The organism is Streptomyces sp. NPDC000348 (genome assembly GCF_042898795.1).
In the GTDB taxonomy this organism is placed as follows: domain Bacteria; phylum Actinomycetota; class Actinomycetes; order Streptomycetales; family Streptomycetaceae; genus Streptomyces.
This window is the reverse complement of sequence record NZ_JBIAZD010000022.1, coordinates 1-55896: the sequence shown is the minus strand read 5'-3', so window position 1 is coordinate 55896 and position 55896 is coordinate 1. Positions and strand designations below refer to the sequence as shown.

The following is a 55896-nucleotide window of genomic DNA, read 5'->3' as shown; positions in this document are numbered from 1 at the left end:
GCACCGCGGACATCACTTCACCACGACGTGGTCCCCGGACGACGTCGACGGTCCGGTGGTGGTGTTTCCGTTGTACAGCCAGCGCCACGTACCCGTCTTGGAGGCCTTCACGGTCGTCTTGAGGTTGCCCGAGCCGTTCGCGTACACCTTCTTCACCGTGGTGTAGGAGGTGGTGCCGGCGGGCTTGAACTGCAGGCTCACCTGGCGGCCTCCGTAGGAGCCGTACTTCCTGGTCTCCCAGTTGGCCCGGGTGACCTTTCCGGTCACGGTGATGGTCTTGCCCTTGGCCACGGGTTCGGGCGAGGCGTTGACGGTGAGGCGGGAGTTGCGCTTGACGTGGACCGTCAGACCCTTGTCGTCGACGTCCCCGCCGCCGCCCTTGAAGTACACCTCGGCCCCGACCTTCCAGGCACCGGCCTCGCTGTTGTGCATGTCCCACACGCTCGGGTCGAAGTACATCGTCTCGTTGAAGTCGCAGACGCCCGAGCTCACCTTGACGCAGTCGCTCGTCTCGATGGCGTGCCACAGCCGGTCGGCCCCCTTGCGGTACAGGAACACCGCCGGCCACTTCCACTTGTGCGTGGTCGTCATCCGGAAGGAGGCGGGCACCGCGACCTCCCCCGACGCCCCGATCACAATCGGCTTGCCGCCGTTCACCTGGACACGGCTGAACGAGACCCCGCCCTCGGCCGCCCCGGCCGGCACCGCGGCCACGGCCGTGAACGCCGCCGCCGCACCACCGGCCACGACGACTCTCCAGATCTGCTTCCCCACCTGATCCCCTGTCTCCGTACGGAAGGCACCGGAGGCTCATCCCTCCAGCGCCTTACAGACAGCCGGCATCCACACGGGGTTGTACACCCGCACATCACAATGGGGCATCAGACAATCCCCGCCCCCCTCCCGCGAGACCGAGAGGTCGGTGTGGTTCCTCAGCACGAGGGCCCGCTGTGCTCTTCCAGGCAGGAAAGCGGGATGCCCTGCGCACGAGGCCTCTTCGGGCGTAGGGGCCTTCACGTGGTCATCCGGCTCGGGCTGCGAGCAGTTGGGCTCGTGTGTAGCTCGCCGTGTCGGGGCGTCGCGCAGGAGTTCGAACAGGGCACGCGGGGCCGCGGGGCTGTCGGGACGTACCGCAGGGGCGGAGATGTCATCGAGGAGGACATCGACGAGGCGGGCGAGAGCGGGGCAGCCATTGGGTGCTGTCACGTTGGCTGTCCGGGTGGGATGATCTTCGGGTTGGTCATGGTGGAGGGGGACCGCCCGTGGACAGTGCGCCCATGAGCCCTCCGTGGCCGATCGTCTCGTGACGATTGAGGTGACGGCTGTCAGGTGCCGTTCTGTGCACGGGCCCTGGCCCGGACGGCGTGCAGGGGGTTGTTCGTCTTGCCCCGGGCGGGCTCGATGTAGTGCTTGCGGACCGTCGGGGAGCCGGGCTTCCACCGGCCCTGCGCGGTCGGGTCCCCGCCGGCCTCGCTGATCTCCTGTGCCGGGCCCCGGCGCAGGCCGTGCGCGGTCACCGTACGGCCGCCGGGAGCCTGGACCCCGGCGAGCCGGGCGCGGGTCTTGACGATGTTCCCGATCGCGTCGGGGCCGAGGAAGTCACCGCGCGGCCCGGAGCGTGGGCGGATGGTGCCGCCGCGGGTGACGTGCCGGAACAGCGGGCCGGACGTGATGCCGTGGCGGCGCAGTTCCTCCAGCCACGCGCGGACCCGGAGGACGGGGCAGAGGGCCGGGTCGTCCGGGTCGGCGGGTACGAACGTGTCCTCGCCATGGGCGGCTTGGTCGGTCTTGGAGAACGCCACGCGCACGGTCACGCCGTCGTCCTCCACGCCCAGGTGCTCGATCAGGAGGTTCGCGAGCTCGCTGCGGCGGGACAGCATTCCCCAGCCGAGGGTGAGCAGCGCGGCGTCCCGCAGGGCCTTCGGCCGCTCGCGGTCGTCGGCCGCGGTGCAGGTGGCCACCATGGCGGACAGGGCCGCGGTACGGATCGGCGGCGCCTTCCTCGGGGTGCGGCGCCGGGCCCAGTCCCGGGCGTGCCTGCGGAGGATCTGCCGGGCCTCCTTGGTGCCGGGCTGCTGGCCGTCGGGGTGGGCGGAGCGGATCGCCGACATGTGGACCTGGACGGACGAGGGCGCCAGGTCCCGCTGCACCAGGTGCCCGACGTACTCCACGAACGTCGCCGTGGTGCACGGCGTCGGCACCCGGCCGTTCTCCGCGCACCAGGTCCTGAACTGCCCGAGGGCGGAGCCGTACGTGCGGGAGGTGTTGGCGGGCGGTGCCCCGTCGATCAGGTCGGCCGTCTCCTGCGAGATCCGGAAGTCGGCTTCGGTGTAAGCCGGTTGGCCGGCCGTCGTCGGGATCGGGGCGTTCGGCCGGAGCAGAGTGTGCCGGTCGACGAGCGGCCGAGGTGTCGGCAGCTCCGCGAGGGCGGGGAGCGCCCGGCTCTCGTCCTCGTCGACCAGCTCGGCGTCGACCACTTCCACGTCGCTGGAGTCGGCCACGTGCCCCTCCGTCAGGATAGCCCCGTATAAGGGAAATTATACGGGGCTACTTGAGGTAACCGTTCCGGGCTTCCCTGGACGCCTGACGGCGCTCCGGATACGCGGCGGCCCCGCGGCGCGCAGTGGGCCGGGGTCTCCTCGGCGTCACCGAAGGCGCGGTCACCCGTGCGGGACTGCTACCGTCCTCGTCGAATCCACGTCTATTGGTACGGGAGAGATCTTGCGCATCACCGTCACGGTCGACGATCCCACCGACGACTTCCGGGACCGGCTCCTCGCACTCCTCGAGGAGCACGCCGCCCACGTCGACGTCGACGCGACGTGGACCGTCGAACGCGCCCTGCAGTACTACCGAACCCTGCCCGCACGGGCACGCCGCATCGTCCAACTGGCCGCCCTGCACGAGGGTTTCGTCGACGACGACGAACTCCGCACCGACGGCGGCAGCCTCCGCGGCCACAGCGGCGCCCTCAAGCGCGTCCTGGAGCGCGGGGTCCGCGAGGGCTGGTGGCCGGCCGGGATCCAGCCGCCGATCCAGGCGCAGGGCCCCGGCTTCGGAAAGGTCAGGGGTTACTCCATGCCCGGCGAACTCGTGGATGTGTTCCTCGACGCCATCGACCGGCACACCCGGCAGAAGTGAGGACGCACGCCCGCGAACATGGCACGAAGAGGGCATCTGATCCATGTAGTTGGCGTTCTGGGATGTTTGTGTGACTGACGGCGTTGACGGTCGTTGCACGGTGCGTGAGCGCTCGTCGTCCAGTACCGCAGTGACGTCTCCGATGCCCGCTGGGCTCTGATCGAGCCGGTCTCTTCACGGCCTGGCGGGCGAGACGAACCGGGCCTGGCACGGCGGCCCGGGTGCACGACCTGCGGGAGATCGTCAACGCCATCCTCTATGTCAACCGCACCGGCATCCCGTGGGAGTACCTGCCCCACGACTTCCCGCCGTACAAGACCGTCTACGACTACTACGCCAAGTGGGAAGCCGACGGCACCACCCAGCAGGTCCACGACCTGTTACGCGACAAGACCCGTCGATCCCACGGCCGCAGCGCTCAGCCGACCGCGGCCGTGATCGACGCGCAGAGCGTGAAGACCTCGGCAAACGTGGCCGAGGCCAGCCAGGGCATCGACGCTGGCAAGAAGATCAAAGGACGCAAGCGGCACGTCATCACCGACACTCTCGGTCTGGTCCTGGCCGTCCTCGTCACCGCCGCGAACGTGCACGACACCATCGGGGGCAAGCTCTTGCTCGACGACCTGGTTAAGGCCCTGGGCTCGGACACCGGGATATCCAAGAGCGAGGTCTCCCGGATCTGCGCGGACCTGGACGAACAGCTGGACGCCTTATGGACGCCCTCTACACCGACGCCCCGACCGTCCTACCAGCCGCGTCAGACGACTGATCGCCCACACCACAAGAAGGGGCATGACCGCGGCCCGCTCCTCAACGAGGAGCAGACGCAGACCGGCTGACGACGCCTGGCGTCACCTCTTGCCGCTGTCCACGATCACCGGTGTGCCGTTGGCGTCCGTGCCGCAGGGGACCGCGTAGACCGGGTTGGCTTTGGCGGCCTCCTTGTAGGCCTCCAGACACTGGTTGTACAGCACCTTGTCGCTGAGCGAGCGTTCGATGATCTTGTTGGCGGCGGCGATGCCCTCCGCCTCGATCCGCTTGCGTTCCGCCTCCGCCTTCGCCGTACGTGCCGCCTCCGTGGCCCGCTCAGTGGCCTGCTCCTGCTGGATCTTCTTGTCGATCTGGTCCTGCAGCTTGTCCGACGGCCGCACATTGCGCAGGTTGACGGTGGTGACGTCGATCCCGCGTGGCGCCAGACGCTCCTTGACGAGGCCGGCGATCTCGGAGCCGATCTGCTCGCGCGCGGAGGCGTACCCCTCTTCGCTGGTGTGCCGGGCGAAGACGTTGCGGATGATCTCGCGGCTGTCGGGCAGCACCAGTCGCTGCTCGACGGCCTCCTCGCTGCCCGCCAGCCGGTACAGCTCGATCGCCTTCGCCGGCACCACGGCCCACTTGATGGTGACGTCGGCGTACAGCACACCGCCCTGCGAGGAGCGGACCTCGACGACGTCCTTGCCGTTGAGATCGAGATCGACCGGGCGGGTCGAGAAGGACGTGACGTCGGTGAACGGCGGCTTGAAGTGCACGCCGGACGTCAGCGGCGTACCGATCTTCCCGAAGGTCACCGGGACGCCGACTTCGTAAGCACTCACGACATGCACACAGGCGAACGTCGCCGCCAGCAGCCCCGCCACGCCGCTGAGCGCCGCCCCGAGCTTCCAGCCCGGCACGTCCCGATGCCGGCCGACGAGAAAGAGGACGACGGCCGCTATGAGCAGCATGGTGGACAGCACGAACACAGGTGATTCCCCTCCGGAAACGTTTCCGCGCCCTCTGGGACGCGACCCCGGCGCGCATCGTAGCGACCGGAGGTGACGCCCGTGCCTCACCGAGGTTCACCCGTGATACGGGCAAGCGAACTCGTGGAAAGTGCCGGGCGTCCGCAGCGTCGCCCTCAGCGGATGAACGTTCCCAGTTTGTTGGCGTCCAGGGAATCTTTGATGCCCCCTGGGCCAGGCCACCGAGGACCTCTCGCGGTCGGGTCCATGGGGCTGCCGTATCCGGCCGCACACCGCGGCGCCTGCGCTCCGGTTCTGTTGCTGCAGGTCTGCCAACGTCACAGCTGTCGGTCGTTCCGGGGCGGCCGCGTGCCGCCGCCATCGAACGGGTTCCAGCTGCGGAGCTTGTTCAAGACGGTGGCGAGTTCCCCGCTGGAGAGGGACGGTGTCCACGGGCGCACCGGGCGGGTGAAGCGTCGGCCGGTGCCGGGCGCGGTCACGGTCGGCCGTCCGGGATGGTGAGGGTGCACCAGGTGCTGGTTCCGGCGTCGCTGGTTCCCCAGGTGCCGCCATGGGCGGCGGCGAGGCGGTCGACGAGGAACAGGCCGCGGCCGCGTTCGGCGTCTTCGTCGGCGTGGCAGACGACCGGCCGGCCGACGGCGACGACGAGCCGGGTGTCGGCGTCGATGACGACCTGGTGGTTGGTGGAGTACCGGTAGTTCTTCGACTGCTCGGCGATGGTGTGGTCGCGGGTGGGGACCAGGGTGCCGTCCACGATGAGCACGGTGTCCTTGTGGAACCGCTTGCGCTGCCGGAGCGCGAGCGCGGGCCGAAGGTGGCCGATGATGCGGCCGGCCGCCGACTTGGACACCCCGAACAGCGGGGCCGGCTGGCGCAGGGTGAGGTTGGTGCGCCAGTACGCGGCGACCAGCAGGACCCGGTCCTCCAGCGGCAGGCTCCAGGGCCGGCCCTTGCGTACCGGATCCGCACCCTCACGCCGGAGCGCGGTGATCAGCTTGCCGAACTGGCGCGGGCTCAGCCCGGTGAACGGGGTTATCCAGACGGCTTCGACGCCGTGATCACACCAGACACGGCAAGATCATCTCTCTGTGACCAGCAGTTACGGGACACCCCTTAACCCCGTTCACCGGGTTGTGTCCGAGGCAGTTCGGCAAGCTGTCCACCCACGCTGCGGTGGGAAGGTGCAGGTTCGGTCCGCAAGGGTCGGCCCTGAAGCCTGCCGCTGGAGGACCGGGGCCTGCTGGTCGCCGGATACTGGCGGGCCAACCTCCGCTGCGGCAGTTGGCGCCGCTGTACGGAGTGTCGAAGTCGTCTGCCGACCGCATCGTCGACCGCAACGCCCCGGCGATGGCGCCGCAGCAGCGAACCGGTGGTGACGACCAGCGCGGTGGCGGCCAGGTTCGTGGGCAGCTCGGTGATCAGTGCCACAAGGGCGTGTTGCTGCCGTCGCAGTTGGAGCAATCGCCGGATGCCGCGGTCAAGATCAGCCCGAAGACGATGAGAGCCAGGACGATCCAAGCTACATGGGCAACCGAATCGCCAATGCCCAGTGGGGTTTTTGGAGCGCTGTTCTGCGGAACCTGATTGTGGCTCTCGGGCTCGCCACTGGGTCCGTCATGTCCCCCTGCCGCCATCGTGTCATCCCCCCCCGTCGCGGTGTGTCCTCTCATGGCACGACGTCAGATCTCGTCCGTCAAGGCCTGCGGCGGGTTGCTATCGAGAAGAGCCGCTCCGGCTTGACTGATCGTCGCGGACGAGGCGGGAGCGGACGCTGCGCTCCGGCCGGCTCAAGGGCGACGGCGTCCACCACGCGCCGTGCTCGGCATCGTCCGCCTCCACAACCTTCTCCAGGCCGCATAGCCCGACCCACCGGCGATCAGCCCACCTTGTCCCGGCCATCTCAACGGTCAATTATGGGACAGCCCTTAGAGAACACCGTCGGAGATAGGCGGGGGAAGGAACTTTTGGCGAACTCAGGCGTCGTCAAAACCTCCGGCGGCTCCCGTATTTGCCGGCCTTGCCGCCATCCTGAAGAACATGGCGGAATTGAACGGACGACCCGTTACCCCCGATGCCCTGCTGACTCTGGCGCTGACCAATTACGGCCATTTCACCTCGATGCGCGTCGACAACCAGCGCGTACGCGGCCTTGGCCTGCACATGGAGCGTCTGGTGAAGGACTGCCGTGTCGTGACGGGTGCGGAGCTGGACCCGGAGAGAGTCCTCGGCTACGTCCGCCAGGCCACCAGCGACCTGACCGGCTCGTTCGTCGTACGAGTCACCGTCTTCGATCCGGCCGTGACGATGGGGCGCCCCCGCCACGAACGCGGACTACGCGCGGTTCGTTCGCGCCACCGGTTACAGGGTCCCGCAGCACTGGCCGGAGGGGCGGTGCCCGGACAGCATCTTCGACCACCCCGTGGTCTGGGTGACCTGGCATGATGCGGCCGCCTACGCCGCGTGGGCCGGTAAGGCGCTGCCGGCGGGCAAACAGTGGGAGAAGGCGGCTCGCGGCTCCAAGGGCCGCTCGTACCCGTGGGGCGACGCGCCGACGGCCGCCAAGTGCAATGTCCTCGACTCCGGCATGGGCCGCACCACCCCCGTCACCCGCTACCGGTCCGGGGTGAGCCCGTACGGCGTGTTCGACATGTGCGGGAACACCTGGGAGTGGTGCGCCACCGAGTCGGAGCCAGGCCGTCACGAGTTGAAGGGCAGCGCGTTCACGAGCCCTTTCACGCGGGCTGCCCCTTCCCTGACGAACGACGCCAACGACACGATGCGCGACAACGACACCGGGTTCCGCTGCGTCAGCACCGCGGTCGAGTGAACCGGCTCGGGCCTCCTTCTCTGCGTGGCCGCCGACAGAGCGGCACCTGCGACAGCGGGTCCTCCTACGGGCTGAGGTGGGCCGGTATCCGAAGGTGTCCGCCGTGTTCCCGTCCGGCCACCAGCGACCGCATCGGTTGCGTTCCCGCAGGGGGCACCCCGGCGATCGAGCCGGTGCTGGGGCCGGCCCGCAGACCGTGCGCCCGCAGCCGGGAAGGCGGGCTCATGGCGCACGGCCAGGGCGACCAGCTCTTCGGGTGGGTAGGCGCGCCACCGGTTGGCGAAGTAGGTCCGTGCACCGGGGTCGGGGAAGACGTCGTGGATGCAGTCGGGCAGGCCGCTGGTGTGCTGCAGCAGGTCGCGGACGGTGATGGTCCGTCCGTCGTTTCCGGCTCCTGACACGACCCCGGGCAGCAGTCGCTCCACCGTCTGGTCGAGGGAGAGCCGCTTCTCGCCCACCAGGTGCGGTACGACGGTGGCGACGAACGTCTTGGTGGTACTGCCCAGACGCAGGTAGCCGTCCTTCGGAACCGGGCGGCGGGTGACCAGGTCCCCCACTCCGGAGCGTGCGGTGACCGTGTCGTGCGGGGTCTCCAGGCGGACCGCCACTCCGGTGACGCCCTGCATCCCGCAGCGCGTCGGCGTCGCGCTGTAACTGATCGTTTCAAAACGAGGTTCGGAGTCGTCCCGAGCAGATGATGCCGCAAGCGGGTTGGAGGAGACCGGGGCGGAGGTCGGCGCGTATCTCGTAGCGGGTGCGCAGCCGTCCGGACTGGTGGAGCCAGGCGAAGTCCTGCTCGGCGACCCAGCGGGTCCTGCCCGGCCCTGAGCCGTGCGAAGCGTCACGGCGGGCGATCCGGGGGCGGGGCGGGAGCAGCGGGGTGATGCGCTCCCCCAGGTCATCAGGCGCAAGATCGTCCGGCACCTGCAGAACCGTGCCGCTACGCGGCCGGGACACCAGGACCCACCACAGACCTGATGAAGCGATCAGTCCCGGTCCCGCGCGAGGTCATCCGGCGGCCACCGCCGAATGCGCCCACGGTGTCTCACGGGACGCCACCTGGCCGAATCCCGCCGTCCTCCCGCGAAGCGCGGGCGGACGGCGGGTTCGGTCAACCGGCCGGTTCAGCCTCCGCATTGATTGATCGAGAAGCCGGACACCGCGTTGTCGTAGAGGAAGAGAAGTTCCTGTGTCGCGCCCGCCGGGATGGGGTAGGAGCGGCCGTTGTAGTCGGCATCGGTCCAGATGCAGAGTTCATCGCCGCTGCGGTTCCACACCGAGCTGGCCCGGTCGTTCCACACCCAGCCGATGTTGGGGGTCTGCACCGGAAAGAGCTGCAGGTTGTCCCCGGTGAGGTTGTGGCCGTCGTAGAAGCAGATCATCCCTTCCGAACAGTTGCCCGGGAACGGGTCCTTGGGGTCAACAGCCGATGCGGTTCCCGGAGCCGCCAGTACGGCGGTGGAGGCGAGGACTGCTCCCAATACCGCGGTCTTGACCGTCAGCTTCATGCCTACCTCTTTCCCGTTGCTGCCCGTGGAAGCGCGGCCACGGTCGCCGCGTCCAGCCGTCATTCCTCGAAGGAATCCGGTCGTAAGACCGTCCCCGCGCGCATGCGGTTCACAGAGATGACATAGGTCACAGTCTCCGGAAGAGGTGGGCCATGGCGTTCTCGCGGCCTGCCGATCGTTTCGGCAGGGGATTCAAAGTCGTCGCAAGCAGATGATGCCGCAGGCGAGTCGGAGCAGTCCGAGGTGGAAGTCGGCCCGTATCTCGTAGCGGGTCCGCAGGCGTTTGAACTGATGGAGCCAGGCGAAGGTCCGCTCGACGACCCACCTGGTCTCGCCCAGGCCGGATCCGTGGGCGGTGCCCTTGCGTGCGATCTTCGGCGTGATGCCACGAGCGCGCAGGAGACGACGGTACTTGTCGTAGTCGCAGCCGCGGTCGGCGAACAGCCGCCGTGGTCGGTGACGTGGCCTGCCCACCAAGCCCCGGATGCGGGGGATCGCGTCCAGCAGGGGCATGAGCTGGGTGACGTCGGGACGGTTTCCGCCGGTCGGCGACACCGCAAGAGGTGTTCCGTGCCGGTCGGTGATCACATGGTGCTTGCTGCTGAGGCGGCCGCGGTCGACCGGCGAGGGTCCGGTGTGAGCCCCCCTTTCAGGGCCCGGACGTGCGAGCCGTCGACCGCGGCGTCCTCCATGTCCAGCAGACCCGTCCTGCGGAGTTCTGCGAGGAGGATCTCGTGCAGGCGGGGCCAGACGCCGGCCCCGGTCCGGTCCCGCAGGCGCCGCCAGCACGTCACCCCACTGCGGCCGATCGTCTCGGTCGGCACATCCGCCCAGGTCACACCGGTGCGCAAGACATAAATGATCCCGCGCAGGGCGGCCCGGTCATCCGCCGGCAGCCGACCTGGATACCGCCGACGCCGCGGCGGACGAGGAGGGAGCAGCGGGACGACACGGCCGGCGCCGGCATGACGACCGATGATCGTGAACGACGAGAGATCATGGTCCGAGTCCAGGAACCGCATGGGACACCGTCCATCCGGCCGGCACCCCTTCTCGAACGGGTGCCGGCCGGATGGACGCTCGGGGCGCCCTCCCGGACGGAAGCCGCAGCCCTCACACAGCCGTGTCCGGGGCGTCGCCCGCCCTCTCGGGCGCACGGTGCAGCATGCGCCGACCGGACTGCCGTACCCCCTCGGGCGCCCGCTGCTCACCCGCGGATGTCTCCCCGGCTTTCTGCGGACCGAACAGCCGCTCCACGGGCAGCAGCCTCTCCCCCGTCGCCTCCGCGGCCGACTTGCTCGCGGTCGGTCCCATGCCCAGCGCTCTACGTGTCACGGGACGATCTTGCCTCTCCCCCTGCGGCGGCGGACCGGCGACCCGCCCTTTACGTGCGGGGCCGGGTGCGCCACGCCGGAACGGCAGCGGCCCGGAGCCGCAGGAGGACACTCCCGTATGCCCCCGTGCGGCCCCGCACGGGGGCATTTGGGGTGCTCGCTCCCCCTGTCCGACACCGGATACGACCGGCCCGTCGGCACCGTCGACGTCCTGGAGAGGGCCCCGCTGAACGCCGTTCGGCTCCGCGACCGGTTCGAGGAGCAGCGGACAGTGCCACGAAACCGCAGGCCGGGTCCACGTTGCGAAGGGGGTGGCCCGGGCGGATGCCGGTGCGGCATCCGCCCGGGCCATGACCAGCACCACCCGGATACCTACCCGCGCGCGGCGGTGATGTTGGAGGAGTACGTCGTCCTCCGCCCACTGCCCACTCGCAACGAGCTGTACGGCTTCGGCGTGGCCATGGCATACCTCGGGATGCACGGGGAGCGGGTGAACACCGAGTTCAAGGCCTGGCGAGACCTCATCGCCGACATCACCGCCCTGCGACTGCCGACGATCTGACCCTCCGCAGACGCTCGGCCGGACTTTCCCAGTCGGGCGTTTTGCGTGTGGGCGGTCCGTTGAGCCCTCTGCAACGACGGTGAGGGAACGGTCGGGTCAGCGTGAGAGCGGCAGTTCGGCCAGCATGACGGCGTACACCGGGGAGTCCGGGAAAGGCCGACGCTCCCCGACCTTCCTGAAGCCCCAGGACTCGTACAGCGCCTGGACCCGGGGGTGCGTGACGTCGACCAGAAGGACGGCGAGGTCCTCCGGCCGGTCTTCCAGGAGCGCCCTGGACAGCGCGTGCGCCACACCTTGCTTTCGCCCCTTCGTACGAACGGCCAGCTCTGAGAAGGAGAACGTCCGGTCCTTCTCCGGGGCGGGCTCAAGATGCTCGCGCCACCACTCACGGTTCGGGGTCGCGGGGGCCCCGTAGGCGAAGGCCACCGGTTCCTCCCCGTCAAAGGCGATCACGCAGGTGAACTCGGGGTGACCTCCCCAGTGGTCCACGAACCAGGGGAAACGCTGGTTGAACTCGTCATCCATCGCATCGGCGTAGGCGTCGGCGTGCACGTCGATCAGGGTCTGGCGGATCTGTGGGAGCTCCGCGTGCACGAAGCGGCGAACGACCGGACCGGCGGCGCTCAAGCGCGGCTCCATTCGGCTCGGTAGCGGTCTCCCCACTCTCGTGCGACTGCCGCGTCCGGCGCAAGAGTGATCAAGTCCCGGTGGTAGTCGCCGAGGAGGGACCGCATCCTTCCAGGCAGCGGCGAGCCCTTCATCAGCTCGAAGACACCGGAGGCCGTAGCACACGCCTGGTCGATGTCCCGCTGGTGAAGCTGGGCCAGGGCGAGCCGTGTGGTGGCCAGGGCCCTGTTCCTGCGGAACTGCTCGGGGATCGACCCCAGAGCCTTGTGGGAGGCTGCCTCGGCCCTGGCGGGGTCCCCGATCCGGTCCCGGACGATGGCCGTCATGGCCGTCAGCTCAGCCGGCCCGTAGAAGGCCGTCCAGCTCGGCCTGGGCTGGTCCTGCTCCACCTTGTCCAGGGCCTCCTGGGCGTGCCCCAGGGAGCGGATGGCGGCCTGGCGGTCCCCGAGGTTCGAGTGGCCGATGGCCGTACGGGCATGGGCGAGGGAGGCGAAGAACGGATCCCGCTTGGTAATCGAGGTCGCCTGCGCGGCCTGGGCGGAGTCGACGGCCTCCGTGTGCTCCCCGCGCTGATGGGCCAGCATGGCGTACGAGTTCCAGACCCTCGGCTCCGCCACGGAGTCCTGGGCCATCCCGGCCAGGTACAGGGCCTTCCCCAGCAAGGCGTACGCACGGTCCGGCCGGCGGGCGTCCAGAGCACTCCAGGCGGCCGTGGCGGTGTAGTCGGCCGCGACGGAGGAGAGCCGGAGGCGGATGCGCTGGGTGGCTCCGAGCTTTTAACGGGTGGCGCCGGAGGCGCCGTCGCGGCCTCAGGGTGGCGGCCGACGTCGTCACGGTGATCGTGAGGTGCTGGCGGCGATCGTGTTCGTGGCGACGTCGGGCTGCACGTGGCAGCAGCTTCCCGCAGCATCGTTCGGGCCGTCCGGGGCTACGGCTCACCGCAGGTTCACCGAGTGGGCGAAGGCCCGGGTGTGGGCCAAGCTGCACCGCCTGGTCCTGGACGAACTCGGCTCCCGCGGCGAGCTGGACTGGTCGAGGTGCGTGATCGACTCGGTGAACATGCGGGCCCTGAAAAGGTGGAGCTGACAGGTCCGAATCCTGTCGACCGGGGCAAGTACGGCTCGAAGATCCACCTGATCACCGAGCGGACCGGTCTGCCCCTGTCCGTCGGAATCTCGGGCGCCAACGTCCACGACAGCCAGGCCCTGAGCCCGATCGTGAAAGGCATACCGCCGATCCGGTCACGTCGGGGTCCTCGTCGACGCAGGCCCGGCAGGCTCCATGCCGACAAGGGCTACGACTACCGCCACCTGCGGCAATGGCTGTCCCAGCGAGGCATCCGGCACCGCATCGCCCGCAAAGGCATCGAGACCACCCAGCGGCTCGGACGACACCGCTGGACCATCGAACGGACCATGTCCTGGCTCGCCGGCTGCCGCCGCCTCCACCGCCGCTACGAACGCAAGGCCGACCACTTCCTCGCCTTCACCAGCATCGCCTGCACCCTCATCTGCTACCGCAGACTCACCAAATGAGATGACGTCTTAGAGCAACAGCGCTCCTGCCAGATCACCCGTCACCCGAAGATCGATTACGGGACAGCCCTTAGTTGATTCGCTTCGCGATGACCGAGTTGTCAGGGAACGCCGAGCTCAGAGCGGCATTCCAGTTGAGAGTGAGAGTCCATGAGGTAGCCGTGGCATTGACCGCCGGCGTGGTGTGGGACGGCGCGGGAGTACCCGCGGGGCGTCGCCATCCGTCAAAGGTGAGACCGCCATCGGAGGACGTGCTCTCCCAGACGTAACCATCGGTCCCGACACAAGCGATCAGCACACGTTGCTGATCGGCGTACCCCGACTGTCCGGGACCGACCACGTCGGTCTGGTTGCCCAGACGTGCCGCTGCCACGCCGCTCTCGCAGACAGCTCCGCCGTTCACCTGTGTCACGCTGCTGACCGCGCCACCCGTGGTCGTCGTCACTCGCCAGACGTGATTGTCTGTCCCGGTGACGAAGCTGCGGTACACCCTTTCGTAGCGCTCCGTCCCGTAGACGGCAATCTGGCTGTTCCCTTCGATGTCCGGGTGGTCCGAAGAGAGGATCGCATGGTTGTCCACAGTCCAGCCGCGGGGCGGCTCCACGACCCCATTGCGGTAATACATGAAGGCGTAACTGATGACTCGGTACTCGTTGGGCACTTGAATGAAGAGACCGCCCGTTCCTGAGACCGTCGAGGAGACCAGAGGGCTGCCGATCGCCCTGGCGCCGACCGGAAGCCGGGTCCACGGTTCCCAGAAATTGGCGGACCCGCTGTTCACCTGGCTGTACCAGATCTCGCCGTCCAGGCCCCTGACGAAGACCGTCGCGCGCCCGGGCGGCCATTCGACGATGCGTGGCGGAGACGTGGTCCGGGTCGAGTTGTCCCCGCCGAGCGGCCGCCAGCTTCCGCCGTTGTAGCGGAACCAGACGTTGTTGTCGACGCCCCGGCCGACATCGTAGGTCGCTCCGCCGATCCTCACCGAGTAGACGGCGGAGTAAGTCCTGGCATCACCGCCGAAATTGATCCAGTCCGTCTCGGCGGCCTGCGCGGGCCCCGGTATTCCGACCAGCAGCAGGAGACTTCCCACGAGCGCGGTGATGGCCGCGCGCCAACCGCGGGCTAATTCTGGACGAGTTGACACCACAATGAATCCTCTCCATTCCACAGGTATTCTTTCGGGCCGTTCGTCGGCTCCGAGTCAGAACGAAGGCAAGACACGCAGGGCTTTGCGTGAGTGGCTGCGGTGCAGACGTCTGCGTCTGTGAGCCGGGCACGGCCGCCTCCCCGGGTAGCCTCTTCGCGTTGGTGCTTCCCGTGTGACAGTAGTCAACTCGCACTGGACCACTTACTCGTGCGCGCACGCGTACTGGCACGACAGTGCACTCCGGCATGCGTCCGTGGAGCGCACCCGGGCCGAAGGCCGCGGATCATGGGCCAGGAACCCTGCGAAGCTGGGCGCGGTTCATGACCCGCATCGCCCTGACCGCCCGCCTCCGGCTTTACGGCGGACAGCCTTTCATTTGTTTGGGGTGTCCAAGTCGGCGGCCGACCGCATCACTGAGGCTGATCCTTTGGAGTGGACACCCTGACAATGGATCTTGATGGTCCAGGGAGGGATGTCCAGGGGGACGCAAGTCCCCGTATCCGGAGGAGTTCAGGAAGGACGCGGTTGCGCTCTACCGTGCCGGGGGCGGCAAGCGGACGTACGCGGCGGTGGCGGCGGACCTCGGCATCACCGCCGAGTCGCTGCGAACGTGGGTCCGCAAGGAAAACGAGTCCCAGGCAGTGCCCGAGCGCCGCGAGACCGACGGGAGTCCGGCTGAGGAACTGGCCCGGTCGCGGGCGGGGAACGCCCGGCTGCTGAAGGCGGAGAAGGAGTGGCAGCGGAAGGCGCTGGACCTCAAAGGCGCAGACACGGCTGGAGCTGTTCAGGTGGCTGTCGTACTACAACCGGCGCCGCCGCCACTTTGCCCTCGGCTACCTCGCGCCAGCCGATTATGAACAGCAACTGATCACGTCACGTACGCTGTCACTCGTCGCGTGAAACCCGGTGTCCACCCCCGGGGATCAACCTCATGTTGAGGGGTGACCGCGCGCCCCGGACACGGCGGAGGCCCAAGCCGCCGAACGCGACACCGAGCAGCGGCTTCACCGTCTCCAGGCCGTATCCCGCACCCCGGGAAGCGGGGCGCAGCGCGAAGCCCGTCGTGGCTCCGCGTCGCTGGTGGGGGTCGATGGCCGGACGACCGAACCCGATCGGTTCAGCCGTCTCCCGCTCGTTGACCGCGAGGGCGTACCCGGTCCGGGGTGTTGCGGCGGCTGCGGCGATGGGCGGCTCCATCGGACCCGGGGAAGCCCATCCCCACCGAACCCGGAGCGGTTCAGGGCGAGCTGTGCCGCGCCGACGTGCTGGACCTGGACGACTGCGCCGTGGACGGCTCGCACGTCCGGGCCCTCAAAGACATCTCAGGGAGAAACGCGTTCGGGGCCGGGGCGGCGGGATCGTCCCCGCAGGGTGAGCGTCGCGTGGGTCGCCAGGCCCAGGACCAGGCCCCAGCAGGACGAGCCGATGCCACCGAGGGTGACGCCCGACGCCGTCGTCAGGAAGGTCACCACGGCCGCGTCCCGGCCCGGCTCGTCGGCGACGGCCTGGGCGAGGCTCGTGGAGAACGTGCCGAAGAGTGCCACCCCGGCGATGACGGCGACCAGGTCGGCCGGCAGCGCGGTGAACAGCCCCACGAGAGTGGCTCCGCAGATCCCGGTGAGGAGGTAGAAGAAGCCGCAGGCCATGCCCGCGACATAGCGGCGCCGGGAATCGGGGTGGGCCTCCTCGCCGGTGCAGATCGCGGCGGTGATGGCCGCCAGGTTGATCCCGTGTCCGCCGAACGGCGCGAGTGCCGTCGTGGTGAGCCCGGTGACACCGATCAGCACGCGGTCGTCCGGACGGTAGCCGAAGGCGGAGAGCACAGCGAGGCCGGGGGCGTTCTGTGACGCCATGGTGACCACGGTCAGCGGGACCGCGATGCCCACCATCGCCTGGAGCGAGAAGTCGGGGGAGGTGAACACCGGGACGGCCGGGGCGACGGCACCCGCCGGTGCGTGGACACCCGGTCCCGCGGCCGCCGCGAGCACGGCGGCGAGAAGGGCGAGGGCCACCGCGTAGCGCGGTGAGCGTCGCTTGACCACGAAGTACGTGACGAGGGAGGCGAGTACCGGTACGGGGATGCTGTCCAGCGCGGAGAACACCCCGGCCCCGAACGAGAACAGCACGCCCGCGAGCATGCCCGCCACCACGCCGGGCGGCACGCGCCGCATCGCCCACCCGAAGACGCCCGTCACCCCGATCAGGGCCATGGCCAGGCCGGTGACCAGGAACGCGCCGATCGCCTCGGGATACGAGTACTGGCCGAGGCTGCCGACCAGGACCGCCGCGCCGGGCGTCGAGAAGGCGGTGATCACCGGCATACGGGTCCACCAGCTCAGCGCCGCGCACGTCACACCGCTACCGACACATGCGGCCCACACCCAGGACGCGGTCTGCTCACCGCTGAGCCGCCCGGCCTCCGCCGCGGCGAGCACGATCACCAGCGGACCGGAACAGGACACCACGACCGCGACGAGCCCAGCGACCACAGCGGAAACGGAAGCGTCCCGCCCCACCCGACGCCGCTCCGCCCCACCACCGCCCGGCCTGCGCCCCATCCGGCCACGCCGGCCACGGCCACCACCACTCGGACTGCCGTCCCCGGCCCACCCGTCGGCCTCGGTGTCGGCTTCGGGCCCGCCGCTCGGGCCGCCGCACCCGGCCCGGTCGTCGGCTCCGGCCTCGCCGGCGCCGGTCGTCCGGCGGCGGGCCGGGAGTCCGCCGCTCGGGCTGCCGCCGTCACCGCGCCGGTCGTCGGCCTCGGCGCCGTTGCCGCCACCGGGCTGGCGGTCGGCTCCGGGTGTGCCGCTCGGGCCGCCGGCCCCGGCTCGCCCGCCGGCCCCGGCCCTGCTGCCGTCACTCGTCCGGCTGTCGGTTCCCGCCCCCGTGGCGTCCACCTTGCGATCCTTCTCCTGCTCTCTCGTGCCGCTCGCTCAGCGGTCGGCTGTTCTTGACGTCGCTGAGCGAGCGGTGCCCTGCCGGGCCTGACCCTGTGCCGTTGCCTCAGCTGCGGCCGGCTCTCACGCCGTTCACTCGGCGGCGGCCGCCAGACGCTGGACGCCCTCCGCGAATTCCTCGGGGTCGAGTGCCTGGAACGGCAGGCGGAGGAAAACGGTGCCGGTGGGAGGCGCGGAGTCGGCCGGGTAGAAGGCCGAACCGCGCGTCAGGGCGAGCCCGTCGTCCCGGGCCGCCGCGAGGAAGGACGCCTCGTCGGTGCGGACGGGAAGGTGCACGCTGATGTAGTAGCCGCCCTCGGGCACGCACAGCTGTACCTCGCCCAGCGTCTGCCGCACCGCCTCGACCGCCGCGTCGTGCCGGGGCCGCAGCAACTCCCGTACCCGGTCTACGTTCTCCCGTACGAGACCGTTCGCGAGCGTCCGCGCGGCGATCGCCTGGAGCAGCGGGGCCGGCGACAGATACGTGCCCTCGGCCAGCGCCGCGAGGGCGCGGGGCGTGTCGGCCGGCCCGATGACGTAGCCGACGCGCAGACCGGGGCTCAGCACCTTGCTCAGCGAGCCGATGGTCAGCACCCGGGCCCCGTCGACCGATTCGGCCAGCTCACCGAGCGACGTGGGCGCGGTGCCGCCGAAGCGGAGCTCCCGGTACGGGATGTCCTCCAGGATCGTGAAGCCGTACTCGGCGCAGAGCCGCACCAGCTCCCGGCGCTTGTCCTCGCTCGTGGTCACGCCGCTGGGGTTCTGGAAGTCCGGGATGACGTAGACGAAGGCGGGCACCTCCGCGCGCAGCCGCTCCCTGAGGGCGTCCACGTCGATGCCGTCGTGCCGCAGCGGCACGCCCGACACCTGGGCCCCGTGCCGTTCGAAGATCTGCACGGCGCGGTCGTACGTCGGTGCCTCGACCAGGACCCGCGGCCGGACGGCGTCGCGCAGCAGGTGGGCCGCGAGCAGGTCGAGGGCCTGCAGGGAGCCGTTGGTGACGAACACCCGCTCGGGGTCGACGGAGTGGAACTTGCCGAGCTGCTCGCGCAGTTCCTGGTCACCGGTGTGGTGACCGATGGGCGCGTACTGGAAGACCCGGTCGGGCTCCGCGGCGAGGATCGCGGAGGTGTGCTCGGCGATGGCCGCGGAGGGGATCGCTTCGAGCGGGGGTATACCGCGAGAGAAGTGGACGGTCCGGACGGTCACAGGTCGTCTCCTAGAGCGAGTGCGGACGGTGCGGCGCCTGCGGCGGGCGCGGGGTCGACAGGGCCCACGGGCGGTCAGCCCCGGGTCGCGAAGTCGGGGCCGATGTCGGCGACCGAGTCCACACCGAGCTGGCGGAGGGTGTCCTCGATCTCCTCCTTGAGGAGGTCGAGGACCGCCTCGACGCCCTCCTGTCCGGCAAGACCGAGGCCCCACAGGTAGGGCCGTCCGATGCACACGGCGTCCGCGCCGAGCGCGAGCGCCTTGACGACGTGGACCCCGGACCGGATGCCGCCGTCCATCAGGACCAGACCGCGGCCGTCGACCGCCTCCGCGACCTGTTCGAGCGCGACCAGGCTGGGTACCGCGCCGTCGAGCTGGCGGCCGCCGTGGTTGGAGACGATGACGCCGTCCGCCCCGAGATCGAGGCACCGCTGGGCGTCCTCGGCACGCAGGATGCCCTTCACCACCACGCGCATCCTGGTCCGGCTCCGGATCCATTCGAGGTCCTCCCAGGTCAGGGGGAGGCGGTCGATGCGCGCGCCGTCCGGAATCGCGCCGCTGAGGATGCCGAGCGAGCGCAGGTTGCCGAAGTCGACGTGGGCGGGGGTGCGGAAGCCCGCCCGGCGGGTGGTGATGCGGCGGGCCGCGTGGCTGGCGTCGACGGTGACCACGAGAGCGGTCGCGCCGGCGTCCTCCGCCAGGGCGATCGTCGCGGCGACGTCCTCGCGGGACCGGTAGGCGTACAGCTGGAACCAGCAGCCGCCCTCGATGGACCCGGCCACCTCGGGGAAGGCGTGGTGGCTGTCGGTGCTGACGATGGAGAGCGAGCCCGAGGCCTCGGCCGCGCGGGCGGTGGCGATCTCCGCGTCGTCGTGCAGGAGCCGCTGCGGGCTGGTCGGGGCGAGCAGGACGGGCAGGTCGAGCCGCTGCCCGAAGACGGTCACCGAGGTGTCCGGCTTGTCGCTCACGCCGCCGAGGGCCTTGGGCCGCAGCCACACCTGGTCGAAGGCCTCGGTGTTGGCGCGCACCGTGAGTTGTGTGTCGGCGCCGCCCGCGACGTACGCCCAGGAAGCGGCGTCGAGCACGGAGTCGGCCGCCCGCTCGAAGTCGGGCAGGGTCAGCAGAGCGGAGAGTTCCCTTGCCATACGATCTCCTGATTCCTGTCTACGATCTCGCCGGTCGCCGTTCGTCGATGCTTTTCCCGGGCGACACAGGGAGTTCACTTACGCGAACTGATCGAATCCCATCTTGATCACCATTCCGGTGACCACGAGAACCAATACGATCCGTACGAATCCAGAGCCCTTTTTCATGGCCGTGCGCGAGCCGATCATGGCGCCGGTGATATTGCCCACCGCCATACCGAGCCCGATGGCCCACAGAACGTTTCCCTGCCAGGCGAAAACGGCGAGGGCGCCCAGGTTGGACGAGGCGTTGATGACCTTCGCCATGGCCGCGCTCTCCAGGAACTGGGTGGCCAGGAGTGTGGTGAAGGAAATGATGAGGAAGGTGCCGACGCCGGGGCCGAAAACTCCGTCGTAGAATCCGATTCCGACACCCGCCAGGAGGATGGCCGTGACGCGGCGGCGCCGGGTCACGACCGTCTCCAGCTGCTGCACGCCGAATGACGGTTTGAAGGCGACGAAGAGGGCCACCGCGACGAGCAGGGCCATGATGACGGGCCGGAAGTACCCGGTGGGCACGCTGGCCGCGGAGAGCGCGCCCAGCGCGCCGAAGGGGACCGCGAGCGCCGCGGCCGGCAGGAGGACCGAGCGGTCCAGCCGGGTGCGCCGCTGGTACATGTACGCGGCGGTCGCGGTGCCCATCACGGCGGCGATCTTGTTCGTGCCCAGCGCCGTCGCGGGCGGGTACTGCGGGAAGGTCAGCAGCAGTACGGGGATCAGCAGCACCCCGCCCCCGCCCACGACGGCGTCCACCCACCCGGCCGCCGTCGCGGCGAGCAGCAGTCCGAGCACCTCGTACAGATCCACTTTTCCTCATTCGTTCATGTGACGGCCCGCGCCCGCCTTCCCGGGGCCGGACCACCCGCCCTGGGTCAGACGACTCCGCGGATGTCCGCCATCGCGGGCAGGACGCGCGGGTGGCGCATCATGCGCTGGGCCCACAGCGGGGTGGAGCGCAGGGAGTAGAAGCGGCGCAGCCACCGGTCGCTTCCGTCGTAGCGGGGCTGGAAGGCGCTGCGGCCGTGCACCACCACGTGGTTGTCCAGGACGACGAGGTCGCCCGGGGCGAGCACCAGGTCGTGGCAGACGCTCTCCAGCGCCTTGGCCAGGGCGCGCAGCACGAGTTGCCCGGCGGGGTCGGAGGCCCGTGTGTTGTGCGAGTTGAAGCGGATGAAAGGCCGCTCCGGGGGGCCGAAGACCACCGGGTGCGGTCCCGACGAGGGCCGCGGCCCGTCGGTGTTCCGGGTGAAAGACGTCGGGTACAGGCTGTGGAACTGCGGTTTCCGCAGTTCCGCCACCTGGTCCTCGGCGAGGAGCGGCAGCGCGTCACGCACGGACGACACCCGGGTGGCGGCGATCGCCTCGTGGTCCTGGCGCAGGCAGAGCAGGCCCAGGAAGTCCGGCCGCAGGGGGTGGTGCACGTTCTCCGTGTGGAAGTCGAAAGCGACCGAGCCGCTGTTCTCGATGCGGTGCTCCTCGCCGCGAACCGGGTGCACGTCGTGGAACAGGGCCCCCGACTTCTCGTCGTGGTATCCGACGAGGGAACCGAGAAGATCCGCGACCAGCATCAGGGTGCCGTTCGTGAAATGGCCGTCGAGAGCCGACATTCCGTGGACCACGGGTGTGTCCGGAAGATCGTCCACGTTGAGACCACGGAGCAGGAAATGTCCGCTCGCTCCGCTGTCCGTTCCGAAGTCGATCAGGGATTTCCGCATCCCTTCGGGGAGATCGAGCAGAAGTCCCGAAATGACGATGGGGAGTGAGTCGGAGAGGCGGGCCGCGAGCGCCGATAATTCTCGTGTCTTGGCCGCCTCGGATTCGCTTAATCGGTAGTTCGTCACACCTTGGGCCGTGGTGGTCAAATCCCCTCCAAGCTTCGCATGTGCACTCACCGAAGACGTGGATCAAGGTAGCCCGCGAGAATTCACTCCGTCAACAAGGGATTTCGGACGGTAGCCATGCCTGTTAAGGAAGGCGACAATTACCGGGAAGAGTTCCTGAAGTGAATAAACGGATGAAGGGCGCATACTGCCGTGTATCGCTCGCCGTGTAAGAGGTGTCCGTAGTGGTCGCGCCTGACCATTCACTGGCCCTGAGCTGCTCTGATAATCGACATGGTGAGGGGTCCGCCGGGGCCGGCGAGCCGCGGGCGGGTGTCTTCCCGGCGCTGTCCGGCCGACGCGCCCGGGCGAGGTCATGCGCAGCCCGAGGGTGCTTTTTTGCCAGATGCCGTCCGGCAGGCGAACGGCGCGCGGGCGGACGCATGGAAGAAACGACCTGCCCGGTTCTCACTGAACGCTTCTCATCGTGTGGTTCGCGGGTGATGGCGGCCGGTGGTCGGGGGCCGTGACGCGGCAGGGCCCCCGGTCGTTGCGGCTGGTGATCTCACTCGCCAACGTCTCCACACAGCAGCCCTGTTGGTCCCGTATCGAGCCACGCTCGATGTCCCGCACGAGGTCGTTGAGCACGTTTCCCGGCTCATCCACGCCCGAAGGTGTGAGCCGAACTCCCGCCGGCGCAGGATGGGCTGCTTCCGGCAGGCCCTGCTGGCCCTGGTGCACCTGCGCAAGAACGAGACCCTGGCCCGGTTCGCTGCGGGGTTCGGCGTCTCCACCGCCACCACCGGCCGGTACGTCACGGTGAGGCTGATCCCTTGGAGTGGACACCCTGACAGTGGATCTTGACGGTCCAGGGAGGGATGTCCAGGTGGGACGCAAGTCTCCGTATCCGGAGGAGTTCCGGAAGGACGCCGTCGCGCTCTACCGTGCCGCGGCCGGGAAGCGGACGTACGCGGCGGTGGCCGCGGATCTCGGTATCACCGCCGAGTCGCTGCGGACGTGGGTGCGCAAGGACGAGGCCCAGGCCGTGCCCGAGGGCCGCGACGGCAGCGTGAGCGCGGCCGAGGAGCTGGCCCGGTTGCGGGCGGAGAATGCCCGGCTGCTCAAGGCCGAGAAGGAGTGGCGCCTCGAGCGCGAGATCCTGCGCCGGGCAGCCGCGTTTTTCGCCCGGGAGGTGAAGTGAGTCCTCGCCGCTGGGACTTCATCTCCGACAACCGCGCCGAATTCGGCGTCAAGCGGATCTGCCGTGTGCTCGGGGTATCCCGCGCCGGCTACTACCGGCACCTGGCCACCGAACAGGCCCGCGCCGGGCGCCAGACCGAGGAGAAGCGGACCGTGGCCGAGATCCGCGCCATCCACCTCGAGCACCAGGGCGCCTACGGTGCCCCGCGCGTCCATGCCGAGCTGCGTGCGAGAGGGCACAGGATCAACCGCAAACGCGTGACCCGGCTGATGCGGGTCAACCACATCGTCGGCCGGCACCTGCGGAAGAAGAAACGGACGACAATCGCGGACAGGACCGCGCCGCCCGCGCCGGACCTGGTGATGCGCGACTTCACCGCCGACACCCTGAACACCAGGTGGTGCGGCGACATCACCTACATAGCCGTCGGCACGACCTGGCTCTACCTCGCCACAGTGATCGACATCTGCTCGAGGAGGGTGGTGGGCTGGTCGATCGCCGACCACATGCGCACCTCCCTGGTCACCGACGCGATCGAAATGGCCGTGGCCACCCGCGGCAGCCGGGTGAACGGCGTCGTCTTCCACACCGACAGGGGCGCCCAGTACAGCGCGGCCGCCTTCGCCGACGTCTGCCGCCGGCACGGCATCCGCCGCAGCATGGGCCGGGTCGGCCCGAGCTATGACAACGCCCTGGCCGAGTCGTTCTTCCAGGGCCTCAAACGCGAATTGCTCCACGGACGCCATTGGACCTCGAAGGCACAGACCCGGCTCGAGCTGTTCCGCCGGCTTTCCTACTACAACCGGCGCCGTCGCCACTCCGCGCTCGGCTACCTCACACCAGCCGAGTTCGAACAACAACTGATCACCACACGTACGCTGTCACTCGTCGCATGAAACCCGGTGTCCACTCCTCGGGAGCAGCCTCACGAAATGGGCTGCACCGACGTATGCGTCATCGCGGTGACCGGTCCCCTCACCGGCCGCGTCCTCATCGGCAACAGCGACGGGTTCTGGGGCCCCAACGTCTCCTCCGCCACCGACTTCCTCGACTGGTACGAACGCTGGCTCAACCACATGAGCGCCGGACGCGACAACCGGGCCCTCGAACTCACCTCACCCCAGCTTCGCGCCCATCCAAACCGCCATCGCATGGCCCCGAAGATCTGACTCTCCGTAACCACTCCACGGAAAGTGAGCCAGAACCCGAGAATGAGCAGCGCCGGTTCACGGGTTTGGGGAGGCAGGAGTCTTCGTACGTTGAATCGAACCGACCACGAGATGCGACAGCGATGCAGCCGCCGGGCATGGCAGGAGTTGCGTGCTCGTTGCCGTGGTCCGGTGTCTGGCGTGAGTGGTTGTGCGTTTCGGTTGGCCTCGGCTCTGGCCGGGGCCTGCTGGCTGCTTATGCTGGGGCGGTGACACCGAAGGCGGGGCAGGAGACGGAGCTGCGGGCGGATGCGGTGCGCAATCGCGCCCGGATCCTGCGGATCGCCCGTGAGCGACTGGCCGCTGGTGACACGTCACTGCAGCTGAACGCCATCGCCCGGCTTGCCGGGGTGGGTGTCGGGACGGTCTACCGGCACTTTCCCAACCGCCACGCGCTGGTCGAGGCGCTCTCGGCGGAACGCTTCCGGGAATTGATCGCAGAGGCGCAGGCGGCGGTCGCCGCCGGCGACCCGCGCGCGGGCCTGCACCGTCTGCTGCGCTTCGCGCTGGACCGCATGCTCGACGACCCGGACTTCGCGGCCGTGCTGGAATCTGCTGCCGACGCCAGTGCGCAGACCTCGGACATGAGGGCCGAGCTCGACCAGGCGGTCACCGGACTGTTGGACCGCGCCCGTCTGAGTGGCGCGATCCGAGACGGTGTCGATGCCGAGGACGTGCGCCGCTTGCTGTGCGGTGTGCACCATGCGGTGCACTCCGGGGGCGGTGCACGCCGGAACCTCTACCTGGACGTTCTGCTGGAGGGTCTGCGCCCGCCGCGCTGACGGCGGCGCACCTCGTCTCCTGCCCGTGTCGGTCCGGCGGTCCGTCGGGCTGTTCGTCTTCCCCGCACCAACCGGATAGCTATCCGATTGTGTTAGCGTGCGCCTATCGAAACGGATAACTATCCACTTGATGTGCGGCAGTGAGGGGCGGGGTCATGAGTGAGCGGGCAGTGGTGACGGCGGGGACCGGAGGCATCGGTCTGGAGACCGCGAAGGGACTCGCGCGGCAGGGGTACGCCGTGACGGTGGTCGGCCGCAACGCCGAGCGCGGCACGAGTGCCATCAAGGAGATCGCGGCAGTCGCGACCGGAGCCGCACCGCAATTCGTGACCGCCGACCTCGCATCGCTCGACCAGGTGCGGGCGCTGGCCGCGCACCTGGCAGCCGAAGGTCCGCTGAAGGTGCTGGTCAACAACGTCGGTGCGATGTTCACCCAACGCCGCCAGACCGTCGACGGCATCGAGTCGTCCTTCGCCGTCAACCACCTCTCGCCGTATCTGCTGACCGAACTGCTGCTCGACCGGCTCCAGGCGGCCGCACCGAGCCGGATCGTCAACGTCACCTCCGCCGCCGTCAAGGCCGCCAGGCGCACCTTCGACGCTGTGGAACCGCCGGGCGGCTACTACGGCTTCCACTGGTACGGCCGAGCCAAGCTCGCCAACCTCGCCTACACCCTTCACCTGGCCGAACGCCTCCGCGGCACCGGCGTCACCGTCTTCGCGGCCGACCCCGGCGGCGCCGCCACCAGCATGACCGACGGCACCATGACCTCACCGAAGATCGTCTCCCCGCCACTGCGCCTGCTGTGGCCGCTGGTGCGCCGGACCTTCACACGCGCCACCGCCGGCCCCGCGTCGGCGGCCGCCTCGCCGTCGGTCTTCGCGGCCACCGATGGCTCACTCGAGGGGCAGACCGGCGTACTCATCGGGCCCGGGGCCCGCCCGACCCCCGTTTTCCGTGCTGCCGACGACCCCGGACCATCGCGAAGGTCCTTGAGCTCAGCCGGCGGCTGGCGCCCCTGGACGGCGGTCACGGCGTGCAACACACATGACCTCGCGCAAGTGGCCGAAGAGAAGCAGCGCGAGCGCGTTGACGGTCGCCGCCGAGGCTTTTCGCCCTGTGACTGGCGATCCGGCGGCCGTTGCCGCGTTCGGCAGCCCGGTCCGGCAGGCCCCGTGGGCGGCCTGACCTGTGCCTGGTGAATACTGCGTCGACTACCGGTGATTCCAGGAGCGACAGGAAGAGCTCCTGCCAAAAGACCTGACCGTCAACGACTTCTCCGTGCTCGTCGGCATGTCCGCCCGTCACAAGGTTGATCCGCCCCGTCACGACCAGCACCAGCCCGACGCCTTCTGGCGCGCGGCCGTCTTCCTGGAGGAGTGCATGGTGCTGCGCCCGCTCCCAGCCCGCAACGAGCTGTTCGGCTACGGCCTGGCCGTCACGTACCTGGAGATGCACGGGGAGCGAGTGGATACCAAGTTCGAGGTCTGACGCGAGCTGATCACCAAGCTCCGCGCCCTGGAACTCGATTCGTACGGCATCGCCGAGCGGCTTCAGTCACTGCGGTTTCCCTGACGGCTCGGGCTCGGAGGGCCGCGAGCTTCGGCAAGCTGCCGGGCTGTGCCGCAACCACATCGGGAGCGTTCATGCAGTGAATGGCTCGACTCGGACACCAAGCGCTTCGGCTGACAGCAGGTGCTCGGCTCCGTCCGTGAATTGCACGACCGGTCCAACGAGCACCCAACCAAATGCCAGTCCGGAAAACTGCGTTGTCCAGCGAGGATGAGGCCCCACCGCCCAGTGAGCAGTAGGGCTTTTCGTGCACCCGGAGAGCGGGCCACGGGTACCGTTCTGGTGTCGAAGCAGAACAGGAGCCCGTATGCATGCTCTGCCCGAAGACCACACCGGCGTGCGGATCGCGCGCCTGCGCCGGGAACGGCACCTCACTCAAAGAGCCCTTTCGGACCTCGCGGGGATCCCCTACAGCACGCTGACGAAGACGGAGCAGGGAGTCCTCCCGGCGACCCCACACGTCATCGCAGCATGCGCGCGAGCCATGCGCGTGGAGGTCGCCACGGTCGTGGGCCAGCCGTACACGAGTGAGTTGCGCGCCGACGAACTCGACGTCCTCATAAGGCCCATCCGGGAGGCTCTGGACGTCTACGACCTCGGACCCGACCCCGATATCCGTCCCCGCCCTCCCGAGAAGTTGCGGAACGAGGCGGAAGCCCTGTGCGCAGCCGTCCGCGCCGGCGAGATCAAGCAGGCCGCCGGCGAGGTGGCCGGTCTCATCGAGGAGGCGACGACCTCGGCCCACGCGAGCGGGACGAGTGCGGGATGGCTGACACTCGCTTCCCTCTACCGCACGGCGTACGACGTCACCACGAAGCTCGGTTTCGCCGACCTGGCCCAGCTCGCCCTGGCTCGCGTGGACTGGGCCGCGCAGCGTGGATCCGACGCCGTCCTCGGCGGCATGTGCCAGTACCTGCGGGCCCTCACGTACCTCCGTGAGGGCAAATACCGTACTGGTCAGCGACTCGTCACCTTGGGACTCTCAACGCTCGCGCAGGCCGACGCCTCCCGGGAACGTAAGGTCGTCACGGGACAGCTGCACCTAGGCGCGGCAGTCATGGCCGGCCGGGCGCACGATAAGGACCAGGCGCTCGAGCACTTGGGCGATGCGGAGCGGATCGCCACGGTGACGGGCGAGTCGGTCAAGGTGCACTGGCTCGCCTTCGGTCCCACGAACGTGAAGGTGCACCGTGTCTCCGTCCTGGCAGAGTTGGACCAGTACGGCGAGGCCGTCGAGGCGACGGACGGACTGGCAATCCCGCAGGACTGGCCCAAGTCTCGGATCAGCCACCACTTCGCCGAAGTCGCCCGGGCGCAGATGTGGACGGGAAAGCTCGAGGCGTCGTTCCAGAGCCTGATCAAGGCCAGGAAGGCGGCCCCGCAGCAGGCCAAATACCACCCCACGGTGCGAGAGACTTACGCTGGGCTGGAGGCCGCCCACCGTCGGCTCCCGGAGAACTTCCTGTCGTACGGCTCCTGGCTCGGCTCTGTCGCGTCGCACTGAGCAACAGCAACACGCACAGTCACTCCCTGGCCCCAACTATCATCAACTTGTGATAGTTGGGGCCTAGTTGTGCCAGCACCATGTCGTCACCGAACACTTCGACATGGAGCCGACCATGACGACGACGTATTCCGCCGCCCAGCGGCGCACCTGCCAACACGCCCCCGGCACCGCGTCTCCACCCTCACAACCCGACCCGGATGCTGTCCGGTCGGCCCCGCGTTCCTCCAAGAGGTCGCGATGACGCCGACAGTCTCAACACCTCACACGGTCCTCCCACGCCGCGGGGACGTGATGACCGTGTCTTTCGCGGTCACCCCCCGCCCTCGCGGTGCCCGTCCGTCCTCCGAGGACGCGGCCCGGGTCGGAGCCATGCGCCGCATCACCGCCGCACGGCTCAAGTACTGCGGGCTCGAGACGATGAACAGCGACGTGACGCTGATCGTCTCCGAGCTGCTCACCAACGCCCTGCTGCACAGCGGCACCACGGAGATCAGCCTGACCGTCACCGTGGAGGACGGGTTCCTCCGCATCGCAGTCCGTGACGGCATGCCGGGCAGCGCCACCCCGAAAACGCCGGATGACAAGGACGAGTGCGGACGCGGCCTGCAGCTCGTCCAAGCTCTGGTGGAGGAGAGCGGCGGATTCTGGGGCACCGGCGACAACGGGGCCGAAACCTGGTGCAGTCTCGTCATTCCAAGGGGAGCAGTGCCTTGACTGCTCCCGTCACTGCTGTGGGCTGCACATCGTTCCTGAACGTGGAGACCCTGACCAAGGTCTTGGAGAAGGTCCGCCGATGGACCCCTTTTGTCGGCGGCGCCTTGCTCGACGAGGTCGCCACCAGGCTGGACGACGTCATTCCGAGCGGGAACGACCTCGCGAATCTCGCCCAACGGCTCCACGGTCATCTAATACGTCTCGTGAACATAGCGGTCGCTGCCGCGACCGACAGCAAGGACACCGAAGCCGGCCGGCTGGCCCGGCGCGCCCGCGACCTGCGCGCCGAGAGCACACCGGACGACCATCAGAGCGCTGACGCCAGCCTACGGAGGAGTGGGCTGGTGCGCCGATGTACTGCTCGATCGCCTGGCTGCCATTGAGTGGCTTGAGGGGACGGCGTGATCGTTTCCCCCCGCCACCCCGTTCGTTAGGAGACAAGAACGTGCGTATCCCGCCCGAGCCGGGCCCCGTCCCCTTCATCACGCAGCGGAAGGGAGAGGACGCCGCGCCGGACAACCTCTTCATCCACCGGCACTCCTCCGGGCCCCGGCTGTACTACGCCGACGAGGACCCCAGAGACCGGCCAATGCGAGGCGTCCTGTGGGCACGGTGCGGGTTCAACTCAGTGGACAGCCGCGGCATGCCGACGGGTGAGCCGCAGTGGAAGCTCATGCATCCGTACCGGCAGATGGCGACAATGCTGAAACTGCGCTGTCAGGTGTGCGCGGGACCCGCGCGGACCCCCTTGGGCTTCGTCTTCCTCGCCGGACCGAAGGATCATGGCCTGATGGTGTCCACGATCCTCACCAACCAGCCTCCGGTATGCATGAAGCACGCTCGCGCCGCCACCGCGCTCTGCCCCCACCTCGAGAGGAACCCCATGGTCTTCCTCGCCCGGAGCGCCCCGCTGTACGGAGTACACGGTACGGTCTACGGTCTTGACGCGTGGGGCAGAGTGCGCGTCGTCGTGCGTCCTGACCATCCGCTGCCTTTCGGTCACCCGAACATCCCCACGTTCTTGGCATCACAGCTCGTCCGCCGACTCAGTTCCTTCCGCGTCGTCGGCATGAACGAGCTGCTGCAGGCCGTAGCCGCGCACGCCGCATAGGCCCTGCCCGGTGGCCCGGATGGCGTCTGGCCGCGGTCATCGGAAGGCAAGGCCCCGGCGTGGGACGGCTTCCCGACCCGTGTCCCCCACGGGAAGGTCACCGCTGGGCTCCCTCGAGTCGCCGGTCATGCACCAGAAGGGCTGTGGTCGGCTTTGGAGCGAATCCGCAACCGCCTCAACCGGGAGGGCGTGCTGAGCCCACGCTCGTACGCCCTCGCGGGACCATCCCCGCGGGTGCGGGGAGCAGTGAACTAGACTCCAGCAGCGGTTCGCTATCTGGCCTGGTCAGAGGCATTGTCGGGAGTGTAGTTGGCTGCTGGCACGTCAGGGGCTGTCTTGCCGGACCGCCCCTCCAACGAATGACATCGAGAACTGTCCGCGCTGTGACGAGGGCAGTCTTCCCGCGTGATCGACGACCTTGCCGACGCGACCTGGGACCGTGAACTCGACGACCTCTTCCTGCGCATCGGCCACCGTTTCGGCCGTGCCGACCTGCGACGCCGTATGCGTGACTACGTCCGTGCCCTGCTCGGCCCGGTCGGCCGCAAGAACGGCTGGCAGCTGGCCGAACACGCAGGCCACCGCACCCCCGACGGCCTGCAACGGCTGCTGAACGGAGCCACCTGGAACGCCGACGACATCCGCGACGACCTGCAGGCATACGTCGCTGAACGACTCGGCGAAGCCGACGGAGTCCTCATCCTCGACGACACTGGCTTCGTCAAGAAAGGCACCACCTCCGCAGGTGTCCAGCGCCAGTACTCCGGCACCGCCGGCCGCACCGAGAACTGCCAGATCGGTGTCTTCGCCGCCTACGCCACCACCCACGGACGCGCCCTGGTGGACCGCGAACTGTATCTGCCCAGGTCCTGGACGGACGACCGCGAACGCTGCCGCGCCGCCAAGATTCCTGATGAGAGGGTCTTCGCCACCAAACCAGAACTGGCCAGGGCCATGGTGCTGCGCGCACTCGCCTCGCCGCTGCCGATCGCCTGGGTGACCGCGGATGCCGCCTACGGCCAGGAGTGGCGCTTTCGGCGGGTACTGGAAGAAACCGCCGTCGGCTATGTGCTCGCCGTCCCGAAGTCCCAGCCGGTGCCCCGCTTCGGCCGGATCGACCATCTCTTCAGCCAGGCACCGGATGAGGCGTGGGAGCAACGTTCGTGCGGCGACGGCGCCAAGGGCCCGCGCGTCTATGACTGGGCAGCCGTCCAGCTCCCGGTGATCGAGGACTTCGACAGCGAGCGGCCCACCCATCACCACTGGGCGCTGGCCCGGCGCAGCATCAGCAGACCCGACCAGGTCGCCTACTACCTCGCATACGCGCCGGTGGGAGCCGGTGTCGACCAGCTCGTGCGCGTTGCCGGACGTCGGTGGGCGATCGAGGAATGCTTCCAGGCTGCGAAGAACGAGTGCGGCCTGGACCAGTACGAAGTCCGCCGCTACGTCGGATGGATGAGGCACATCACCCTGGCCATGCTCGCGCACGCCTTTCTCGCGGTCACGGCGGCCCAGGCGGCGGCAAAGGGGGGCGCAGAAACGGTTCCACCATGGTCCCGCTCACCGTGGCAGAAGTCCGTCGGCTGCTGGCAACCGACCCCGCCCACCGGCCCCGCCCGCCCCTTCGCATCCATGCGCTGAGTTGGTCGCGATGGCGGCGAAGGCGTCAGGCCGTGGCCCGGCACTGTCACTACCGACGACGATGTCATTCGTTGGAGGGGCGGTCCGGCAAGACAGCCCCTGACGTGCCAGCAGCCAACTACACTCCCGACGATGCCTCTGACCAGGCCAGATAGCGAACCGCTGCTGGAGTACTAGTTGACAGTGGCAGTACGGTGGTCGAAGAACGCCAGGGAACTCATCCCGGCGGCTCGCTGGTGATCCACCACACGAAAGAGGACGAGGGTGTGGTCGCCGGCGGGGACGTGTCGGTGTGGCCGGACTACCAGGGTGGCTGCCGCATCTGAGAGTACGAGGGCTTGGGACGTCGCGTGGTTGAACGCGACTCCCCGGGTGCGCGCCGGGTTCGGCAGGCGGAGCTGAGGTACCAGGCCGGCTTGCTCGTCGCTGAGAATGCTGATGCCCAGTTCGTCGGCTCGGCGCAGCTGCTGCCAAGTGGTCGATTGGTAGGTAAACGCCATCGAGACGAGAGCCGGCTTGAGGGAGACGCTCGTCAGGGAGTTCACCAGCATTGCCTCGGCCCTGCCGTCCATCTCGGCTGCGATCAGAGCCATCCCCGTGGGCCAGGCGGCAAGAGTCTCGCGAAGGTCATCACGTGGCAGCGTTGGCATGGTCGGTTCTCTCTGTGGAAAACTAGGGGTGGAGAGTCTCTCCGCTTAGGTTATGGAGAGACTCTCCGTTTTGTCAACGTAGATCCTCCGGGGAGAGATCGTGGTCGATACACCGGCGCGCGCAGATGCCGCCCGCAACAGGGAGAAGATCCTTGACACCGCGAAACGGGTCTTTGCTGAGCGGGGGGTCGACGTGCCACTCGACACTCTCGCGAAGGAAGCAAGGGTGGGTCCAGGGACGCTCTACCGCCACTTCCCGGGGCGCGAGGCCCTGGTTGCCGCGCTGGTGAGTGCGGAACTCGACAACCTGGAGCGGTCGTTCGTCGCGCTCCGACAAGCCGATCTGGATGCGGCGGAGAAGCTGGAACGCTGGTCTGCGGCCCTGCGGGGGTGGATGACGAGTTACGTCGGTCTTCCCGAGCCCTTGCGCGATGCGCTCAGCCACGGATCCGGTGGCCTCGCCGACAAGTGCGAGCTCGTCATCGCCTGGACGGAAGAGTTGGTGCAGGCAGGGAGGACGGCGGGGGTCGTGAACGACTTCGTCACCGGGCGCGAGTTCTACCGCGCGGCACTGGGACTCGCCTGGGTGACCTCGAAGGTTGGTGCACCCGATGGGCCCGAGCTCGACGGGCTCCGGTGCATGGTGCGTGAGGGATGGCACAGGGCGAGTGGCTGACCCGGCTCGAAATACGGAGAGTCTCTCCGTATAGTCTGGCCCGGTCGGCGCTCGCCCGAACTGGCCCGACAGAGAGACGAGGAGGCAGTCCATGACCGAAACTGAGGTGCTGCTGGGTGTGGCGCTGTCGGACGGGTTCGGTGTCCATCCGGGAGCGTGGCGCATGCCGACGAGTGCGCCAGACACCTACACCAGTCTTGAAGTCCCCGTTCGATTGGCGCAGAAGGCCGAACGGGGAGGACTCGACTACATCTTTTACCAAGACCGTGTGTTTCTGTGGGGAGACCTGGAATTGGGGCCACCCGTTGCCCCGGTCGAGCCATTGATGATGCTGACCGCGGTCGCTCACGCCACTCGGCGAATTGGATTGGTCTCCTCGTCCTCCACTTCGTTCAATGAGCCGTACACCCTCGCCCGGCAATTCCGGGCGCTGGACGTCCTGAGCCACGGGCGTGCCGGGTGGAATGCAATCCCCAGCTATGAGCCCGAAGCGTTCGCCAACTACGGGCTACCTGTGCCGCAACGCGAAGAGAAGTACGAGCGACTGCACGAGGTCGTCCAGATAACGCAAGCGCTCTGGGGAAGCTGGAGCCCGGAGGCCGGCCAGCCGGACCCGGTCTCAGGCCGCTTCGCCGATCCCCGTCACATCCAAGCGATCAATCTGCAGGGACGGTATGTCGCGTCGCGCGGACCGCTCCAGATCCCGCCGTCCGAGCAGGGCCAGCCCGTCATCTTCATGCCTTTCGCCAGCGGTCTCGGCATCCAGGCGGCCGGAATGTACGCCAATGGCATCGTTGCCATGCCGCAGTCCAAAGACGAGAGTCGGATGCAGCGAGACATGATTCGCTCGATAACTGCGGAGAATGGGCGCAACGCAGACGAGGTGAAGCTCCTTTCCTTCATCTGCTTCGGCCTCGGTGCCACGCAAGAGGAGGCCGTGCGACGGCGCATGGTTCTCGAGGAGGCGGCGGGCCTCGAGCGCCGACTGACGCATCTGTCCGCACTGCTCGGTCTGCGCCTGAACGCAGCAGACGCCGACAAGCCACTGACCTCCGACCAGGTCAGCCGCCTACGGCCGCACCCTGGTGCTCCTCAGGCCGCCCGCGCAGTTCAGCTCGCCAACCAGGCTCTTTCGCCCCTCGAGATCCTTGGCCACGGCGTCCTCGACCTGTCCCCGGGTGTCGTTGGGACCCCTGAGCAGGTGGCGGACTTGATACAGGATTGGACTAGTGCCGGGGCTTGTGACGGATTCACCCTGATGATCGACGACCTGCATGACGGGCTTGACGACTTCGTCGACCACGTCGTGCCGATCTTGCGTCGCCGCGGGCTACGAGCCAACGACTACTCGGGCACCACCCTTCGTGACCACCTCGGCCTGCCCGCACAATTTGGCCCCGACCCGCGCGTGAGCGGCTCCAACTGACTTCACGCTCGTCTGAAACACCGGCATCCGCTACGTCGACACCGCTCCGCGCTACGGGCTTGGTCTGCCCGAGCGGCGACTCGGCGTGCTGCCGCGAGGAGCCGATAGCACTGAAGGATCAGGGGCGGCGGGCGGCGTGATGGGTCAGGTGCGCGGTGAGTGTCCCGATGAGCAGCGCCCAGGCCGCGACGGGTAGTCCCATCTGGGGCCGGCCCAGCAGGCGGGTTGCCGCAGCGGCCACGATTCCGGCGGCCAGGGCGCGCCGGTCGGTGGCGAAGGCCCACTGGGCGCGGGCGCTGCCGGGGCTGCGGAGTTCGCCGATCGCGGTCCTGATCACCAGTGCGGCGGCAATGATCGCGGGGGCCAGAAGGCCGAGGTCGGTCATCAGATCGGCGTGTTGTCGTCGCGCCGGGCCGGGCCGACGGCGGCCGGGGTGGGCTGGGTGTAGATGTCGGGGATGCCGTCGTCGTCCTCGTCGAGTTTCTCGGCCTCGTACAGGCGCCGGTAGACGCGGTTGCGCAGGCGTAGGAGGAGGGCCGCGGCCAGGGAGGCGATGAGGACGGTGGCCTTGACGTGGTCGCCGAGCTCGCTGCTGGGGAAGGCGAGTTCGCCGATGAGCAGGGCCACGGTGAACCCGATGCCGGCCAGGGCGGCCAGGCCGAAGACGTCTGCCCCTGCCAGGTGGGGGTTGAGCTGGGCACGGGTGAAGCGGGCCGCCAGGTAGGTGCCCACGAAGGCCCCGAGTGTCTTGCCGGCGACCAGTCCCACCACACCGAGGGGTTCGGGGCTGGTGAACACCTGTCCCAGCGCGGCGGTGGAGATGCCGATGCCGGCGGCGAAGAGGGCGAACAGCGGGACGGAGATGTCGGCGGAGAAGGGGTGCAGCAGGTGCCCGGTGCGCTCGGCGGGCGAGGTTTTCTCATCTTTGTCGCGGGGGGTCCGCAGGATCAGGCCCATGGCGACACCGGCGACGGTGGCGTGGACGCCGCCGTTGTACATCAGTGCCCAGATGACGATGCCGAGCGGCACGTACCACCACCAGCCGGTCACGCGCTGCCGCTGCAGGACGTAGAAGAGGACGAGTCCGGCGACGGCCCCGACCAGGGCGTAGGGGTTGAGGCCGGAGGTGAAGAAGACGGCGATGACGAGGATCGCGCCGAGGTCGTCGGCGACCGCGAGGGTGAGCAGGAAGGCCCACAGGACGGCGGGCAAATGGGTGGAGAGGCCGGCGAAGGCGAAGGCGAAGGCGATGTCGGTGGCCATCGGGACCGCTTCACCCCTCCATGCCGCCGCCGACGCTCACGGTGGCGGCGTAGAGAGCGGCAGGGACGATCATGCCGCAGACCGCTGCGATGACCGGCAGCGCGGCCGTGGCAGGGGTGCGCAACTCGCTGACGACGAGTTCGCATTTGAGCTCGATGCCGGCGCCGAGGAAGAAGACGGTCAGCAGCCCGTCGGAGGTCCAGTGGCCGACCGACAGGTCCAGGCCGAGCGCCGGTATCCCGAAGTGGAAGTCACGTATCTGCTCGTACGCCCCGGACAGGGGGCTGTTCGCCCACACAGCGCGAGGACCGCAGCGGCCAGCAGGACCAGGCCGCCGACCGTCTCCGTGCGTAGCGCCCGGGAGACGGCCTGCCGCTCCGGGAAAGGGAACAGGCCGAGGAAGGTCGTGCGGGAGCGCGGAGCATTGGGCGTGTCGGGAGAACCGGGGCGATCAGCTGGACGTGGGCACACGGCCCCTGTTCGCCGACCAGACTTCCCGGCACACCTCGCATCACTTGACGCGTTCCGTACGCCCTCTCGGCGCACCGACCCTCGCGACTAGCCCAACCGGCGATCTTCCGACCGTGCAGCAGTGCGAGCCCGACCTTGGACGTCGCTGTCCTGGACGTGGTCCAGGCTGTCGGAGGCTCATTGCTCACCGAGCCTTTTCCAACCTGACCTGTGAGCTTGTCATTTTTGCTGGCAGCGTGATGAAGCCCCTGATAGATGGGTTTTCGACCAAGAGGACCGTCTCCACCAGAGGCTTCACGTGCAGCGGGAGGTCTGCGGCCAGGCCCGTAAGGGCGCGGTCGGCGTCTGCCGGTGGTTTCATGGGCTCATTGGCAGAGGCGGACCGCGTTCTACCTTCTCGACCGACGGCCACCGGGGGTCGAGGTCGCTTGTGTATGCGGGGTCATGCGCGCGGCAGTCGGGCGATCAGCGCGCGGAGGGCGGGCATCTGGGCGCCTTCGGCTTCTCCGCGGGCGAGGGCTTCACGGAGGATCTCGTGGTTCTGGCCGGTGACCTTGCTGCCGTGGTGGTAGGCGTAGAAGGCGGCCACGTCGAACGGCAGAGCAGCCTCCTCCATCTGCCGGGAGGATTCCAGGACCCCTTCGGCGGTGGTCTGCTCGCTGACGGCGAGGCCCGCCGGACCGTAGAGCGACAGGCGCTGGAACTCCCGCATGGCCTCGATGCCGAGCTGCCACGTCTGGTCGGTCGGGTCGATGTCCGTGGCCGCCGGCCAACCGAGCAACTCCCGCGCCACCATGGGTGCGAACCCCGCGACCTGCACCTTGAAGGCGTCCGCGGCAATTACGTCGCACCGCGAGGCGCCGTTGCGGTTGTACAGGGCCGCGAAATCGTGCGCCACCTGCGGCGCGCTGAGGTCCACGACGTAACCGGACGGAGTGGGGTGGCGGTAGGCATAGTCCGCCTTCGACAGCAGGTCCGGGCGCACGCCGGGGTGCACGGGCATCTGGGCGGGCCCGGCCTCGTGAGCGAAGCTGCCGAGATAGCCGTAGATCACCTGGGTCTCGGCGAGCCCGGAGCGCTCCAGGAACCACGACCGCAGGTCGATCCCGACGCTGCCGAGGAGTACGGCCGTCGACGTGCCCCGGAAGGCGCGTCCGATCTCCTCCACCAGCTTCAGGCCGGCTTCCGCGCGCAGCGCCGCTCCGTCGAGGGTGATGATGACGAAGTCGAAGGCGGTTCCGGCGAGCTCGGACGGGTCGGTGAGGATGTCGTAGCCGGTGTAGGTCTTCAGGCTGTGGTCGTCGTAGGAGTAGAGCACCTGCGGCTTCGACAGCTGCTCCTGGCGGTGGGGCCGCACCAGGAAGGTGACGGACGCCCCGGCCAGGCCCAGGTGGTAGCCGGTGACGACGCCCATGGATCCGGCGCCGACGATGCAAACGGACGGGGTGACCGAGGTAGTCACGGGATAACTCTTCTTCCGGTGGTCGGGGCGGGGCGCAGCCGTCGGGCACGGCGGCAGGGGCAGGGTTCTCCTGCGTGATGAGGCCGCATGCCGTGGTCGACGGCCGTGCCTGTCGGGCGGTCCGTTGTTCAGTGTGGACGGGCAGCAGGCACGACCTCCAAGGGTGCAACGTTAACACCGTGTCAAGGTCAAATCCGCTTGCGACGCCGGTCGACTCGCGCACGCGCTAACCTTGACATGGTGAGAAACTTGGTGGTGCACCCATGAGGATCGGCGAGCTGGCCCGCAGGACGGGCATTTCTGCGCGGATGCTGCGGTACTACGAGGAGCAGGGCCTCATCACGCCTCTGCGGGGCGACAACGGGTACCGCGACTACGACGAGGCGCTCGTCGAGAGAGCGGAGAAGATCCGCTGTTTTCTCGACGCGGGTATGCCCATGCGAGCGATGGCACCCATGCTCGACCGCCTGGAGCACGCACACGAGATGGACCCCGAGACAGCCTCACAGCTGCGGGCGATACTCGTGCGCGAGCGCGACCGGCTGGCCGGGTGCATCGACTCCTTCGAACGCAACAGAACCGCCCTGACCGACCTGATCCACACTCTGGACGGCAAAGACGTGCAGGCGTGAAAGGCATCCGACACCGCTGATGTGAGAGCCCCGCCCACGTCGATGCAGTCGATTCCGGTCGTGCCGGGACTGCTCCTGCGGTCGGTACCAGATGATCGCGGCGACCGCGACGCCCGGCACGATGCAGAGCCTGTGCAGATCTGCCGCGCTGCGGAGAGCTTGGTAGCGGCCGAACACGACGGCCGGTAACACCATGCAGATCCACGGGAAGGGACGACGCCGCGGCCCTCCTGGACGGGCGCGGACACCACCGAGGCGGCGCGCTGGTGATGACCAGCCCCGAGGCGAGCAATGCTCAATACCTGTGGATCAGCCCTGACGGAAGGAGGCGTACCTTCCCGAGGGATCGATCGATAGGTCATCGAGCAAGCAACGCCGACGTTGCCGCGTCGGCCGGGAAGGCATGCCCGTGCTTACGGTAGTCAACGAGGACGGCACCACGCCAAGCGGCAGTTCGCTGCTGGATGAGATCGTCCGGGAAGGCGCGCGGCGGATGCTGGCCGCCGCACTGGAGGCCGAAGCCAACGCTTACATAGCCGAGTTGGCTGGTGAACGCGATGACAAGGGGCGCCGCCTAGTGGTCCGCAACGGCTACCACCAGCCCAGGAAGGTCACCACTGCGGCCGGCGTGGTCGAGGTGAGGGCGCCGCGGGTGAACGACAAGCGCGTCGACGAGGCCACGGGCGAGCGCAAGCGGTTCTCCTCCGTAATTCTGCCGCCGTGGTGCCGGAAGTCGCCGAAGATCAGCGAGGTGCTGCCGCTGCTCTACCTGCACGGACTGTCGTCAGGGGACTTCGTGCCTGCGCTGGAGCAGTTCCTGGACAGCTCGGCCGGGCTCTCGCCAGCAACCGTCACCCGGCTCACGCAGCAGTGGCAGGCCGATCACGCCGCCTTCATGGACCGCGACCTCGCGGAGATCGATTACGTGTGCGTGTGGGCCGACGGCATCCACCTCAGCGTCCGCCTGGAGGAGGCCAAAGCCTGCGTGCTCGTGCTGGTGGGCGTGCGCGCCGACGGGTCCAAGGAGCTGATCGCACTCAAGGACGGCTACCGCGAGTCCGCCGAGTCGTGGGCGGACCTGATGCGGGACTACGCCCGCCGAGGCATGCGCGCTCCGGTGCTCGCGGTCGGGGACGGTGCCCTGGGCTTTTGGAAGGTGCTGGCCGAGGTGTTCCCCGAAACCCGCGAGCAGAGGTGCTGGGCTCACAAAACCGCAAACGTGCTCGACTCCCTGCCGAAGTCCGCGCAGCCGGGAGCGAAGAAGGCCCTCCAGGACATCTACAGCGCCGAGGACAAGCAGAACGCCGAGGCCGCGATCAAGACGTTCGTGCAGCTCTACGGGGCGAAGTTCCCCAAGGCCGTCAAGAAGATCACCGACGACCAGGCCGAGCTGTTGGCGTTTTACGACTTCCCGGCCGAGCACTGGATCCATCTGCGGACCACGAATCCGATCGAGTCCACGTTCGCCACGGTCCGGCTGCGGACCAAGGTCACCCACGGCGCTGGCTCCTGCGCCGCCGCCCTGGCGATGGTCTTCAAGCTGGTCGAGTCCGCCCAGCAGCGGTGGCGGGCGGTGAATGCGCCTCACCTCGTCGCCCTCGTCCGCGCCGGAGCCTGCTTCGAACGCGGTCGGCTCGTCGAGCGGCCCGAGGCGGTTGCGGCATGATTGGGGCCAGTCGACTACCTGGGGGCGCCGACGTGGCGTGGTCCGAACACGTGGTGGTGCGAGACGGCGTCCGGCTTGCCTGCTGGGACTGGGGCGGGCCGGGACAGCCCATCGTGCTGCTGCACGGCCTGGCCGGTCACGCGGGTGAATGGGACGTGCTGGCACAATGCCTGAGCTCCCGGTATCGGGTCGTCGCGGGCACGGCGCCAGCGAGCGCCACCCACGGGACGTCTCCCGCGCCGCCTACGTCGCCGACGTCATCGCCGTTGTCGATCAGCTGGCGCTGCAGCGGCCTGCCCTGGTCGGCCAGTCGCTGGGTGGGCACACCGCCATGCTCACCGCCGCCACACATCCCGGGCTCGTCCGCGCGCTCGTGCTCGTCGAGGCCGGCCCCGGCGGTCCGAACCCGAACGGCCCCGCGGACGTCGGCGGATGGCTCGACTCATGGCCGACACCGTTCCCCTCACGCGAAGCGGCAGCCGCGTTATTCGGCGGCGGACCGGTCGGCGCAGGCTGGGCGGCCGGGCTGGAGGAACGCGAGGACGGATGGTGGCCTCGCTTCGACCGGGACGTGATGGTCCGCTCGCTGGCGGAGAACGCCCAGCGCTCCTTCCGGCACGAGTGGGAGCAGGTCGCGTGCCCCACCCTGGTCGTCCTGGCCCAATCCAGCTTCATCCCCGCGCCGGAAGCCGACGAGATGCTCCGGCAGCGACCCGCCACCATGGCCATGAGCATCCCCGGCACCGGCCACGACCTGCACCTGGAACAGCCCGAGATCCTGCACACCGCGCTCTCGGACTTCCTCAAGGGCCTCGCCTGAAACTCCTACGCGGTCACAACGACAACAAAGGAAGGCCCCACTCATAGCCACCGATCCACAGGTCTTGACGATTACTCACCCCCGAACTGGCCTCAGCAGGACGGGGGTTGTGCTGCTCTGCGGCGCCCGCGAAGCGGCACGGCTCAATCGCGCAGGTTCGCTATGGTCGGGTCGGCTTTGATCTGCTTGGAGCTGCGTACCGCGCCGAGCACCGCGGCCGGAAGCTCGTCCGGCCACTCCTCGGGCGCAACCATGGTCTGCCGGCCGACGGTGACCACGGACATCAGCAAGCCCTTGGCGACCTGCTGCTGGAGCGCCTCGCGCATTCGGCACTCAACATGACGGCGACGCTACCGAGCCACTGATGGCCACCGCGCCGTTTCCCCGAGATCAGCCCAGATCAAGAGCTGCCGCACGGCTTAGGGCGTGTGTGAGGTCGTGATCATTCTCGGGTTCTGGTCCAGTGCGGGGGTGGGGTCTGGTAGGACGCTGGGTGTGACACGTAGGCAGCTCACCGATGAGCAGTGGGAGTTCATCGAGCCGTACCTGCCGATAGGCGAGTACGGCCCGTACCCCGAGCGGCTGCGGGAGCAGTTTGAGGGGGTGATCTGGCGGTTTCGCTCCATCCGCGGGTGACCATCTCGGCGGCGAGGTCTTCGAGGGGCTGGCGCCGGGTGGCGTCGTGCGGGTCGATTCCACCGTCGCCCCGGACGCGGAGGAGGACCTCGGCCCCGGCTGGTGCTCGACCCGCAGGACGCCCGCTGTCCAAGGTGCCCCTCGGCAGCTTCGACGGCACCACCTGACACGAAGACCGCCCGCTGCGCAGCCCTTCAGCGGGCGGCGTCCCACTCCCGATCGAGGATGGCGTGCACCACGGAGTCACGCCACTTCCCGGCCTTCAGCACGTGCTCACGGATCATTCCCTCTTCGACCATGCCCGCGGCCTCCATGGTCCGAGCAGAAGCCGTGTTGAGGGGTGACCGCGCGCCCCAGACACGGTGAAGGTCCAAGCCGTCGAACGCGACATCGAGCAGCAGCTTCACCGTCTCCAGGCCGTATCCCAGACCCCAGGAAGCGGGGCGCAGCGCGAAGCCCGTCGTGGCTCCGCGTTGCTGGTGGGGGTCAATGGCCAGACGACCGAACCCGATCAGTTCAGCCGTCTCCCGCTCGATGACCGCGAGGGCGTACTCGGTCCGGGGTGTTGCGGTGGCTGCGGCGATGGACCGCGCCACCATCTGCTCGACCTGATCGCGGGTGCGTGGATCGAAGCTCAGGTGCTCCGTCGCTTCGGCGCTGCCGTAGACGGCGAGCAATGCGTCCACGTCGTCCGAGACGAGTTCCCGTAGTTCAAGGCGCGCACTGGAACGTTCTACCGGGTGCATGCCCCGGACTTTACCTATGAGGCAGAGCGGGCCGGCTGGTCGGGAAGGCCTCGATCTCCGCGCGCAGATCCCGCGCGATGACAGCCTCCCTCGCGGGGCTGCTCATCAGCGCGTGCCGGACGCGCATCGCCGACATGACGATGCCGTTGTTGCGGTGTGAGGCGGGCAGGTCGAGCACCGGCCGGATGGCTGCGGCAGCGCCGTCCAGGTCCCCGCCGAAGAGCCGGATGAGTGCCAGGTCGCACTGGGACCCTGCGAGATCCCCGAAAGCCCAGTTCGGGGCGCTGGGGTCGCTGAACCCCTGCACGGCCTGCTCTGCCTGCTCGGCAAGCTGTGCGCTGCCGTGACCGAGAAGGGTTTCGGCCTCCACTGTGTAATAGAGCTGCTTCTCCGGGGCGTAGGTGAACAACCCGCCGAGGGCATCCAGGTCGTCATGGACAACGTGCTCCCGTCGGCCGGCGGCCTGCTGGTTGGCGGCGCGCACCGTCTCCTCGTCACCGAGCACGGCGGCGGCACGCGCCTGGAGACCAAGAAGCCACAAGCCGACGGTGCCACGCTGACGCTCCAGTGGACGGTCGAGCCGCCCTCAGGGGACTTCCTCGGCAACTTCACGCGCACGCACGGCGGACAGCTCCACGGTATGGCCCTGGCCTGCCTCGTCGCAGCCGCCCGGTACCGGCACGTCGAGACCACCATCGCCCCGGCCCTCGCCCGTGGCGACCTGCTCGTCTCCGACCGGTACGTGGCGTCAACCTTCGTCCTTCAGCGCCTCGACGGAGTACCGATGGACTTCCTCCAACTCCTCAACGCCTACGCGCCGCCGCCCGACCTGGCGGTGATCCTCACCGCCGCTCCCGACACGATCGCGGACCGCATCGCCATGGCCGGCGTGACGCACCGCTTCCGGGCAGGCCCCACCGCACCCGCTCGGGAAGTCGAGCTGTACCGGGACGCCGCGGCCTACATCGAGGGCCTGGGCGCCAAGGTGCTCGAAATCGACGCCACCGACGTCCTCCCGCCTCACGTGGCGCAGCGAATCGCCGACGCGATCCTCGCGCTCCCGCTACCGTCGGAGGCTTCATCCACCTCCCCGCCCCCCCAGGAAACATGAGCGGACAGCCTGCACAGCCCACCATCGACACCCACGTCCTTCTCCGCGACGGCGAGAAGATCCTCCTCTCGCAGAGAGGCGGCCCCTACGGCTACCGCCGGTGGCACCTGCCGTCCGGCAAGCTCGACCAGGGCGAGACCCTGACCGCCGGGGCGGCCCGCGAGTTGTTCGAGGAGACCGGCGTCAGGGTCGACCCTGCTCATCTGCGGCTCCTGCACGTCGTGCACCACCGCCAGGAAGACGACTCCGAACGGATCGGCTTCTTCTTCACGGCCACCCAGTGGGAGGGCACTCCCACCAACAAGGAGCCCGAGAAGTGCCTCACGCTCCAGTGGTTCGCCGACCATGACCTCCCCGAGGACATCATCGAGTACCCGGACGCGGGCCTGCGTGGCTGCCTCAACCAGTCCAGCACCCTGACCTTGCACGGGTGGCAGTAACCACTCCACGCACTGCCTGAAGCCCCCGCCACGGCGAGGGCTTCAGCGTTCCTCTCCTCCCACTTGACGATCAGGTGTAACGCCCTGGGCGGCCGGCGCCGGGCGGGCCCGCGGAGTCCCCCGGCTCCACCTCTGCATCGGGCCCGCCCATCGCACACACGAAAACTGATGGGGCTCGTTGATTTTCCCCACCTGGTGCTCACGCGTTCCCCAGACCTGCTCAGCTTGTTTCCCCACCCCGGCGCGCTGGCCTGCGGGCGGGTGGTGTGGTCGGCGAGTACCGAGAGCAGGTGTTGCTCAGCGGCGAGAGCGTTTCGTGACTCCCTGAGGATTGATGTCGCCGAGTCTCGAGAGCACTCTGGCGCTTGTATCGGGGACGCAGTGGTGTCTGTCGTTGAACGCGGGCGGATGCTGGCCTGACCGGTCACGCCCGCTCTACCGCGGCTGGCCTGTCGCGCTGCAGCCACACGATGGCTTGGGCGCGACGATCGCGTGGCACGTCTGCCCCGGTTGCCTCCCAGTCGATCAGGCGGCGTACGGGCTCCGTGTCGCCCGGGTTGGGCACGGCCAGGGAGCCGATGCCGTCCTGCCAGGTTGTTCCGACCACGGCGACAGTGCTGTCGAGCGAGAGCATCGCAAATTCCGGACGTCCGGATCGCGAGCCGAGCAGACAGTCGTCATATCCGAGTACGGATCTTCCCCGGCGGATCGCGCACGCCGCGCCCATGACGTCCCAGGCATCGAGCAGACGCACCCGGCGCCATATACGAGGCTGGTACAGGTCTACCCGCGGGTTGTAGCGATGGGCAGGGAGGGCGAGCAGGAACTCGCGGCCGGCGTCGAACAGGCCGAAGGAGGTCGCCAATGCGTACCAGCCTCGGTTGGCCTGCTCGATGAGTTGCTGGTCGTCGAAGCCGACGAAAGCATCCTGCCGGCCCGTCTCCTCGTGGGTGCAACTGGCCATCGCGCTCATTACGGACACTGGCAAGGCAGTGCATGGCACGCCGCCTTCGAGCACCTCCAGACCCGCCCGCTTCAGCGGGGCATGCACTTTCCGGTGCACCTCCTGCCTGCCCATGTCTTCCCCCGTTGCCGCCCGTCCGTTCAGCACCTACGAGACGATACGAGCTTACTGATCGGCAATGACCAGAGGCCGGGCAGTCCAGCGAGCGGAGGGCGCACACGTGCTCTCGGATTCCACGGAGAACCGCTGTCAGCACCTGCACAGCCAGACGGGCGCCACTCGGGAGGGGCCGCCCGATAGCCAGCCAGGTGCAGGGCCGGGGCGGACTGTCCAGGGTGGCCGCAGGCCAGCGCGGAGCGCCGCCGTAGGAGCCCTTGACCGGCCGGGCGCGGCCCGCGCACTGCACGGTCGGGCGGCCCGGCCCGTTCCTGACAGCAACCGGGTGGGGAACGAAGAGCAGCACTGGCCGACGCAGGCATGTGGGGAAGTAGCTCATGGTGATGACTCCCCCTATGAGGGAGGCCTCCCACACCCTTTGCTCGGCAACGGCGAAATGACGACCACACATAGCAGCTCCCCCTGAACGGTCGGCCGGGACGTTCCACACGGATCTCCTGGCGGCGGAGATGAGCTTGCGGCGCAGTGCGGCAGCACCCGGATCCGCGGCCGGGCACCGTACGGGACCTCTGCCCGAGCTCTCCCCCGGCTGCCGGCACCGCGCACTCGCCGCCGTCGGTGATTACGGCGTAATCACCCACGGGCTCGCGACGGGTTGGCAGACCTGTGATTACGGCGTAATCACCCACGGGCTCGCGACGGGTTGGCAGACCTGTGATTACGGCGTAATCACCGACGGGCTCGTGACGGCTTGGCAGGCCGGGTGATTACGCCGTAATCACCCGGCGGCGGTCACCGGCACACATCAACTTGGTCTAACTAACGTGTCGATGTCATCTTTGATCATCAACGTTAGTATGGTGTCCTGCATGAGTTCGCCAGCCACCTCCAGCGACCGCGAGAAGGTCGTCTCCAAACTGCCGGGATGGCTCCGGCAGAACCTCAAAGTCAGAGCCGCCCAGCACGGCATCGAGATCCAGGCCGCCGTGGAAGAAGGCATCAGCGCCTGGTGCGATCTGGCTTCTGCCACCGCGGCGGTCGACACCGCCGGCGCCGACTCCTTCGCCACCTTCCTGCCTCCCGGCCAGTGGGAGGAGTTCCGGCAGACCGCTGCCGACCGACGCGTCTCGCTCATCCAGGGGCTGGCCCAGTCCGTCCAGCTGTGGCTCGACACCCACCCGGCCCCGGACATCGAGCGGCCCTCCATCACGCGCCGGGTCATCGTCTGCAACCAGAAGGGCGGAGTCGGCAAGACCGCCGTCACCGCAGGCCTGGGCGAGGCCCTGGCAGAAGACCCCAACACCCTGCATCCCGTCCACGTCGCCAAAGCCCTCACCAAAGCACTGCGCGCCAGCGAAGCCCACCCCGACGAGGCCGGGCCCGACGACGATCCACTCGACATCGAGAACCTCCCCGGTCCCGGGATGCGTGTGCTCCTCGTCGACTTCGACCCGCAGTGCCACCTCACCAACCAGCTCGGCGCCGCACCCCTGCCCATGAACGGCGACAGCCTCACCAACCACATGGCAGGCGACCCGAAGGGCGACCTGAGCGACCTCATCGTCTCCATCGACGACGACACCTTCAACGGTCGGCTCCACCTGCTGCCCGCCTGCAACGACGCGTTCCTGCTCGACGTGCGCCTCTCCGCCGTACGCGCCCGGGAAGCCGCACTCGAGCGGGCCCTCGCCCCGCTCGAAGCTGATTACGACGTAATCATCGTGGACTGCCCGCCCAGCCTCGGCCTCAGCATGGACGCCGCCGCCTACTACGGCCGCCGCCGCGACGGAGAAACCCCCGGACAGTCCGGCGCCCTGATCGTCGTCCAGGCCGAGGACAGCTCCGCCGACGCATACGGACTCCTCACCACGCAGATCGACGACCTCCGCAGCGACCTCCAGGTCGACATCGACTACCTCGGCATCGTCGTCAACCTGTACGACTCCCGCCGCGGCTACATCGCCACCTCGTCCCTCCAGGGATGGGTGGACATAAAGGATCCGCGGGTCGTCGGCCTCATCGGAGACCTCAAGGAACAGAAGGAAGCCGTCCGCGTGAAGAAGCCCCTGCTGTCCTACGCCCCCAAATCACAGCAGGCGGTCGGCATGCGCGCGCTCGCCAGGGAGGTCTTGTGAGCAAGGCCGATCAGCTCGGTGCCGGCCGATTCGGTGGGGGAGTACGTTCCGTCAGCGCACGCCGCCAGGCCGTCGCCGCCGCAACCGGCGTACCCACCGAAGGCGTTGCCCCACCGGCGGAACTCCCCGTCGAACGCATCAGCCCCAACCCGGACAACCCCCGCTCCACGCTCGGAGACCTCACCGACCTCGCCGGCAGCCTGAAGACCCACGGCCAGAAGCAGGCGATCACGGTCATGAACCGCGACGCCTACGTCAAAGCCAACCCGGACCGGGAAGCCGACCTCGAGCCGGACACCACCCACGTCGTCATCGACGGCAGCAGCCGCCTCGCCGCCGCACGCGAAGCCGGCCTCACCACCATCAAGGTGATGGTCAGCGACGACCAGGGCACCACCTCGGAAGAACTTCTCGAGTCCGCCCTCGTCGCCAACATCCACCGGCAGAACCTCGAAGAACTCGACGAAGCCCGCGCTCTTCAACGGCTCCTGGCCATCCACGGAAGCCAAAGGGCCCTCGCCAAGCGCCTTCACCGCTCCCAGGGCTGGGTGTCCCAACGTCTCGCCCTGCTCAACCTCACTTCCGAGCTGCAGGCACGCATCGGTGAGGAGCCCATCGACCTGCTGCGGGCTGTCGGCAACAAACCAGCAGAACAGCAGGCAGCAGCTCTGCGAGAGCTGAAGGAAGAAAGAGCACGAAAAGAAGAAAAGGCACCTGACCCGGCGAAGCGCGCACCACAGCCGGCAACCAGCACGCCCGCGCACTCAGAGGACAGCCCCTCCGGTGATTACGGCGTAATCACCGGCACGACGGACGACGGCGAACCGTACGGACACAGCGCGGCCGGACCATCCCCGGCACCCGAGGAGCCGGCCACCACAGGGCAACAGGCGCCCTCCATGCCGACAGTCACGGAGCAAGAGCCGTCCGCCGCTGAAACGGGGAAGGACACGCCCTCCGTTCCCGTGCAGGCCACCACTCCTACGGCGGCGGCCGGTGCGGGAGAGCAGCCGAAGCGGTTCCCCTACGACGACGGTGTCTACGCAGCGCAGCACCTGATCCGCAAGATGCCGCCCGAGGAGTTCAACAAGATGCTGGACCTCCTCATCAAGCACAGGGACAGCCACACCGTCCACATCGGCTGAACCCTGTCATGGCCAGTGGTCAACCTGACCGAGCAGCCACCGCAGCATGGGGCCGGTCCCTCTTTTTTGGAGGGACCGGCCCCAGTCATTCCCCACCCAGTCAGCGCCTGACGAGGACGGTGAAATACCGACTCGCCTCAGACGATGCGTCGGAGTTCGAGCGTCCGCGCCGCCCGCGCTCGGTCCCGTTCATCGCGGGAACCGGCGTCCGCGTGCGGCGGGAGGGGGACTCGCGCGGCTATTCCTCCGTGAGGGCACCGGGGCCGGGCCGGTAGCCGCATCCGAGAAATACGAACTCCTCGGGGGCGACGCGGACTTCGGTGCGGTTCCAGGAGTAGACACCGTCCTGCTCACCTTCGTAGGCGAAGGTCTCGCCCGCCTCGATGGTGAAGAACTGGTCTTCTCCCGTCTCGCCGAAGAACTCCCACTCCGGTACCCACTCGGGGGCGAGTTGCATCTCGGACACCTTCCCGTCGGCGAACCAGCGCTGCTGGAGCTGGACGCGTACGTCGTACGAAGAGGTGTTGCGGACCTTCACCGAGTACGTGGCCGAGGTGGGGTCGTCATCGGTGTCCGGCTGCTCGATCGTGGCTGTCGCCTTCAGGGTGGAGACGGCCGGGCAGTCTTCGTCCTGTTCGATCGCCACCGGCTCGCTGTACACGTCGTCGGTCACTGCGGCGATCTGATCCGGGCAGTAGAAGGTGACCGCCTCCACGATGAAGGCGGCCTGGTCGATCGGGTCGGTGAGCGGCAGCCCTACGGCATCGGGGACGTCGTTCATGCCGGTCCCGCCGATGAGCGCGCCGCAGACAGCTTCCGCGTCCCTGATCACGGCCTTGCGGAAATCCGAGATGCTGTATCCGCCGTCGGAGGACGACATGGCTTCGTACTCCGTGGCGCCGGGCCACGCAGTGAACTGGCCGACGTCACCGACGAACGCCACGTCGCGTGCGGCTGCGGAGCTGAACTCAGGGACCGGTATGTAGGGCGGTCCGGAGGTGGGGTCCTCCGTGCTCTCTTCGGCTCGGGGCTCGGCGGACGTGCCGTCCTCCGCACTGTCCGACGACGGTGTGGATGCGGTACCGGATCGTGCCGACACCTGTTCACTGTCGCCGGTCACCAGGCCGGTGACGATGGTGGCAAGCGCGAGGGCCGCCGCCACGAGGACCGCTGCGACCCACCGCCGCTTGAGCACTCCGCGATCGGCCTCGGTGCTCTTTTCCAGCTGGGATTCCATGCTCGCGGAGGCAGTCGGCTGGTCGGCCGGTCCCGGTTCCGGTCCCCTGTCAGACATCCACTGCGCCCCTCTGTTCAAGCGCGGCTACCACGCACAGCCACGACGACCGAAAATGATCATCCTACGGGTCTGTACAGGTTCTCCACATAACCATTGCAAAACGGCGAGGCATCCCTTCAAGGCCTTCCTACGCCTCGATCGCGTCGTCTTCACCGCAGCCGAGAGGTACTTGAAAGACCTGGTGAGAAGGGCGTTCCACTTTTCGGGAGTCCACGGTGTGGTGGTCACGCCCCGGCCCTGTTCTCCCGAAGCTACGACGAAGTGACAAGTAGCTCTCTGTAATCAGAGTGACGCTTGGTCAGGGAGAGCAAGGCGGGGTCCGGGCACTTCGCCGGCCTGGCGGGCGGCGAAGTCAGCGTGGGCATGCTCGACGGCTTCGGGGTATGCCTCGCGCTTGGCGTGTTCGGCGAGCGCCCGGTAGATGCTGGCGACGGACGGGTTCTGTCCCTTGCGCTTGCCCGTGGGGATGAACAGGTCGGGCTGGATCTGCTCGACGGACTCGCCGAGCGCGCGGCGCCGCAGCACGGTGTGCAGCATGTCGTCGGTGATGACGGGCGGTCGGCCGCCGTGCTTGCCCTTGCGGGCCGCGGTGTCGAGCCCCTCCAGCGTCGACTCCCGGATGTTCTCCCGCTCGGTCTCCGCCATCGCCGCGAAGAACGCGAACAGCAGCTTCCCCGGGCCGGTGGGGTCGTAGATGCCGGGCAGGGGTCCGGCGAGCATCTCCAGGACCAGGCCGTGGGCGGTGAGGTGGTCGGCGAGCGCGGTGAGTTCGGCGGCGTCGCGGCCGAGCCGCTTCATCTCGTACACGGTGAAGATGACCCGGCAGTGCGGGGCGTGCGCCTTGACCTCCCGCGCCGTCCTCAGTGCCTCCTCGAACCGGGGGCGGACCCGTACCCGGGTGCTGATCTTCTCGCTGAAGATCTTGTCTCTCGGGATGCCATGCCCCGCGAGCGCGTCGAGCTGGGAGTCGAGTTCCTGCCCGAGGGTCGAGCAGCGCGCGTAGCCGATGCGGATGTCCGCGCTCGGCAGGTCCGGGTCGATCGGCGCCGGCGGCGGGGTGCCCGGCCGCCACGGCCGGCCCGGACCGCGGTCGGCTGGGGTCGGCACCCGCAGCGCCTTCTTCAGCCGGGGCACCATGGTGAAGCGGCGGGTGTGGTAGGCGGAGGCGACCGCGCCGCCGCGCGAGCGGCACGGCGAGCCGGGCTGTGCGTCACACTTCGGACAGGCGTGCTGTTCGACGTCGTCCGCGTCCGACCGGCCGGATGCGGAAGGTTGCTGAGGGTCCGTCATGGATCCGGATTTTCGCACAATGCAAGTCTCAGAAGAGGGCCCGTCCCGCTTTTGAGTGAGAACGGGTTCTGCGAACGAATCCGGGATCGGCGGGGGTCCGGCGGCCAGGTTCTGATCTTGCTCGCGCAAAGGACCGTTTGTGCGAGTGCGGGCAATGTTGGTCACCAGCGGGCGGACGTGATGTCAGGACACGGCGCGTGCGGGGAAGCCCCCCACTGCGATGGGTCCCCAGCGGCGGGGGGCGATGCGGATGAGGGACTTGCCCTGTGTGAGCATCGCGGCGCGGTACTCGTCCCAGTCCGGGTGCTCGCCGGAGATGTTCCGGTAGTACTCGACGAGCGGCTCCACGGAGTCGGGGGCGTCGAGTACTTCGGCGTCTCCGTCGATCTGTACCCAGGGGCCGTTCCAGTCGTCGGAGAGGACGATCACGCTGACTGAGGGGTCGCGGCGTGCGTTTCGGGTCTTGGCCCGTTCCGGGTAGGTGGAGATGACCAGGCGGCCGGAGTCGTCCACGCCGCAGGTCAGGGGTGACGCCTGGGGGGATCCGTCGTGGCGGCGGGTGAGGAGGAGCGCGCGGTGGCGGGGGCGGACGAAGTCGAGGAGGCCGTCGAGGTCGACGCGGGTGTTGGTGGCGATGTGGCGAGGCATGGTGTTGTCAGCTCTCTGTCGTAGGGGTGGTGCGCCGGCGAACGGCGAGGACGCCGAGCGGCAGCAGGGCGGTGGCGGCGAGGACGAGGCCGGCCAGGGACGGGCCCTTGAGGCCGGCGCTGGTGGTGAGGGCGAGTCCGCCGATCCAGGATCCGGCGGCGATGCCCACGTTGAACCAGGAGGTCGCGAGCGCCATGGGCAGGGAGCGGCCAGCTCCGGCGATGCGGACGACCTGGCCGACCAGGATCGGGTTGCTGATGATGCCGACAAACCCGAGGAGCACGATCAGGGCGACGGCCGCGGCGCTGCTGGTCGCCCACAGCGTGATCGCGCCGAGGACGGCAGCGGTTGCGATCGCGGCGGGGATCACCGTGCCCCAGGGGTTCTTGTCGCCGCGGCGGCCGCCGAAGGCGGTGCCGGCCAGGGCGCCGGCGCCGTAGCCGAGCATGGCCAGCGGGACGACGGCTTCGGGCAGGTGGGCGCGTTCGGTCAGCAGTGGGGCGACGTAGCTGTAGGTGGCCAGGACGCCGCTTTGCAGCAGGGCGACGGCCAGGTACACGAGCCACAGGCGCGGGTGCTTGAGGGCCGTGATCTCGTCGCGGACGGTGGTGGTGCTGCCGCTGTGGTCGGCGGGCAGGCGGCGGGCGATGACGGCGGTCGCGGCAAGAGCGAGGACGGCGAGGGCCCAGAAGGGGCCCTGCCAACCGAGCACCTGGCCGCCGGCGGTGCCCAGGGGCACGCCGATGATGTTGGCGAGGGTGACGCCGCCGATCATGACGCCCATGGCGCGGCTGCTGGCCGCCGGGCCGGCTGCGGCGGTGGCCACCACCGCGCCGACGGCCCAGAAGGTGCCGGTGGCCAGAGCGGAGACGAACCGCCCGGCCAGTGCCAGGACAAAGCTGGTGCTCAGGGCTCCGACGACGTGACCGGCGGCGAAGACGAGCAGGGCGGCGATCAGTGTGGAGCGGCGGGGCAGGCGCAGCGTCGCCATGGCCATCAGCGGGGCGCCGACCATCATGCCGAGCGCGAAGACCGTGATCATCAGTCCGGCGGAGGAGACGCTGACGTGCAGCGCGGCGGAGATCTCCGGCAGCAGGCCGGCGACGACGAGCTCGGTGGTGCCCATGAGGAAGGCGACTGCGCCGAGCAGCCAGACCACGGGCGGCAGCTTCGCGGAAGCCTCCACCGTGATCGGTGGTGTGCTGGTCGGGGTGGGGGTTGTGGTGGTGGCCACCGTGGAGGTCCTTTCACACGAAGCGGCGCCGTCGCCCCCTGGCGGGGGATCCGGGTGGGCGACGACGCCGCAGACTGGGGGGCGGCTGGATTCAGCAGCCGGCCCGTATCCACGGAACCAGGCTCCGGGCAGCGCAGACAGCCACGCTCGTGAGGGGTTATGGCAGGGACCCCCACCCACTGGCGCGGGGGTCCGGCGCAGGTCCGGCCGCACAAAGAAGGGGCGTCGGCGTACGCGGTCGGGAGGTCAGTGTTCGTGCGGGGTCTCGGTGGGCTGTTCCGCCGGCGGGGCGTGTGCGGTGGCGGCCCAGCTGGCCAGAAGCTTGAGGCTGTCCTCGGACGGGGTGCCGGGCTCGGCGCTGTAGACGGTGATGGACAGGCCCGCGTCGCCCACGACGTCCAGGGCTTCGTGGACGAGTTCCAGTTCGCCGATCGCGGGATGGTGGAACCGCTTGGTGCCCTCGTTGTAGACGTGGACGTCCTGGGCGCCCCACAAGGTGCGGAAGGCGTCGCTGCGGGTGGACAGCTCGCCGATCAGGTTCGACAGCTCCCGGTCGTAGGGAGTCTGGGCGGCCTGGACGCGCAGCGCGCCCACGCCCTGGCGGGCGACCCGCTCCCAGTCCACGTAGAAACGCCGGGCCCGGGGGTCGAGGAAGACGAACCGTACGGTGTTGACCGGCTCGCCAAGAGCGCTGTCGAACCACTCGCAGTGCAGCGCGCGGGCCAGTGCGTTGGCCGCGAGGATGTCGAAGCGGTTGTTGCGCACGAACGCCGGCATGTCCGGCATGCCGTCCACGATCCGTACCACGCTGGAGCGGGCGCTGGCCTTTACGGGCTTGTGCCGCGCCCGGCGCGCGCTGGTGTTCATGGCCCGGGCCAGGGCGAACAGGTGTTCGCGCTCAGTGTCGTCCAGCTGCAGCGCGAGAGCCAGGGCCTCCAGGACGCTGTCGGAGGCACTGCCGAGGTTGCCCCGCTCCAGACGGGTGTAGTACTCGACGCTGACCCCGGCCAGCACGGCGACCTCGCTCCTGCGCAGTCCTGGAACACGGCGGGCCCCGTGCGAGGGCAGACCCGCCTGTTCCGGCGTGATCCGGGCCCGGCGGCTCTTCAGGAATGTGCTGATTTCGGCCTTCTTGTCCACGCGTCCAGCCTAGAAAGGCCTCCGAGGCCGTGACAGTCCCTGTCAGGGCCCCCTTCCGGCTCGCTGACCAGCCCCTTTCGCGCCTAGCGTGGAGGGCATGGTTGCGACGATCAAGCTCAACGACCAGACATCCATCCCCCAGCTCGGCTTCGGCACCTACCTGGTCCCGCCCGAGGAGACCGCCGACATCGTCGGACAGGCCCTGCAGGTGGGATACCGGCACATCGACACCGCGCAGATGTACGGCAACGAGGAGGGCGTGGGACAGGCCATCGCCCGCTCCCAGATCCCCCGCGAGGACCTGTACGTCACCAGCAAGCTCAGCACCGGCAACCACCGCCCCGACGACGTGCGCCGCTCCTTCGACGAGACCCTGGCCAAGCTGGGGCTGGAGCAGCTCGACCTGTTCCTCATCCACTGGCCGCTGCCCACCCTCTACGACGGCGACTACGTCTCCACCTGGAAGGCCGTCACCGGCCTGGTCGCCGACGGCCGGCTGCGCACGGCGGGCGTGTCGAACTTCGAACCCGCGCACCTGGACCGCATCATCAGCGAGACCGGTCTGGCGCCCGCGGTGAACCAGATCGAGGCTCACCCCTACTTCGCCAACAACACCGCACGCGAAGCCTCACGCCGTCACGGCATCGCGGTGGAGGCATGGGGCCCGCTCGGCCAGGGCGCCGCCCTGCAGGACGAGGAAATCGCCAAGATCGCCGCAGCACACGGCAAGTCGGTCTCGCAGCTCATCCTGCGCTGGCACATCCAGCGCGGCGACATCGTCTTCCCCAAGACGATGCGTCGCGAGCGCATGACGGAGAACTTCCAACTGTTCGACTTCTCCCTCACCCCCGAGCAGGTCCAGGCGATCGACGCCTTGGACCGCGGCGAGGAAGGCAGGGTCGGGCCGCACCCGGACACCTTTGCCTACCTGCCCGACTGACCCGCCACCGACCGCCGTCCGGCGAGCAGTGTCCGTCGTGCGCACGGCAACCGCCGCGCGCACGACGGAGCAGTCGGCATCCTCAGGCCCCGGGCCCGCAGCCGACGCCCTCGCGGCCGGCCCGTTAGCCCTCGCCCGGGCAGAGGAGAACCGGGCCACACCGAAAGCACAGGCACCTCATGAACACCTCCTTCGACGGAAAGACCGCGCTGGTCACCGGCGCAGGCTCCGGCATCGGCCGGGCAACGGCCCAGGCATACGCGAGGGCCGGTGCCTCGGTGGTCCTGGCGGACCGCGACGAAGCCGCGGCACAAGCCGCCGCCGATGAACTGACCTCTCAGGGCCACCGGGCCGTCGCGGTGCGCTGCGACGTATCCGACGAAACCGATGTGGCCGCCATGGTCGCGCAGACAGTGTCCGCCTTCGGACGCCTGGACATGGCCTTCAACGGAGCCGGCCTGCACGTCCCGGTCACCGAGACGGCGGACGCCCTCGCGGAGGACTTCGACCTCGCCATCGCAGTGAACCTGCGCGGTGTGTGGAACTGCATGAAGCACGAACTGCGCCAGATGCGCCAGCAGCGCAGCGGAGCGATCGTGAACTGCTCGTCCCAGAGCGGCATCGTGGGCACTGCCGGCCTCGGCGCCTACACCGCGTCCAAGCACGGCGTGATCGGCCTGACGAAGAGCGCCGCCCTCGAATACGCGCCCCTGGGCATCCAGATCAACGTCGTCTGCCCGGGCACCACCGACACCCCCATGGTGCGAAAGGCCGTGGCCGACGCCCCGGAGCACATGGACACCATCATCAAGGAGATCCCCACCGGGCGACTCGGCCGGGCCGAGGAGATCGCTTCCGCCGTTGTGTGGCTGAGCAGTCCCGGAGCAGCCTTCATGGTCGGACAGGCAGTCGTCCCCGACGGCGGCTACACCGTCCGCTGAGCCGATCCGCCCGCACCCTGCCCCGCCGATTCGGAAGGCCGCGCATCGAACGCGGTACGGGGGCCGGGCACCATGGACGCCGCGGCGGCGAGGGCGAGGTGGGAGTTCATGTCCAGTTCGAACCGGCCGTAGGGGTTCACGTGCGTCCAGAACAGCGGGGACAGGGCCCGCCGGTCGGCGTCGGTGAGTCGCTTCTGCCGCTTCTCCTCGCTCAGGATGTCCTGGAGGAGCAGGGTGTTGACGTGTACCAGCGCCGACTGGAGCAGGTGCAGGACGAGCATCGAGACCTCCTGGGACTCCTTGTCTGAGCCGGTCAGGTCGCCGTCCTTGCCGTAGAACAGGTCGTGGTTGGCGCTGTTCCAGTTCTCCACGACCTGGAGCCCGTCGTTGATCTCACGCCGCAGGTCGGCATCGGCGAGGTAGTCGCAGATGAACGCCGTACGTACCGCCCGCCCGAGTTCCTCGATCGCGCGGTAGGTGGGGTGCTTGGGCCCGCCGCGGGTGAAGCGCCGCAGGACCTGCTCGGCCTCGGCGGTGCCCAGGCGCAGGGCGGTGGTGTACTTCACGATCTGGTCGTACTGCTGGCGGATCAGGTCCCAGTCGATCGTCTTGGTCGACAGCACCGGCGCCAGGTGCGGCCAGGTCTCTAGCCTCGGGCTTTCGCGAGGTGGAGTGTCCGAGGCTTGATCAAATAAGCGGAGAGTGCTCCTGACCTGCAACGATGGGACTTGTCTAGGGTCC

The 55896-nt window shown here is 68.7% G+C and carries 51 protein-coding genes and 14 pseudogenes; 33 read left to right on the top strand and 32 right to left on the bottom strand.

Annotated features, from left to right (window positions below):
• Positions 1-12 precede the first annotated feature (12 nt).
• Both ACFY3N_RS31660 and ACFY3N_RS31655 read right to left on the bottom strand, forming a co-directional pair.
• Positions 13-774 (bottom strand): hypothetical protein, encoded by a 762-nt coding sequence (locus ACFY3N_RS31660; protein ID WP_390820217.1) that lies wholly within the window; start codon positions 772-774, stop codon positions 13-15.
• A 551-nt stretch (positions 775-1325) separates the two neighbouring features.
• On the bottom strand, positions 1326-2501 hold the full coding sequence (locus tag ACFY3N_RS31655) for an integrase (RefSeq protein ID WP_390820216.1): 1176 nt from the start codon (positions 2499-2501) through the stop codon (positions 1326-1328).
• 220 nt (positions 2502-2721) lie between these two features.
• Between ACFY3N_RS31655 and ACFY3N_RS31650 the strand changes: the two genes are divergently transcribed.
• Positions 2722-3141 carry a hypothetical protein gene (locus tag ACFY3N_RS31650; RefSeq protein WP_390820215.1) on the top strand — a complete coding sequence of 140 codons (420 nt, stop codon included), beginning with the start codon at positions 2722-2724 and terminating at the stop codon, positions 3139-3141.
• 156 nt (positions 3142-3297) lie between these two features.
• Positions 3298-3980, top strand: a pseudogene (locus tag ACFY3N_RS31645) (IS5 family transposase).
• Between the two features lie 12 nt (positions 3981-3992).
• On the opposite strand, the gene ACFY3N_RS31640 reads toward ACFY3N_RS31645, so the two are convergent.
• Together ACFY3N_RS31640 and ACFY3N_RS31635 are read right to left on the bottom strand one after the other, a co-directional pair.
• Positions 3993-4880 (bottom strand): prohibitin family protein, encoded by an 888-nt coding sequence (locus ACFY3N_RS31640; protein WP_390820214.1) that lies wholly within the window; start codon positions 4878-4880, stop codon positions 3993-3995.
• A gap of 621 nt (positions 4881-5501) precedes the next feature.
• A pseudogene (locus tag ACFY3N_RS31635) lies at positions 5502-5951 on the bottom strand (transposase family protein); the annotation flags it as partial.
• 60 nt (positions 5952-6011) lie between these two features.
• Here ACFY3N_RS31635 and ACFY3N_RS31630 point away from each other — a divergent pair.
• The 4 genes and pseudogenes from ACFY3N_RS31630 to ACFY3N_RS31615 all read left to right on the top strand — a co-directional run.
• A pseudogene (locus ACFY3N_RS31630) lies at positions 6012-6216 on the top strand (transposase family protein); the annotation flags it as partial.
• Positions 6217-6651: 435 nt separating this feature from the next.
• Positions 6652-6740, top strand: a pseudogene (locus tag ACFY3N_RS31625) (IS5/IS1182 family transposase); the annotation flags it as partial.
• A 177-nt stretch (positions 6741-6917) separates the two neighbouring features.
• Complete coding sequence (locus ACFY3N_RS31620; RefSeq protein WP_390820213.1) at positions 6918-7322, top strand: hypothetical protein; 405 nt, start codon at positions 6918-6920, stop codon at positions 7320-7322.
• Positions 7255-7707: pseudogene (locus ACFY3N_RS31615) on the top strand (formylglycine-generating enzyme family protein); the annotation flags it as partial. The gene ACFY3N_RS31620 and the pseudogene ACFY3N_RS31615, both read left to right, overlap by 68 nt.
• Before the next feature lie 206 nt (positions 7708-7913).
• On the opposite strand, the pseudogene ACFY3N_RS31610 reads toward ACFY3N_RS31615, so the two are convergent.
• From ACFY3N_RS31610 to ACFY3N_RS31590, 5 genes and pseudogenes are all read right to left on the bottom strand, one after another.
• A pseudogene (locus tag ACFY3N_RS31610) lies at positions 7914-8361 on the bottom strand (serine hydrolase domain-containing protein); the annotation flags it as partial.
• Positions 8362-8370: 9 nt separating this feature from the next.
• A pseudogene (locus ACFY3N_RS31605) lies at positions 8371-8571 on the bottom strand (IS5/IS1182 family transposase); the annotation flags it as partial.
• 260 nt (positions 8572-8831) lie between these two features.
• Positions 8832-9215 carry a peptidase inhibitor family I36 protein gene (locus tag ACFY3N_RS31600; RefSeq protein ID WP_390820212.1) on the bottom strand — a complete coding sequence of 128 codons (384 nt, stop codon included), beginning with the start codon at positions 9213-9215 and terminating at the stop codon, positions 8832-8834.
• Between the two features lie 192 nt (positions 9216-9407).
• A protein-coding gene (locus ACFY3N_RS31595; protein ID WP_390820211.1) for an IS5 family transposase occupies positions 9408-10237 on the bottom strand; the annotation gives its coding sequence in 2 pieces (ribosomal slippage) (positions 9408-9881 and positions 9884-10237; 828 coding nt in all).
• A 91-nt stretch (positions 10238-10328) separates the two neighbouring features.
• Entirely contained in the window at positions 10329-10550 is a 222-nt protein-coding gene (locus tag ACFY3N_RS31590) for a hypothetical protein (RefSeq protein ID WP_390820210.1), read from the bottom strand.
• Between the two features lie 390 nt (positions 10551-10940).
• Here ACFY3N_RS31590 and ACFY3N_RS31585 point away from each other — a divergent pair, with 390 nt between their 5' ends.
• Positions 10941-11111, top strand: coding sequence for a hypothetical protein (locus ACFY3N_RS31585; protein WP_390820209.1), 171 nt, complete (start codon positions 10941-10943; stop codon positions 11109-11111).
• Positions 11112-11207: 96 nt separating this feature from the next.
• Here ACFY3N_RS31585 and ACFY3N_RS31580 read toward each other — a convergent pair whose 3' ends face one another.
• Both ACFY3N_RS31580 and ACFY3N_RS31575 read right to left on the bottom strand, forming a co-directional pair.
• Entirely contained in the window at positions 11208-11750 is a 543-nt protein-coding gene (locus ACFY3N_RS31580; protein WP_390820208.1) for a GNAT family N-acetyltransferase, read from the bottom strand.
• Positions 11735-12370, bottom strand: a complete 636-nt coding sequence (locus tag ACFY3N_RS31575) for a hypothetical protein (protein ID WP_390820207.1) — start codon at positions 12368-12370, stop codon at positions 11735-11737. Before ACFY3N_RS31575 ends, ACFY3N_RS31580 begins: the two co-directional genes overlap by 16 nt.
• Positions 12371-12521: 151 nt before the next feature.
• On the opposite strand from ACFY3N_RS31575, the gene ACFY3N_RS31570 reads away from it, so the two are divergent.
• Positions 12522-13273 (top strand): IS5 family transposase gene (locus ACFY3N_RS31570; RefSeq protein WP_390820206.1). Its coding sequence is split into 2 segments (ribosomal slippage): positions 12522-12822 and positions 12822-13273, totalling 753 coding nucleotides; the frame shifts between segments, so codons are not numbered across the junction.
• Positions 13274-13343: 70 nt separating this feature from the next.
• On the opposite strand, the gene ACFY3N_RS31565 is transcribed toward ACFY3N_RS31570, so the two are convergent.
• Positions 13344-14363, bottom strand: a complete 1020-nt coding sequence (locus ACFY3N_RS31565) for a hypothetical protein (RefSeq protein ID WP_390820205.1) — start codon at positions 14361-14363, stop codon at positions 13344-13346.
• Positions 14364-14902: 539 nt separating this feature from the next.
• On the opposite strand from ACFY3N_RS31565, the pseudogene ACFY3N_RS31560 reads away from it, so the two are divergent.
• Both ACFY3N_RS31560 and ACFY3N_RS31555 read left to right on the top strand, forming a co-directional pair.
• Positions 14903-15175: pseudogene (locus ACFY3N_RS31560) on the top strand (transposase); the annotation flags it as partial.
• A gap of 19 nt (positions 15176-15194) precedes the next feature.
• Positions 15195-15320 carry an IS3 family transposase gene (locus ACFY3N_RS31555; RefSeq protein WP_390820267.1) on the top strand — a complete coding sequence of 42 codons (126 nt, stop codon included), beginning with the start codon at positions 15195-15197 and terminating at the stop codon, positions 15318-15320.
• On the opposite strand, the gene ACFY3N_RS31550 is transcribed toward ACFY3N_RS31555, so the two are convergent.
• From ACFY3N_RS31550 to ACFY3N_RS31525, 6 genes are all read right to left on the bottom strand, one after another.
• Positions 15306-15617 carry a GNAT family N-acetyltransferase gene (locus tag ACFY3N_RS31550; RefSeq protein ID WP_390820204.1) on the bottom strand — a complete coding sequence of 104 codons (312 nt, stop codon included), beginning with the start codon at positions 15615-15617 and terminating at the stop codon, positions 15306-15308. The genes ACFY3N_RS31555 and ACFY3N_RS31550 overlap by 15 nt on opposite strands.
• 125 nt (positions 15618-15742) lie before the next feature.
• Positions 15743-16978, bottom strand: a complete 1236-nt coding sequence (locus ACFY3N_RS31545; RefSeq protein WP_390820266.1) for a benzoate/H(+) symporter BenE family transporter — start codon at positions 16976-16978, stop codon at positions 15743-15745.
• A 471-nt stretch (positions 16979-17449) separates the two neighbouring features.
• Positions 17450-18565 (bottom strand): PLP-dependent aminotransferase family protein, encoded by a 1116-nt coding sequence (locus tag ACFY3N_RS31540; RefSeq protein WP_390820203.1) that lies wholly within the window; start codon positions 18563-18565, stop codon positions 17450-17452.
• Positions 18566-18639: 74 nt separating this feature from the next.
• Positions 18640-19710, bottom strand: coding sequence for an alpha-hydroxy acid oxidase (locus tag ACFY3N_RS31535; protein ID WP_390820202.1), 1071 nt, complete (start codon positions 19708-19710; stop codon positions 18640-18642).
• A 78-nt stretch (positions 19711-19788) separates the two neighbouring features.
• The gene (locus ACFY3N_RS31530) at positions 19789-20556 is read right to left on the bottom strand and encodes a sulfite exporter TauE/SafE family protein (protein ID WP_390820201.1); all 768 of its coding nucleotides are present in this window, start codon (positions 20554-20556) and stop codon (positions 19789-19791) included.
• Positions 20557-20621: 65 nt separating this feature from the next.
• Positions 20622-21611: a TauD/TfdA family dioxygenase gene (locus ACFY3N_RS31525; protein WP_390820200.1), complete on the bottom strand. Its 990-nt coding sequence runs from the start codon at positions 21609-21611 to the stop codon at positions 20622-20624.
• Between the two features lie 552 nt (positions 21612-22163).
• Between ACFY3N_RS31525 and ACFY3N_RS31520 the strand changes: the two are divergent.
• From ACFY3N_RS31520 to ACFY3N_RS31470, 11 genes and pseudogenes are all read left to right on the top strand, one after another.
• Positions 22164-22385 (top strand): annotated as a pseudogene (locus ACFY3N_RS31520) (transposase family protein); the annotation flags it as partial.
• Positions 22386-22455: 70 nt separating this feature from the next.
• Positions 22456-23666, top strand: a protein-coding gene (locus tag ACFY3N_RS31515; protein ID WP_390820199.1) for an IS3 family transposase whose coding sequence is annotated in 2 segments (ribosomal slippage) — positions 22456-22702 and positions 22702-23666 — 1212 coding nt in all. Because the reading frame shifts where the segments join, the coding sequence is not laid out codon by codon here.
• 33 nt (positions 23667-23699) lie between these two features.
• Positions 23700-23939: pseudogene (locus ACFY3N_RS31510) on the top strand (SMI1/KNR4 family protein); the annotation flags it as partial.
• 248 nt (positions 23940-24187) lie between these two features.
• On the top strand, positions 24188-24760 hold the full coding sequence (locus tag ACFY3N_RS31505) for a TetR/AcrR family transcriptional regulator (RefSeq protein ID WP_390820198.1): 573 nt from the start codon (positions 24188-24190) through the stop codon (positions 24758-24760).
• Between the two features lie 155 nt (positions 24761-24915).
• Positions 24916-25811 (top strand): annotated as a pseudogene (locus ACFY3N_RS31500) (SDR family NAD(P)-dependent oxidoreductase).
• Between the two features lie 242 nt (positions 25812-26053).
• Entirely contained in the window at positions 26054-26251 is a 198-nt protein-coding gene (locus ACFY3N_RS31495) for a hypothetical protein (protein ID WP_390820197.1), read from the top strand.
• Between the two features lie 388 nt (positions 26252-26639).
• Entirely contained in the window at positions 26640-27836 is a 1197-nt protein-coding gene (locus ACFY3N_RS31490) for a helix-turn-helix domain-containing protein (protein ID WP_390820196.1), read from the top strand.
• 240 nt (positions 27837-28076) lie between these two features.
• Positions 28077-28553: an ATP-binding protein gene (locus ACFY3N_RS31485; RefSeq protein WP_390820195.1), complete on the top strand. Its 477-nt coding sequence runs from the start codon at positions 28077-28079 to the stop codon at positions 28551-28553.
• Between the two features lie 41 nt (positions 28554-28594).
• Positions 28595-28936: a DUF6415 family natural product biosynthesis protein gene (locus tag ACFY3N_RS31480; RefSeq protein WP_390820194.1), complete on the top strand. Its 342-nt coding sequence runs from the start codon at positions 28595-28597 to the stop codon at positions 28934-28936.
• 260 nt (positions 28937-29196) lie between these two features.
• The gene (locus ACFY3N_RS31475; protein ID WP_390820193.1) at positions 29197-29664 is read left to right on the top strand and encodes a hypothetical protein; all 468 of its coding nucleotides are present in this window, start codon (positions 29197-29199) and stop codon (positions 29662-29664) included.
• Between the two features lie 405 nt (positions 29665-30069).
• Positions 30070-31305, top strand: coding sequence for an IS701 family transposase (locus ACFY3N_RS31470; RefSeq protein ID WP_390820192.1), 1236 nt, complete (start codon positions 30070-30072; stop codon positions 31303-31305).
• Positions 31306-31478: 173 nt separating this feature from the next.
• Here the strand turns inward: ACFY3N_RS31470 and ACFY3N_RS31465 are convergent, their stop codons facing one another.
• On the bottom strand, positions 31479-31898 hold the full coding sequence (locus ACFY3N_RS31465) for a flavin reductase family protein (RefSeq protein ID WP_390820191.1): 420 nt from the start codon (positions 31896-31898) through the stop codon (positions 31479-31481).
• Positions 31899-32055: 157 nt separating this feature from the next.
• Between ACFY3N_RS31465 and ACFY3N_RS31460 the strand changes: the two genes are divergently transcribed.
• A complete protein-coding gene (locus tag ACFY3N_RS31460; protein WP_390820190.1) occupies positions 32056-32631 on the top strand; it encodes a TetR/AcrR family transcriptional regulator in 576 nt (191 codons plus the stop codon).
• A 91-nt stretch (positions 32632-32722) separates the two neighbouring features.
• Complete coding sequence (locus ACFY3N_RS31455; protein WP_390820189.1) at positions 32723-34057, top strand: NtaA/DmoA family FMN-dependent monooxygenase; 1335 nt, start codon at positions 32723-32725, stop codon at positions 34055-34057.
• A 118-nt stretch (positions 34058-34175) separates the two neighbouring features.
• Here ACFY3N_RS31455 and ACFY3N_RS31450 read toward each other — a convergent pair whose 3' ends face one another.
• The 3 genes and pseudogenes from ACFY3N_RS31450 to ACFY3N_RS31440 all read right to left on the bottom strand — a co-directional run bounded on the left by ACFY3N_RS31450 (position 34176) and on the right by ACFY3N_RS31440 (position 37253).
• Positions 34176-34442 carry a hypothetical protein gene (locus tag ACFY3N_RS31450; protein WP_390820188.1) on the bottom strand — a complete coding sequence of 89 codons (267 nt, stop codon included), beginning with the start codon at positions 34440-34442 and terminating at the stop codon, positions 34176-34178.
• Positions 34442-35791, bottom strand: a pseudogene (nhaA, locus tag ACFY3N_RS31445) (Na+/H+ antiporter NhaA). The gene ACFY3N_RS31450 and the pseudogene nhaA overlap by 1 nt, the downstream one beginning before the upstream one ends.
• A gap of 442 nt (positions 35792-36233) precedes the next feature.
• Entirely contained in the window at positions 36234-37253 is a 1020-nt protein-coding gene (locus ACFY3N_RS31440) for a 2-dehydropantoate 2-reductase N-terminal domain-containing protein (protein WP_390820187.1), read from the bottom strand.
• 263 nt (positions 37254-37516) lie between these two features.
• Here ACFY3N_RS31440 and ACFY3N_RS31435 point away from each other — a divergent pair, with 263 nt between their 5' ends.
• From ACFY3N_RS31435 to ACFY3N_RS31425, 3 genes and pseudogenes are all read left to right on the top strand, one after another.
• Positions 37517-37885, top strand: a complete 369-nt coding sequence (locus ACFY3N_RS31435) for a MerR family transcriptional regulator (RefSeq protein WP_390820186.1) — start codon at positions 37517-37519, stop codon at positions 37883-37885.
• A gap of 409 nt (positions 37886-38294) precedes the next feature.
• Complete coding sequence (locus ACFY3N_RS31430) at positions 38295-39551, top strand: IS256 family transposase (RefSeq protein ID WP_390820185.1); 1257 nt, start codon at positions 38295-38297, stop codon at positions 39549-39551.
• 32 nt (positions 39552-39583) lie between these two features.
• Positions 39584-40371 (top strand): annotated as a pseudogene (locus ACFY3N_RS31425) (alpha/beta fold hydrolase).
• Positions 40372-40514: 143 nt separating this feature from the next.
• On the opposite strand, the gene ACFY3N_RS31420 reads toward ACFY3N_RS31425, so the two are convergent.
• Entirely contained in the window at positions 40515-40697 is a 183-nt protein-coding gene (locus tag ACFY3N_RS31420) for a hypothetical protein (protein WP_390820184.1), read from the bottom strand.
• A 169-nt stretch (positions 40698-40866) separates the two neighbouring features.
• Here ACFY3N_RS31420 and ACFY3N_RS31415 point away from each other — a divergent pair.
• A pseudogene (locus ACFY3N_RS31415) lies at positions 40867-40995 on the top strand (IS5/IS1182 family transposase); the annotation flags it as partial.
• A 206-nt stretch (positions 40996-41201) separates the two neighbouring features.
• Here the strand turns inward: ACFY3N_RS31415 and ACFY3N_RS31410 are convergent.
• Both ACFY3N_RS31410 and ACFY3N_RS31405 read right to left on the bottom strand, forming a co-directional pair.
• Positions 41202-41753, bottom strand: coding sequence for a GNAT family N-acetyltransferase (locus tag ACFY3N_RS31410; RefSeq protein ID WP_390820183.1), 552 nt, complete (start codon positions 41751-41753; stop codon positions 41202-41204).
• A 10-nt stretch (positions 41754-41763) separates the two neighbouring features.
• Complete coding sequence (locus tag ACFY3N_RS31405) at positions 41764-42162, bottom strand: hypothetical protein (RefSeq protein ID WP_390820182.1); 399 nt, start codon at positions 42160-42162, stop codon at positions 41764-41766.
• A gap of 24 nt (positions 42163-42186) precedes the next feature.
• Here ACFY3N_RS31405 and ACFY3N_RS31400 point away from each other — a divergent pair, with 24 nt between their 5' ends.
• Complete coding sequence (locus ACFY3N_RS31400; protein WP_390820181.1) at positions 42187-42864, top strand: dTMP kinase; 678 nt, start codon at positions 42187-42189, stop codon at positions 42862-42864.
• Entirely contained in the window at positions 42861-43304 is a 444-nt protein-coding gene (locus tag ACFY3N_RS31395; protein ID WP_390820180.1) for an NUDIX domain-containing protein, read from the top strand. Before ACFY3N_RS31400 ends, ACFY3N_RS31395 begins: the two co-directional genes overlap by 4 nt.
• A 424-nt stretch (positions 43305-43728) precedes the next feature.
• Here ACFY3N_RS31395 and ACFY3N_RS31390 read toward each other — a convergent pair whose 3' ends face one another.
• Entirely contained in the window at positions 43729-44415 is a 687-nt protein-coding gene (locus ACFY3N_RS31390; protein ID WP_390820179.1) for a hypothetical protein, read from the bottom strand.
• 839 nt (positions 44416-45254) lie between these two features.
• Here ACFY3N_RS31390 and ACFY3N_RS31385 point away from each other — a divergent pair.
• Both ACFY3N_RS31385 and ACFY3N_RS31380 read left to right on the top strand, forming a co-directional pair.
• Positions 45255-46520: a ParA family protein gene (locus ACFY3N_RS31385; RefSeq protein ID WP_390820178.1), complete on the top strand. Its 1266-nt coding sequence runs from the start codon at positions 45255-45257 to the stop codon at positions 46518-46520.
• Positions 46517-47665 (top strand): ParB/RepB/Spo0J family partition protein, encoded by a 1149-nt coding sequence (locus ACFY3N_RS31380; protein ID WP_390820177.1) that lies wholly within the window; start codon positions 46517-46519, stop codon positions 47663-47665. The genes ACFY3N_RS31385 and ACFY3N_RS31380 overlap by 4 nt, the downstream gene beginning before the upstream one ends.
• A gap of 238 nt (positions 47666-47903) precedes the next feature.
• Here the strand turns inward: ACFY3N_RS31380 and ACFY3N_RS31375 are convergent, their stop codons facing one another.
• From ACFY3N_RS31375 to ACFY3N_RS31355, 5 genes are all read right to left on the bottom strand, one after another.
• On the bottom strand, positions 47904-48902 hold the full coding sequence (locus ACFY3N_RS31375; protein ID WP_390820176.1) for a DUF732 domain-containing protein: 999 nt from the start codon (positions 48900-48902) through the stop codon (positions 47904-47906).
• A gap of 342 nt (positions 48903-49244) precedes the next feature.
• Positions 49245-50252, bottom strand: coding sequence for a recombinase family protein (locus ACFY3N_RS31370; RefSeq protein WP_390820175.1), 1008 nt, complete (start codon positions 50250-50252; stop codon positions 49245-49247).
• A gap of 183 nt (positions 50253-50435) precedes the next feature.
• Positions 50436-50900, bottom strand: coding sequence for a PPOX class F420-dependent oxidoreductase (locus ACFY3N_RS31365; RefSeq protein ID WP_390820174.1), 465 nt, complete (start codon positions 50898-50900; stop codon positions 50436-50438).
• Between the two features lie 7 nt (positions 50901-50907).
• The gene (locus ACFY3N_RS31360; RefSeq protein ID WP_390820173.1) at positions 50908-52134 is read right to left on the bottom strand and encodes an MFS transporter; all 1227 of its coding nucleotides are present in this window, start codon (positions 52132-52134) and stop codon (positions 50908-50910) included.
• Between the two features lie 246 nt (positions 52135-52380).
• Positions 52381-53274 (bottom strand): helix-turn-helix domain-containing protein, encoded by an 894-nt coding sequence (locus tag ACFY3N_RS31355; protein WP_390820172.1) that lies wholly within the window; start codon positions 53272-53274, stop codon positions 52381-52383.
• 97 nt (positions 53275-53371) lie between these two features.
• Here ACFY3N_RS31355 and ACFY3N_RS31350 point away from each other — a divergent pair, with 97 nt between their 5' ends.
• Together ACFY3N_RS31350 and ACFY3N_RS31345 are read left to right on the top strand one after the other, a co-directional pair.
• A complete protein-coding gene (locus ACFY3N_RS31350; RefSeq protein WP_390820171.1) occupies positions 53372-54214 on the top strand; it encodes an aldo/keto reductase in 843 nt (280 codons plus the stop codon).
• 179 nt (positions 54215-54393) lie between these two features.
• A complete protein-coding gene (locus tag ACFY3N_RS31345; RefSeq protein ID WP_390820170.1) occupies positions 54394-55155 on the top strand; it encodes an SDR family NAD(P)-dependent oxidoreductase in 762 nt (253 codons plus the stop codon).
• Here the strand turns inward: ACFY3N_RS31345 and ACFY3N_RS31340 are convergent.
• Entirely contained in the window at positions 55140-55874 is a 735-nt protein-coding gene (locus tag ACFY3N_RS31340; protein ID WP_390820265.1) for a Tn3 family transposase, read from the bottom strand. The genes ACFY3N_RS31345 and ACFY3N_RS31340 overlap by 16 nt on opposite strands.
• Positions 55875-55896 lie beyond the last annotated feature (22 nt).

Excerpts from the sequence above, each read along its gene's own strand:
- ACFY3N_RS31370 (WP_390820175.1), bottom strand. The coding sequence starts at position 50,252 with ATGACGGACCCTCAGCAACCTTCCGCATCCGGCCGGTCGGACGCGGAC.
- ACFY3N_RS31465 (WP_390820191.1), bottom strand. The coding sequence starts at position 31,898 with ATGGCTCTGATCGCAGCCGAGATGGACGGCAGGGCCGAGGCAATGCTG.
- ACFY3N_RS31535 (WP_390820202.1), bottom strand. The coding sequence starts at position 19,710 with ATGGCAAGGGAACTCTCCGCTCTGCTGACCCTGCCCGACTTCGAGCGG.
- ACFY3N_RS31495 (WP_390820197.1), top strand. The coding sequence starts at position 26,054 with ATGTCCGCCCGTCACAAGGTTGATCCGCCCCGTCACGACCAGCACCAG.
- ACFY3N_RS31585 (WP_390820209.1), top strand. The coding sequence starts at position 10,941 with ATGTTGGAGGAGTACGTCGTCCTCCGCCCACTGCCCACTCGCAACGAG.
- ACFY3N_RS31375 (WP_390820176.1), bottom strand. The coding sequence starts at position 48,902 with ATGGAATCCCAGCTGGAAAAGAGCACCGAGGCCGATCGCGGAGTGCTC.
- ACFY3N_RS31400 (WP_390820181.1), top strand. The coding sequence starts at position 42,187 with ATGGACAACGTGCTCCCGTCGGCCGGCGGCCTGCTGGTTGGCGGCGCG.
- ACFY3N_RS31455 (WP_390820189.1), top strand. The coding sequence starts at position 32,723 with ATGACCGAAACTGAGGTGCTGCTGGGTGTGGCGCTGTCGGACGGGTTC.
- ACFY3N_RS31410 (WP_390820183.1), bottom strand. The coding sequence starts at position 41,753 with ATGCACCCGGTAGAACGTTCCAGTGCGCGCCTTGAACTACGGGAACTC.
- ACFY3N_RS31435 (WP_390820186.1), top strand. The coding sequence starts at position 37,517 with ATGAGGATCGGCGAGCTGGCCCGCAGGACGGGCATTTCTGCGCGGATG.
- ACFY3N_RS31575 (WP_390820207.1), bottom strand. The coding sequence starts at position 12,370 with ATGGCCCAGGACTCCGTGGCGGAGCCGAGGGTCTGGAACTCGTACGCC.
- ACFY3N_RS31620 (WP_390820213.1), top strand. The coding sequence starts at position 6,918 with ATGGCGGAATTGAACGGACGACCCGTTACCCCCGATGCCCTGCTGACT.
- ACFY3N_RS31545 (WP_390820266.1), bottom strand. The coding sequence starts at position 16,978 with ATGGGGCGCAGGCCGGGCGGTGGTGGGGCGGAGCGGCGTCGGGTGGGG.
- ACFY3N_RS31385 (WP_390820178.1), top strand. The coding sequence starts at position 45,255 with ATGAGTTCGCCAGCCACCTCCAGCGACCGCGAGAAGGTCGTCTCCAAA.
- ACFY3N_RS31350 (WP_390820171.1), top strand. The coding sequence starts at position 53,372 with ATGGTTGCGACGATCAAGCTCAACGACCAGACATCCATCCCCCAGCTC.
- ACFY3N_RS31580 (WP_390820208.1), bottom strand. The coding sequence starts at position 11,750 with ATGGAGCCGCGCTTGAGCGCCGCCGGTCCGGTCGTTCGCCGCTTCGTG.
- ACFY3N_RS31395 (WP_390820180.1), top strand. The coding sequence starts at position 42,861 with ATGAGCGGACAGCCTGCACAGCCCACCATCGACACCCACGTCCTTCTC.
- ACFY3N_RS31550 (WP_390820204.1), bottom strand. The coding sequence starts at position 15,617 with ATGGAGCCGCCCATCGCCGCAGCCGCCGCAACACCCCGGACCGGGTAC.
- ACFY3N_RS31600 (WP_390820212.1), bottom strand. The coding sequence starts at position 9,215 with ATGAAGCTGACGGTCAAGACCGCGGTATTGGGAGCAGTCCTCGCCTCC.
- ACFY3N_RS31475 (WP_390820193.1), top strand. The coding sequence starts at position 29,197 with ATGCCGACGGGTGAGCCGCAGTGGAAGCTCATGCATCCGTACCGGCAG.
- ACFY3N_RS31345 (WP_390820170.1), top strand. The coding sequence starts at position 54,394 with ATGAACACCTCCTTCGACGGAAAGACCGCGCTGGTCACCGGCGCAGGC.
- ACFY3N_RS31365 (WP_390820174.1), bottom strand. The coding sequence starts at position 50,900 with ATGCCTCGCCACATCGCCACCAACACCCGCGTCGACCTCGACGGCCTC.
- ACFY3N_RS31490 (WP_390820196.1), top strand. The coding sequence starts at position 26,640 with ATGCATGCTCTGCCCGAAGACCACACCGGCGTGCGGATCGCGCGCCTG.
- ACFY3N_RS31485 (WP_390820195.1), top strand. The coding sequence starts at position 28,077 with ATGACGCCGACAGTCTCAACACCTCACACGGTCCTCCCACGCCGCGGG.
- ACFY3N_RS31450 (WP_390820188.1), bottom strand. The coding sequence starts at position 34,442 with ATGACCGACCTCGGCCTTCTGGCCCCCGCGATCATTGCCGCCGCACTG.
- ACFY3N_RS31420 (WP_390820184.1), bottom strand. The coding sequence starts at position 40,697 with ATGCGCGAGGCGCTCCAGCAGCAGGTCGCCAAGGGCTTGCTGATGTCC.